The organism is Falsiroseomonas sp. HW251 (assembly GCF_050563545.1).
GTDB lineage: Bacteria > Pseudomonadota > Alphaproteobacteria > Acetobacterales > Acetobacteraceae > Falsiroseomonas.
The window spans coordinates 1-54,056 of sequence record NZ_JBNXUM010000004.1 but is presented as its reverse complement, the minus strand read 5'-3'; the positions used below and the strand labels follow the sequence as shown (position 1 = coordinate 54,056).

General features: G+C 71.9%; 56 protein-coding genes (1 of these 56 running past the window's edge). 38 read left to right on the top strand and 18 right to left on the bottom strand.

Features of this window, described 5'->3' with window-relative positions:
• On the bottom strand, positions 1-787 hold the 5' portion of the coding sequence (locus ACLF3M_RS05620; RefSeq protein WP_430655881.1) for a hypothetical protein. Its footprint begins 743 nt before the window's first position; 787 of the gene's 1,530 nt are visible here — the first part of the coding sequence; it begins with the start codon at positions 785-787; the stop codon falls past the left edge of the window.
• Between the two features lie 210 nt (positions 788-997).
• Here ACLF3M_RS05620 and ACLF3M_RS05615 point away from each other — a divergent pair, with 210 nt between their 5' ends.
• From ACLF3M_RS05615 to ACLF3M_RS05600, 4 genes are read left to right on the top strand one after another with little or no spacing between them, the layout of a single operon-like run.
• Complete coding sequence (locus tag ACLF3M_RS05615) at positions 998-1,336, top strand: NADH:ubiquinone oxidoreductase subunit NDUFA12 (protein ID WP_430655880.1); 339 nt, start codon at positions 998-1,000, stop codon at positions 1,334-1,336.
• Between the two features lie 7 nt (positions 1,337-1,343).
• Positions 1,344-1,853 carry an outer membrane lipid asymmetry maintenance protein MlaD gene (mlaD, locus tag ACLF3M_RS05610; protein WP_430655879.1) on the top strand — a complete coding sequence of 170 codons (510 nt, stop codon included), beginning with the start codon at positions 1,344-1,346 and terminating at the stop codon, positions 1,851-1,853.
• Complete coding sequence (locus tag ACLF3M_RS05605; RefSeq protein WP_430655878.1) at positions 1,850-2,068, top strand: hypothetical protein; 219 nt, start codon at positions 1,850-1,852, stop codon at positions 2,066-2,068. The genes mlaD and ACLF3M_RS05605 overlap by 4 nt, the downstream gene beginning before the upstream one ends.
• A complete protein-coding gene (locus ACLF3M_RS05600; RefSeq protein WP_430655877.1) occupies positions 2,068-2,436 on the top strand; it encodes a DUF2155 domain-containing protein in 369 nt (122 codons plus the stop codon). Before ACLF3M_RS05605 ends, ACLF3M_RS05600 begins: the two co-directional genes overlap by 1 nt.
• On the opposite strand, the gene ACLF3M_RS05595 is transcribed toward ACLF3M_RS05600, so the two are convergent.
• Together ACLF3M_RS05595 and ACLF3M_RS05590 are read right to left on the bottom strand one after the other, a co-directional pair.
• Positions 2,414-3,367 (bottom strand): WcbI family polysaccharide biosynthesis putative acetyltransferase, encoded by a 954-nt coding sequence (locus ACLF3M_RS05595; protein WP_430655876.1) that lies wholly within the window; start codon positions 3,365-3,367, stop codon positions 2,414-2,416. The genes ACLF3M_RS05600 and ACLF3M_RS05595 overlap by 23 nt on opposite strands.
• Positions 3,364-4,395, bottom strand: coding sequence for a GSCFA domain-containing protein (locus ACLF3M_RS05590; RefSeq protein ID WP_430655875.1), 1,032 nt, complete (start codon positions 4,393-4,395; stop codon positions 3,364-3,366). Before ACLF3M_RS05590 ends, ACLF3M_RS05595 begins: the two co-directional genes overlap by 4 nt.
• Before the next feature lie 135 nt (positions 4,396-4,530).
• Here ACLF3M_RS05590 and ACLF3M_RS05585 point away from each other — a divergent pair, with 135 nt between their 5' ends.
• A complete protein-coding gene (locus ACLF3M_RS05585) occupies positions 4,531-5,067 on the top strand; it encodes a DUF805 domain-containing protein (protein ID WP_430655874.1) in 537 nt (178 codons plus the stop codon).
• Between the two features lie 3 nt (positions 5,068-5,070).
• Here ACLF3M_RS05585 and aat read toward each other — a convergent pair whose 3' ends face one another.
• On the bottom strand, positions 5,071-5,757 hold the full coding sequence (aat, locus tag ACLF3M_RS05580) for a leucyl/phenylalanyl-tRNA--protein transferase (RefSeq protein WP_430655873.1): 687 nt from the start codon (positions 5,755-5,757) through the stop codon (positions 5,071-5,073).
• A gap of 122 nt (positions 5,758-5,879) precedes the next feature.
• Here aat and ACLF3M_RS05575 point away from each other — a divergent pair, with 122 nt between their 5' ends.
• Positions 5,880-7,214, top strand: a complete 1,335-nt coding sequence (locus ACLF3M_RS05575) for an MFS transporter (protein ID WP_430655872.1) — start codon at positions 5,880-5,882, stop codon at positions 7,212-7,214.
• Between the two features lie 96 nt (positions 7,215-7,310).
• On the top strand, positions 7,311-7,604 hold the full coding sequence (locus ACLF3M_RS05570; protein WP_430655871.1) for a putative quinol monooxygenase: 294 nt from the start codon (positions 7,311-7,313) through the stop codon (positions 7,602-7,604).
• A gap of 37 nt (positions 7,605-7,641) precedes the next feature.
• Here ACLF3M_RS05570 and accC read toward each other — a convergent pair whose 3' ends face one another.
• The 3 genes from accC to aroQ form a co-directional block, all read right to left on the bottom strand.
• Positions 7,642-8,994, bottom strand: a complete 1,353-nt coding sequence (accC, locus tag ACLF3M_RS05565; protein ID WP_430655870.1) for an acetyl-CoA carboxylase biotin carboxylase subunit — start codon at positions 8,992-8,994, stop codon at positions 7,642-7,644.
• A gap of 83 nt (positions 8,995-9,077) precedes the next feature.
• Positions 9,078-9,533: an acetyl-CoA carboxylase biotin carboxyl carrier protein gene (gene accB / locus ACLF3M_RS05560; protein ID WP_430655869.1), complete on the bottom strand. Its 456-nt coding sequence runs from the start codon at positions 9,531-9,533 to the stop codon at positions 9,078-9,080.
• A complete protein-coding gene (aroQ, locus tag ACLF3M_RS05555; RefSeq protein ID WP_430655868.1) occupies positions 9,533-9,988 on the bottom strand; it encodes a type II 3-dehydroquinate dehydratase in 456 nt (151 codons plus the stop codon). Before aroQ ends, accB begins: the two co-directional genes overlap by 1 nt.
• A gap of 119 nt (positions 9,989-10,107) precedes the next feature.
• On the opposite strand from aroQ, the gene thiS reads away from it, so the two are divergent.
• The 4 genes from thiS (at position 10,108) to ACLF3M_RS05535 (ending at position 15,470) form a co-directional block, all read left to right on the top strand.
• Positions 10,108-10,326 (top strand): sulfur carrier protein ThiS, encoded by a 219-nt coding sequence (gene thiS / locus ACLF3M_RS05550; protein WP_430655867.1) that lies wholly within the window; start codon positions 10,108-10,110, stop codon positions 10,324-10,326.
• Positions 10,327-10,330: 4 nt separating this feature from the next.
• Entirely contained in the window at positions 10,331-11,125 is a 795-nt protein-coding gene (locus tag ACLF3M_RS05545; RefSeq protein ID WP_430655866.1) for a thiazole synthase, read from the top strand.
• Positions 11,126-11,538: 413 nt separating this feature from the next.
• Positions 11,539-12,669 carry a type III PLP-dependent enzyme gene (locus tag ACLF3M_RS05540; protein WP_430655865.1) on the top strand — a complete coding sequence of 377 codons (1,131 nt, stop codon included), beginning with the start codon at positions 11,539-11,541 and terminating at the stop codon, positions 12,667-12,669.
• 233 nt (positions 12,670-12,902) lie between these two features.
• Entirely contained in the window at positions 12,903-15,470 is a 2,568-nt protein-coding gene (locus ACLF3M_RS05535; RefSeq protein WP_430655864.1) for an ATP-binding protein, read from the top strand.
• 53 nt (positions 15,471-15,523) lie between these two features.
• Here ACLF3M_RS05535 and ACLF3M_RS05530 read toward each other — a convergent pair whose 3' ends face one another.
• On the bottom strand, positions 15,524-17,071 hold the full coding sequence (locus ACLF3M_RS05530; RefSeq protein WP_430655863.1) for a M81 family metallopeptidase: 1,548 nt from the start codon (positions 17,069-17,071) through the stop codon (positions 15,524-15,526).
• A gap of 78 nt (positions 17,072-17,149) precedes the next feature.
• Between ACLF3M_RS05530 and ACLF3M_RS05525 the strand changes: the two genes are divergently transcribed.
• Complete coding sequence (locus tag ACLF3M_RS05525; RefSeq protein WP_430655862.1) at positions 17,150-18,703, top strand: ABC transporter substrate-binding protein; 1,554 nt, start codon at positions 17,150-17,152, stop codon at positions 18,701-18,703.
• A gap of 55 nt (positions 18,704-18,758) precedes the next feature.
• On the opposite strand, the gene ACLF3M_RS05520 is transcribed toward ACLF3M_RS05525, so the two are convergent.
• Positions 18,759-20,408, bottom strand: coding sequence for a calcium-binding protein (locus ACLF3M_RS05520; RefSeq protein WP_430655861.1), 1,650 nt, complete (start codon positions 20,406-20,408; stop codon positions 18,759-18,761).
• Between the two features lie 551 nt (positions 20,409-20,959).
• Here ACLF3M_RS05520 and ACLF3M_RS05515 point away from each other — a divergent pair.
• Positions 20,960-21,424, top strand: coding sequence for an Lrp/AsnC family transcriptional regulator (locus tag ACLF3M_RS05515; protein ID WP_430655860.1), 465 nt, complete (start codon positions 20,960-20,962; stop codon positions 21,422-21,424).
• A gap of 7 nt (positions 21,425-21,431) precedes the next feature.
• Here the strand turns inward: ACLF3M_RS05515 and ACLF3M_RS05510 are convergent, their stop codons facing one another.
• Complete coding sequence (locus ACLF3M_RS05510; protein ID WP_430655859.1) at positions 21,432-22,214, bottom strand: hypothetical protein; 783 nt, start codon at positions 22,212-22,214, stop codon at positions 21,432-21,434.
• Between the two features lie 372 nt (positions 22,215-22,586).
• On the opposite strand from ACLF3M_RS05510, the gene ACLF3M_RS05505 reads away from it, so the two are divergent.
• From ACLF3M_RS05505 to ACLF3M_RS05480, 6 genes are all read left to right on the top strand, one after another.
• Positions 22,587-24,209: an ABC transporter substrate-binding protein gene (locus ACLF3M_RS05505; RefSeq protein ID WP_430655858.1), complete on the top strand. Its 1,623-nt coding sequence runs from the start codon at positions 22,587-22,589 to the stop codon at positions 24,207-24,209.
• Between the two features lie 184 nt (positions 24,210-24,393).
• Positions 24,394-25,365: an ABC transporter permease gene (locus tag ACLF3M_RS05500; protein WP_430655857.1), complete on the top strand. Its 972-nt coding sequence runs from the start codon at positions 24,394-24,396 to the stop codon at positions 25,363-25,365.
• 1 nt (position 25,366) lies between these two features.
• Positions 25,367-26,311, top strand: coding sequence for an ABC transporter permease (locus ACLF3M_RS05495; protein ID WP_430655856.1), 945 nt, complete (start codon positions 25,367-25,369; stop codon positions 26,309-26,311).
• Between the two features lie 133 nt (positions 26,312-26,444).
• Positions 26,445-27,434, top strand: a complete 990-nt coding sequence (locus tag ACLF3M_RS05490) for an ABC transporter ATP-binding protein (RefSeq protein WP_430655855.1) — start codon at positions 26,445-26,447, stop codon at positions 27,432-27,434.
• A gap of 53 nt (positions 27,435-27,487) precedes the next feature.
• Positions 27,488-28,474 (top strand): ABC transporter ATP-binding protein, encoded by a 987-nt coding sequence (locus tag ACLF3M_RS05485; RefSeq protein WP_430656145.1) that lies wholly within the window; start codon positions 27,488-27,490, stop codon positions 28,472-28,474.
• Positions 28,471-29,199 (top strand): hypothetical protein, encoded by a 729-nt coding sequence (locus ACLF3M_RS05480; RefSeq protein WP_430655854.1) that lies wholly within the window; start codon positions 28,471-28,473, stop codon positions 29,197-29,199. The genes ACLF3M_RS05485 and ACLF3M_RS05480 overlap by 4 nt, the downstream gene beginning before the upstream one ends.
• Positions 29,200-29,337: 138 nt before the next feature.
• Here ACLF3M_RS05480 and ACLF3M_RS05475 read toward each other — a convergent pair whose 3' ends face one another.
• Positions 29,338-30,051: a hypothetical protein gene (locus ACLF3M_RS05475; RefSeq protein ID WP_430655853.1), complete on the bottom strand. Its 714-nt coding sequence runs from the start codon at positions 30,049-30,051 to the stop codon at positions 29,338-29,340.
• Between the two features lie 130 nt (positions 30,052-30,181).
• Here ACLF3M_RS05475 and ACLF3M_RS05470 point away from each other — a divergent pair, with 130 nt between their 5' ends.
• Positions 30,182-30,406, top strand: a complete 225-nt coding sequence (locus tag ACLF3M_RS05470; RefSeq protein ID WP_430655852.1) for a hypothetical protein — start codon at positions 30,182-30,184, stop codon at positions 30,404-30,406.
• A 1-nt stretch (position 30,407) separates the two neighbouring features.
• Here ACLF3M_RS05470 and ACLF3M_RS05465 read toward each other — a convergent pair whose 3' ends face one another.
• Positions 30,408-31,130 carry a TVP38/TMEM64 family protein gene (locus tag ACLF3M_RS05465; RefSeq protein ID WP_430655851.1) on the bottom strand — a complete coding sequence of 241 codons (723 nt, stop codon included), beginning with the start codon at positions 31,128-31,130 and terminating at the stop codon, positions 30,408-30,410.
• Between the two features lie 9 nt (positions 31,131-31,139).
• On the opposite strand from ACLF3M_RS05465, the gene ACLF3M_RS05460 reads away from it, so the two are divergent.
• The 5 genes from ACLF3M_RS05460 (at position 31,140) to ACLF3M_RS05440 (ending at position 35,337) form a co-directional block, all read left to right on the top strand.
• A complete protein-coding gene (locus ACLF3M_RS05460; protein WP_430655850.1) occupies positions 31,140-31,541 on the top strand; it encodes a VOC family protein in 402 nt (133 codons plus the stop codon).
• A 16-nt stretch (positions 31,542-31,557) separates the two neighbouring features.
• Positions 31,558-32,748, top strand: a complete 1,191-nt coding sequence (locus tag ACLF3M_RS05455) for an MFS transporter (RefSeq protein WP_430655849.1) — start codon at positions 31,558-31,560, stop codon at positions 32,746-32,748.
• 9 nt (positions 32,749-32,757) lie between these two features.
• Positions 32,758-33,606 carry a transporter substrate-binding domain-containing protein gene (locus ACLF3M_RS05450; protein WP_430655848.1) on the top strand — a complete coding sequence of 283 codons (849 nt, stop codon included), beginning with the start codon at positions 32,758-32,760 and terminating at the stop codon, positions 33,604-33,606.
• A 146-nt stretch (positions 33,607-33,752) separates the two neighbouring features.
• Complete coding sequence (locus tag ACLF3M_RS05445; protein WP_430655847.1) at positions 33,753-34,421, top strand: amino acid ABC transporter permease; 669 nt, start codon at positions 33,753-33,755, stop codon at positions 34,419-34,421.
• A gap of 160 nt (positions 34,422-34,581) precedes the next feature.
• Positions 34,582-35,337: an amino acid ABC transporter permease gene (locus ACLF3M_RS05440; RefSeq protein WP_430655846.1), complete on the top strand. Its 756-nt coding sequence runs from the start codon at positions 34,582-34,584 to the stop codon at positions 35,335-35,337.
• On the opposite strand, the gene ACLF3M_RS05435 is transcribed toward ACLF3M_RS05440, so the two are convergent.
• The 4 genes from ACLF3M_RS05435 to ACLF3M_RS05420 all read right to left on the bottom strand — a co-directional run bounded on the left by ACLF3M_RS05435 (position 35,255) and on the right by ACLF3M_RS05420 (position 39,093).
• The gene (locus tag ACLF3M_RS05435) at positions 35,255-36,214 is read right to left on the bottom strand and encodes a dihydrodipicolinate synthase family protein (RefSeq protein ID WP_430655845.1); all 960 of its coding nucleotides are present in this window, start codon (positions 36,212-36,214) and stop codon (positions 35,255-35,257) included. The two genes, ACLF3M_RS05440 and ACLF3M_RS05435, sit on opposite strands and share 83 nt — an antisense overlap.
• Positions 36,211-37,320, bottom strand: coding sequence for an NAD(P)/FAD-dependent oxidoreductase (locus ACLF3M_RS05430; RefSeq protein ID WP_430655844.1), 1,110 nt, complete (start codon positions 37,318-37,320; stop codon positions 36,211-36,213). The genes ACLF3M_RS05435 and ACLF3M_RS05430 overlap by 4 nt, the downstream gene beginning before the upstream one ends.
• Positions 37,321-37,393: 73 nt before the next feature.
• Complete coding sequence (locus tag ACLF3M_RS05425; RefSeq protein ID WP_430655843.1) at positions 37,394-38,824, bottom strand: FAD-dependent oxidoreductase; 1,431 nt, start codon at positions 38,822-38,824, stop codon at positions 37,394-37,396.
• Positions 38,821-39,093, bottom strand: coding sequence for a (2Fe-2S)-binding protein (locus ACLF3M_RS05420; RefSeq protein WP_430655842.1), 273 nt, complete (start codon positions 39,091-39,093; stop codon positions 38,821-38,823). The genes ACLF3M_RS05425 and ACLF3M_RS05420 overlap by 4 nt, the downstream gene beginning before the upstream one ends.
• Positions 39,094-39,154: 61 nt before the next feature.
• Between ACLF3M_RS05420 and ACLF3M_RS05415 the strand changes: the two genes are divergently transcribed.
• From ACLF3M_RS05415 to ACLF3M_RS05405, 3 genes are all read left to right on the top strand, one after another.
• The gene (locus ACLF3M_RS05415) at positions 39,155-39,895 is read left to right on the top strand and encodes an amino acid ABC transporter ATP-binding protein (protein WP_430655841.1); all 741 of its coding nucleotides are present in this window, start codon (positions 39,155-39,157) and stop codon (positions 39,893-39,895) included.
• Between the two features lie 278 nt (positions 39,896-40,173).
• A complete protein-coding gene (locus ACLF3M_RS05410) occupies positions 40,174-41,751 on the top strand; it encodes a sensor histidine kinase (protein ID WP_430655840.1) in 1,578 nt (525 codons plus the stop codon).
• 6 nt (positions 41,752-41,757) lie between these two features.
• Positions 41,758-42,153, top strand: a complete 396-nt coding sequence (locus tag ACLF3M_RS05405) for a response regulator (protein ID WP_430655839.1) — start codon at positions 41,758-41,760, stop codon at positions 42,151-42,153.
• 222 nt (positions 42,154-42,375) lie between these two features.
• Here the strand turns inward: ACLF3M_RS05405 and ACLF3M_RS05400 are convergent, their stop codons facing one another.
• A complete protein-coding gene (locus ACLF3M_RS05400) occupies positions 42,376-43,269 on the bottom strand; it encodes a LysR family transcriptional regulator (RefSeq protein WP_430655838.1) in 894 nt (297 codons plus the stop codon).
• A gap of 141 nt (positions 43,270-43,410) precedes the next feature.
• On the opposite strand from ACLF3M_RS05400, the gene ACLF3M_RS05395 reads away from it, so the two are divergent.
• The 7 genes from ACLF3M_RS05395 to ACLF3M_RS05365 all read left to right on the top strand — a co-directional run bounded on the left by ACLF3M_RS05395 (position 43,411) and on the right by ACLF3M_RS05365 (position 49,090).
• A complete protein-coding gene (locus tag ACLF3M_RS05395; RefSeq protein WP_430655837.1) occupies positions 43,411-44,379 on the top strand; it encodes a Bug family tripartite tricarboxylate transporter substrate binding protein in 969 nt (322 codons plus the stop codon).
• A gap of 121 nt (positions 44,380-44,500) precedes the next feature.
• On the top strand, positions 44,501-45,523 hold the full coding sequence (locus tag ACLF3M_RS05390; RefSeq protein ID WP_430655836.1) for an esterase: 1,023 nt from the start codon (positions 44,501-44,503) through the stop codon (positions 45,521-45,523).
• Complete coding sequence (locus ACLF3M_RS05385) at positions 45,520-46,275, top strand: SDR family NAD(P)-dependent oxidoreductase (RefSeq protein WP_430655835.1); 756 nt, start codon at positions 45,520-45,522, stop codon at positions 46,273-46,275. The genes ACLF3M_RS05390 and ACLF3M_RS05385 overlap by 4 nt, the downstream gene beginning before the upstream one ends.
• Before the next feature lie 64 nt (positions 46,276-46,339).
• Positions 46,340-47,545 carry an acyl-CoA dehydrogenase family protein gene (locus tag ACLF3M_RS05380; protein WP_430655834.1) on the top strand — a complete coding sequence of 402 codons (1,206 nt, stop codon included), beginning with the start codon at positions 46,340-46,342 and terminating at the stop codon, positions 47,543-47,545.
• Positions 47,538-48,539 carry a phosphotransferase family protein gene (locus ACLF3M_RS05375; RefSeq protein WP_430655833.1) on the top strand — a complete coding sequence of 334 codons (1,002 nt, stop codon included), beginning with the start codon at positions 47,538-47,540 and terminating at the stop codon, positions 48,537-48,539. The genes ACLF3M_RS05380 and ACLF3M_RS05375 overlap by 8 nt, the downstream gene beginning before the upstream one ends.
• Before the next feature lie 57 nt (positions 48,540-48,596).
• Positions 48,597-48,908 carry a DUF6285 domain-containing protein gene (locus ACLF3M_RS05370; protein WP_430655832.1) on the top strand — a complete coding sequence of 104 codons (312 nt, stop codon included), beginning with the start codon at positions 48,597-48,599 and terminating at the stop codon, positions 48,906-48,908.
• Positions 48,908-49,090, top strand: coding sequence for a hypothetical protein (locus ACLF3M_RS05365; RefSeq protein ID WP_430655831.1), 183 nt, complete (start codon positions 48,908-48,910; stop codon positions 49,088-49,090). Before ACLF3M_RS05370 ends, ACLF3M_RS05365 begins: the two co-directional genes overlap by 1 nt.
• Positions 49,091-49,145: 55 nt before the next feature.
• Here ACLF3M_RS05365 and ACLF3M_RS05360 read toward each other — a convergent pair whose 3' ends face one another.
• Positions 49,146-49,838 carry a winged helix-turn-helix transcriptional regulator gene (locus tag ACLF3M_RS05360; RefSeq protein ID WP_430655830.1) on the bottom strand — a complete coding sequence of 231 codons (693 nt, stop codon included), beginning with the start codon at positions 49,836-49,838 and terminating at the stop codon, positions 49,146-49,148.
• A gap of 132 nt (positions 49,839-49,970) precedes the next feature.
• Between ACLF3M_RS05360 and ACLF3M_RS05355 the strand changes: the two genes are divergently transcribed.
• The 3 genes from ACLF3M_RS05355 to ACLF3M_RS05345 all read left to right on the top strand — a co-directional run bounded on the left by ACLF3M_RS05355 (position 49,971) and on the right by ACLF3M_RS05345 (position 53,366).
• On the top strand, positions 49,971-51,137 hold the full coding sequence (locus ACLF3M_RS05355; protein WP_430655829.1) for an acyl-CoA dehydrogenase family protein: 1,167 nt from the start codon (positions 49,971-49,973) through the stop codon (positions 51,135-51,137).
• Positions 51,138-51,303: 166 nt separating this feature from the next.
• Complete coding sequence (locus ACLF3M_RS05350; RefSeq protein ID WP_430655828.1) at positions 51,304-52,254, top strand: Bug family tripartite tricarboxylate transporter substrate binding protein; 951 nt, start codon at positions 51,304-51,306, stop codon at positions 52,252-52,254.
• 203 nt (positions 52,255-52,457) lie between these two features.
• On the top strand, positions 52,458-53,366 hold the full coding sequence (locus ACLF3M_RS05345) for an alpha/beta hydrolase (RefSeq protein ID WP_430655827.1): 909 nt from the start codon (positions 52,458-52,460) through the stop codon (positions 53,364-53,366).
• The last annotated feature ends 690 nt before the right edge of the window (positions 53,367-54,056 follow it).

Below are 54,056 nucleotides of genomic sequence, written 5' to 3'. Positions count from 1 at the left end.
GCATCCGCTCCACGGCGTCCGGGGCGGCGATCGCGACCAGGCCGAGATGGCGCAGCCCGGCGCAGCCCGCAGCGGCGTCCAGCGCGGCGCGCGCCGCTTCCGCCAGTCCTGGCACCTGCGTCGCGGTGGGCGGGGAGGGGGCGAGCAGGCAGACCGGCTCCCGCGCGCCGAGGATGTCGGCGATGCGGCCGCTCTCGGCCTCGGCCGCGCCGCGGGTCAGCGCCGCGATGGCCGCGGCCGTGGCGCGCGCGGCGTCGCTGTCATAGGCCAGCCGCAGCCCCGCCAGCAGCCCCGCGAGGTCGGCAAAGCCGATCGCCAGGCGCTGCGCCTTGCCGCCGGTCAAGATGTCGAGCGCCCGGACGCCGAGCGCGACAGCCTCGGCATAGCCCGTGATGTCGAGATCGCCATCGGGCTCGAGGAAGGCGGGCAGGTTCAGCACGAAGCGGGAAGGCGCCTTGGCGTCGCCCCGCCAGACCGACAGGCCGGGGGCGCCGCGGCGGGCGAGGACGAGCGCGCGCAGCCCCTCCGCGAAGCCCCGCGCCTCGGCGTCGTCGGCCAGCAGGCCGAGCCTGCGGCCGCGCTCGGCCAGCGTAGCGATCCAGGCCTCGGCCAGGCGGGGCAGGACGACCGGGCCGGCGCCGGGCGCGATGGCGGCCAGCGCCGAGGCCTCCTCCTCCTCCCATTCCACGGGAAGGGCGATCGCGCGGGGGGCGGAATCCGGGTCCGGCGCGGCTCTCACGCGCCACAGTGCCACACCGTCCCAGAGGGTTCCGCGCAGGCTGGACATGGCCCGCATCCTGGCCGCGACTCGGCGGGGCGGCAAGCCATATCTGGGGGTGATGTGGGGCCGGCACCCCAACATTCTGTGGAGAAAATGTGGATAAGGCCCGGGCACCCCGGTGTTTTGCGCGGCTTGCCCGTCTGTGCGACATTGGGCCCATACCGCAGATGCGAACGGCGCCCCCGAGGCGCATCGAGGAAGCCTATGTTCGAGCGCATGCTCGCCCGCGCCGCCGGCCGCGAGATCGGCACCGACCGGTTCGGCAACACCTACTACGAGTCCCGCGCGGACTACCGCGCCTATGGCCGCAAGCGGCGCTGGGTCATCTATGCCAGGGGCCAGGACCCCACGACGGTCCCGCCGGAGTGGCATGGCTGGCTGCACCACACCACTGACGCCCCGCTGCCCGAGGCGAAGAAGCACCCCTGGATGGTGGAGCATCGCCCGAACCCGACCGGCACGGCGAACGCCTATCGCCCGAAGGGCCACGACTACGAGGGCGGTCGCCGCCAACTGACCGCGGGCGACTACGAAGCCTGGACGCCGGGAAGCTGACCAGCCGATGAAGGGACGTTCGATCGCGGAGGTCGCGGCCGGCGCGGTGGTGCTGGCGGTCGCCGCGGTGTTCCTGGTCTTCGCGATCACCAATTCCGGCCGCAGCGGCGTCTCCGGCACGGGGCTCACGCTGCGCGCCAAGTTCGACAGCATCGCCGGCCTCGCGCCCGGCGCCGATGTCCGCATCGCCGGCGTGAAGGTCGGCTCCGTCCTGGACCAGCGCATCGATCCCCAGACTTTCCTCGCCGTGCTGACGCTGCGCCTCGACGGCAATCTACGCATCCCCTCCGACAGCTCAGCCGAGATCGCGAGCGAGGGGCTGCTCGGCGGGCGCTACGTCTCCATCGTGCCGGGCGGCGCGGAGCGCATCCTCGGCCAGGGCGGCGAGATCACCATCACGCAGTCGTCGGTGAGCCTGGAATCCCTGCTCGGCCGCTTCATCTTCTCGATGACGGAAGGCCAGGGGAATTCCCGGGGCCAGAACAACGAGGGCGCGACGCCGGCGCCGCAGCGATGAGCGTGATCGAAACACCCAGGGCCTGGCCCGGCGCCGACGGCGCGCCGGTCTCCTGCCGCGAGAAGCTCAAGATGCTCGAGGAGAACCACCGGGAGGCCGCGCAGGTCCTGCGCGACACCTTCGAGGACGCGGTGCTGATGGGCGTGGACGAGCAGGCGATGCGGCGAATCCTGACCGACATGATCGCCGCCCTGCCGAGCCCGAAGCGCATGTGATGCGCGCCCTGGCCGCGATCCTGCTCCTCACAGCCGCAGGCGGCGCCGCGGCGCAACAGGGCTGGGTGGCTCAACGCGTCGCGGAGCTGCAGGCGCTGGACAAGGTCACGGCGCGCGTCACGACGCTGCGCGTGCCCGTCAACGCGCCCGCGCAGTTCGGCTCGCTCACCATCACCGTGCGCGCCTGCAACGCCAGGCCCCCGGACGAGGTGCCGGATTCCGCGGCCTGGATGGAGATCGCCGACAGCCGCGCGCCGGCCAACGGCGCGGCGGTGTTCCGCGGCTGGATGTTCGCCAACGCTCCGGGCGTGAACATGCTCCAGCACCCGGTCTACGACATCCGCGTCATGGAGTGCCGGGCGCCTTAACGCGGCGCTGGCGCCGCCCCGGGCCAGGTCGCGGCGTGGCTGCTGGCCGCGGGTCGACGACCTGCAGCACCTCGGCCCGCAGGAAGGCGCGCACGCGCTCGATCTGTGGCGAGGACGCGATGCCGGGCGCCGCCGCGGCGGCGGCATAGGCTGCGAAGGAGGCCCGCACCATCTCCTCGGGATCGAGCCGGCGCCGCCAGCTCAGCTGGAAGCCGAGGCCGCCCTCGACACCGAGCCGTTCCGCGATCTCGGGATAGACCGGCCAGACGATGCTGCGCGCGAGCTCGTCCTCGGGCGGCGGCGCGTCCGAGGCCGCGAGGCCCGCGCGGGCAAGCGCCTGGCGCGCCAGCCCGTGCAGCAGGCCGATGCGGGGATGGTTGGTCGTCAGCATGAAGACCGCCGGCGCCTCGGCCCGCGCCGCCGCGAGGTCGAAGCCGAGCGCCGCCCAGGCCGCCGAGAGCCGCGCCAGCTCCTCGGCCATCACGTCGAAATAGCCGAGCGAGGCATAGGCATAGGCGTTGAACAGCCGCCGCGCGCGCGCCGGCGGGATGCCTTCCAGGAAGCAGCCGACCAGCAGGGCGGAATTGTAGACGTCGAGCCCCCCGCGCAGCAGCGCGCCGGTCCCGTCGCGGACGTAGCAGCAATCCGGATGGAAGCCGGCGAAGCCCATTCGCGGCAGCGCTACCGGCCGCGCCCGCGCGGCGAAGGCCTCACCCGACAGGGGGCCGAAGCGCGGCGGCACGGGCTGCGCGAAGACGACATCGCAGGCCGCGAGATCCCCGGCGAGCCGGTCGAGGTTCTCCGCCGCCGTGCCGCCATGCTGCCGCATCGCGTCGAGCCGCACGGCGAGGATGGACGCCCGGGGCGCGAGCGCGGCCAGGCTGGCGGCCAGGCCGCCGACCTGGCAGTTGCCCAGCACGCCGATCCTCAACGGTCCAGCGCCTCCTCGTCGCAAATGATGGCGTCGAGCTCGGCCGCCTCCACGGCCGCCCGCCGCGGGATGTCGGCCGTGCGCGCGGGCGGGGCCGGGGCGGCAGGCCCGCCGAGGTAGTGGCGGCAGAACACCTCCATTACCATCGCGACCCCCTCCGCCGAGACGGCGCGCAGATCCCGTTCGAACCAGCGGCCGCGCGCGGGATGGCCGGCGATCATCTCGTAGGAGGGGAAGTAGTCCACCCCGCGGTCGGCCCGGGTGATCTCGTCCGCCACGACGCGCAGCGCCGACTTGCTGGCGACGGTGGAGACCAGCACGTGCCGCGCCTCGTAGGTCGCGATCAGCGGCACGGGCGAGACCGTCAGCAGGATCCGGACCGCGGGATTGACCCGCCGGAGCTGCGAGAGGAAGGCCGAGAGGTCGGCGACCATCTCGGCGACCGTGAAGTTGCGGAAGCCGATTTCGTCATGCTCGGGCGCCGCGACCACGCCGGGCGCGAGCGGGAAGACCGCGCCGTCGCGCCGCGATTCCCAGGCCTCCGTCAGGCCGAGCGTGAAGACCAGCACGTCGCAGCGCTCGAACATCCGCCGCACGGCGGCCAGGTGCGCCTCCCGGTCGGCGCGCAGCGCATCCGGGTCCGCGAAGCCCTCGGGCTCGACCTGCGGGCGGAAGGGATCCACGAGCCGCCCGTCCGGGCGGGTCCAGGCCTCCTCCTCCGGCTCGAACAGGGCATAGGCGCGGCGGAACAGCTGCAGCAGCTGGCGCGGCGAATAGACGTTGCCGAAGCGCGCGGGATAGACGCCGAAGCCGCGCGCCGCGGGGCCGTCCTCCGTCACCAGCGGCGCGACGCCGCGTGCGGCGAGCGCGCGCGCGATGTGCTGGGCGAAGCAGCTGCCCGCGGTGGCGATTCGGTCGGAAGGGACGATGCCGAAGCGCGGCGCGGTGACGGGGTCCAGCGTCTCCGCCCCGGACACCGCGCGGCGCCAGAACGCGGTATCGGGCAGCCCGGCATAGGGGTTCGGCATGGCGCGCCAGCATGATCACGACGGGCATGACCGGCAAGCGAAGCACGCGCAACAGGCGCAACACTTCTCCCCCTTGGCGCGGGGCACGGTGGCAGCGCATCCTGCGGCGATCGCAGCCCTTGGGGGAATGCTCCGATGAATTTCATGGACGCCGTGAAGACCTGTCTCAACAACTACGCCAATTTCAGCGGCCGCGCGCGGCGGTCGGAATTCTGGTGGTTCGTCCTGTTCAATTTCTGCGCCCAGATCGCGGCCAGCATCGTGGACGGCATCATCTCCGCCATCATCGGATTCAGCGCCCTGTCCTTCCTGGTGATGCTGGGGCTGCTGGTGCCGGGCATCGCGGTGTCCATCCGGCGCATGCACGACCTCGGCAAGAGCGGCTGGTTCATCCTGCTCGGGCTGATCCCGATCGCCGGGCCGATCATCCTGATCGTCTTCTACGTGAAGCCCGGCCAGCCCGGCCCGAACCAGTACGGCCCCGACCCGCTGGCCGGCGCAGGCGCGGCGATGCCCGCCTATGCCGCGCCGCCGGCGTCCTACCAGGCGCCGGCCGCGCCGCCCGCCGCGCCGCCCGCCTTCCAGCCGCGCTCCTCGGCGCCGCCGGCCTCCGCGCCCCCGGCTTCCGCGCCCTCGGCTTCCGCCGGCAAGCCGCGTCCCTGGGAGAGGTAGCGGCTATTCCCCGCCGCTGCGCATCGCCCTGATCTCCGCGGCGACGCGGCCGGGATCGGGGCGGTCGTCCCAGGGCGCCGGGTGTTCCACCGCCTCGCCCAGCAGCCGCTTGTAGATCGCGCGCGGCACCTCCGCGCAGCCGAACTGCGCGAGATGCGCGGTCTGGAACTGTGCGTCGAGCAGCCGGAAGCCGAACAGCCGGAGCCGCGCGACCAGGTGCACCAGCGCGACCTTCGATGCGTCGCTCACGCGGCTGAACATGCTCTCGCCGAAGAAGGCGCCGCCGAGCGCGACTCCGTAGAGCCCGCCCACGAGCTTCCCGTCCTGCCAGGCCTCGACCGAATGGGCATGGCCCATCCGGTGCAGCGCGGCAAACAGGCGCTCGATCTCGAGGTTGATCCAGGTGTCCTCCCGCCCCTCGGCCGGCGCCGCGCAGCCCGCGACCGTGCCCGCGAAGTCGCGGTTGGTCGTGACCTCGAAGGTGTCGGACAGCGCGGTGCGCCCGAGGCGCCGGGGCAGGTGGAAGCCGTTCAGCGGGATGACGCCGCGCTGCTCGGGGTCGAGCCAGTACAGCCGCTCGCCCCGCCGGCTCTCCGCCATGGGAAACAGCCCCGCGCGGTAGGCGCGGAGCAGAAGTTCCGGCGTGATCTCGAACTGGCGGCGGCTCACGGCGGCACTATGCGCCTTCATACGTCGAGGTGCGAGATTCGCGGCAGGGCAACGGATCAGGCCGCCGCGATCCCGCGGGGAACCCGCGGCGCCTGCCCACGATGCAGCCCACGGGAACGGGAAGTCCCGGGAGGATGCCTGCCATGGACGCCATCGAGACGCGGACCACGCGCAAGGTCATGTGGCGGCTCATGCCGTTCCTCTTCGTCTGCTACTTCGTGGCCTACCTCGACAGGGTGAATGTCGGGTTTGCGAAGCTGCAGATGAACGAGGCGCTCGGCCTGTCCGAGGCGATGTACGGCTTCGGCGCGGGGCTTTTCTTCATCTCCTATTTCCTGCTGGAGGTGCCGTCGAACCTGGCGCTGGACCGCTTCGGCGCAAGGCTCTGGATCGCGCGGATCATGCTGACCTGGGGCCTGATCTCCGGCCTCTTCGCCTTCATCGAGCCGATCGCGCGGCTCACCGGGATTTCCCACGAATGGGTGTTCTACGGGCTGCGCTTCCTGCTCGGCGCCGCGGAGGCCGGCTTCTTCCCCGGCATCATCTTCTACCTGACATTGTGGTTTCCCTCGGTCTACCGGGCGCGGGTGGTCGCGCTCTTCATGCTGGCGATCCCCTTCTCCTCCATCGTCGGCGCGCCGGTCTCGGGCGCGCTGCTGAACGTCGAGGGGTTCGGCCTCTCGGGCTGGCAGTGGCTCTTCCTGCTCGAGGCGGTGCCCTCGATCCTGATGGCCTTCGCGGTGATCGCCTTCCTGACGGATCATCCCCACCAGGCTCGCTGGCTGACGGCCGAGGAGAGCGGCTGGCTGGAAGCTCGGCTGGCCGCCGAGAAGCGCCAGAAGGAGGACACGCACGGGCATTTCGGCATCGGCAAGGCGCTGTCGGACAAGCGCGTGCTGGCCTGTTCCTTCGTCTATTTCTGCCACAACGCCGCGAGCTACGGCGTCGCCTTCTTCCTGCCGACGATCATCAAGGATTTCGGCCTGACCAATGTCCAGACCGGCCTGCTGGCCGCTCTGCCTTTCGTCTTCGGCGCGGTGGGGATGGTGCTGCTGGGGCGGGCGTCGGACCGGACCCTGAAGCGGCGGCAGTTCCTCTTCGCCTCGATGCTGATCTCGGCCATCGGCGTCGCCGGCGCGGGTCTGGTGGGATCGCCGGTGCTGGTGCTGGCGCTGCTCTGCCTCGGGCAGATCGGCGTCTCGGCCAACCCACCGCTCATGTGGCCGATCCCGAGCGCCATCCTGACCGGCACCTCGGCCGCGGCGGGCATCGCGGCGATCAACTCCATCGGCAACCTCTCGGGCTTCGCCGGGCCGTTCATGATGGGCTGGCTGCACGACCGCACGGGCGGCTTCGGGACGGGGCTGGTGGTGCTCGGCGCCGTGGCGCTCGCCGGCGGCCTGGTCGCGCTGACGCTGCGCACGGGGACCGAGGCGCGGGCGGAGGACCTGGCGCCGGGCGCACAGGCCGCGGAGTGACGGCCTAACGTCGGGCCTGCCGGGTCGAAGCATCCTTGGGCACGGCGGTCGATCCTGCGGTAGAGTGATCCGTCAGCCCAGCGAGGGGGATGGACCGTGCCGGAGGTGTTGGTCGTCGTGCGTGGCCGCCTGAAGGACGCGAAGGCGGCGTCGAAGGTGATGGCGGCAGTGCCGCGATTCATTGCAGCCAGCAGGCGGGAAGCCGGCTGCCGCGCCTACGAGCTCTACGTGTCGGCGACGGACGAGGCGGAGATCGCGACGATCGAGCGCTGGGCCAGCCTCGAGGCCGCGCAGACGCACCTGGCGGCCCAGCATACCCAAGAGTTCCTGGCGCTGGCGATGGAGTGCCTGGTGTTGGCGCCGGAAATGCGCACCTTCCCGCTCGACTGAGCCGGTCTGGCCGCTACTCCGCGCGCAGCTTCGCCCCCTACTCCCCGCGCATGCGCGCGACGAAGCGCTCCAGCCAATGGATGGTGTAGTCCCCTGCCTGGAACTCGGGGTCGGCGACGATCATCTGGTGCAGCGGCAGGGTCGTGCGGATGCCGCTGACCACCATCTCAGCCAGCGCGCGGCGCAGACGCGCGATCGCCTCGGCCCGCGTCCCGCCATGCACCACCAGCTTCGCGACCAGGCTGTCGTAGTGCGGCGGCACGACGTAGCCGGAATAGAGCGCGCTATCCACGCGCACGCCGAGGCCCCCCGGCGCGTGGTACATGTCCACACGCCCCGGGCTCGGCGCGAAGGTCTCGGGGTCTTCCGCCGTGATGCGGCATTCGATCGCATGGCCGCTGAAGCGGATCTCCTCCTGCCGGTATCCCAGCGGCTGGCCGGCGGCGATGCGGATCTGCTCCTTCACCAGGTCCACGCCGCAGAGCATCTCCGTCACGGGATGCTCGACCTGCAGGCGGGTGTTCATCTCGATGAAGGCGAACTGCCCGTCCTGCCAGAGGAACTCCAGCGTGCCCGCATTCCGGTAGCCAAGCTGCTTCAGCGCGTCGGTGACCTTGGCGCCGAGCTCGTCGCGCTCCGCCGCGTTCAGCACGGGGCTGCCGGCTTCCTCGACCAGCTTCTGGTGGCGGCGCTGCAGGCTGCAGTCGCGTTCGCCGAAATGCACGACGTTGCCATGCGTGTCGGCCAGCACCTGCAGCTCGATGTGCCGCGGGCGGTCGAGATACTTCTCGAGGTAGACGGCGTCGTCGCCGAAGGCGGCCTTCGCTTCCGTGCGCGCGACGCGCCAGGCTTCCTCAAGTTCGTCCGCGCTGCGCGCGACCTTCATCCCCCGCCCGCCGCCGCCGGCCGCGGCCTTGATCAGCACGGGGTACATGACCTCCTCGGCGACGGCGCGCGCCTCCTCCAGGCTCTCGAGCGCGCCCATCGAACCCGGGACCAGCGGCACGCCGAGGCGCCGCATCGCGTCCTTCGCCGCGATCTTGTCGCCCATCATGCGGATATGCTCGGGGCTCGGGCCGATGAAGGCGATGCCATGCGCCTCCACCATTTCCGCGAAGGACGCGTTCTCCGACAGGAAGCCGTAGCCCGGGTGGATCGCATCCGCCCCGGTGATCTGCGCGGCCGAGAGGATCGCGGCCATGTTGAGGTAGCTCTCGCGCGCCGGCGGGGGGCCTATGCAGACGCTCTCATCGGCCAGCCGCACATGCATGGCGGTGTTGTCGGCGGTGGAGTGCACCGCGACGGTCTCGATGCCCATCTCCTGGCAGGCGCGATGGACGCGGAGCGCGATCTCTCCGCGATTCGCGATCAGGACCTTGCGGAACGACATGCCCTACCTCACTCGGCCGGGCGCCGCCGTCCGATGACCGGAGCGACGCATCGCGTTGCGAAGGTCTGAATCGGCCGGCGCACTTATTCGATCACCAGCAGAGGCTCGCCGTATTCGACGGGCGAGCCGCCCTCCACCAGGATGCGCGTGACCGTGCCGGCCTTGGGCGCGCGGATCTGGTTGAAGGTCTTCATCGCCTCGATCAGCAGCAGCGTCTGCCCCTGCGCGACGCGCGCGCCGAGCGTGATGAAGGGCGCCGCCCCGGGCTCCGGCGCGAGATAGGCGACGCCGACCATCGGCGAGGTAACGGTGCCGGGATGCGGGCCCTCGGCTTCCGGCGCCGCGGCGGCCGGCATGGCGACCGGCGCGGCGGCCGCGACCGGCGCGGCGGCGACCTGCGCCACCGCCTGGTACTGGATCTGCCGCGCGACGCGGATGCGGCTGTCGTTCTCGACCAGCTCGATCTCGGTCAGGTCGGTCTCGCGCAGGATCTTCGCGAGTTCGCGGATCGCCGCGGGGTCGAAGGTCACGCCGGCCATCAGGCCTCTCCTTGCTCGGCCAGCAGCTCGGCCATGGCGCGCAGCGCCAGCGCATAGCCCTGGATGCCGAGGCCGCAGATCACGCCGGTCGCGGCCTTCGACACGTAGCTCAAGTGCCGGAATTCCTCCCGGCGGTGGATGTTGCTGATGTGGACCTCGACCACCGGCAGGTCCACCGCCTTCAGCGCATCCATCAATGCGATGGAGGTATGGCTGTAGCCCGCGGGGTTGATCACGATCCCGGCCGCCCGGCCGCGGCATTCCTGCACCCAGGTCACCAGCTCGCCCTCGCCATTGGTCTGGCGGAAGTCGATGGCGAGCCCGAGCGCCTCCGCGGTCTCGGCGCACAGCGCCTCGACATCGTCGAGGGTGTCGCGGCCATAGACCTCGGGCTGGCGGGTGCCGAGCAGGTTCAGGTTCGGGCCGTTCAGGACGGCGATCAGGGGCGGGGTCAAGGGAAATTCCCGTGTCGCGGGCGGGGCGCGCCGTCTAGCACGCAAGCGCGAGCCGGGCAAAGCTTGGGCAGGTCCGACCCTTACTTGCCCGCATCCCCGACGCTCGCCACATTCCCCCCATGTCCACCACGGCAACCCTCTCGGTCGAGGTCAATGGCGAGCCGCGCGAGGTGCCGGACGGCGCCTCGGTCGCCGACCTGCTGACGCTGCTGAATCTTGCCGCGCCCAAGGTCGCGGTGGAGCGGAACCTCGAGATCGTGCCGCGTTCCGCCTGGACCACCACGCGCCTGGCAGCCGGCGACCGGCTGGAAGTCGTGCATTTCATCGGAGGAGGCTGAGGCCATGGCCGACGGCATCCAGCAGGCCGAGGACACCTGGACGGTGGCCGGCCGCAGCTTCCGCTCGCGGCTCGTCGTGGGCACGGGGCGCTACAAGGACCTCGAGGAGACCGCGCGCGCGATCGAGGCGTCGGGTGCCGAGATGGTCACCGTCGCCGTGCGCCGCGTGAACCTGTCCGACAGCTCGGCGCCGATGCTGCAGGACCATGTCCCGCCCGACCGCTACACCTATCTCCCCAACACCGCGGGCTGCTTCACCGCGCAGGACGCGATCCGCACGTTGCGCCTTGCGCGCGAGGCCGGCGGCTGGAACCTGGTGAAGCTCGAGGTGCTGGGCCCGCCGCCCTTCCTCTACCCCGACATGAAGGCGACGCTCGAGGCGGCCGAGGCGCTCATCAAGGACGGCTTCGAGGTCATGGTCTACTGCGCCGACGACCCCGTCGCGGCGAAGCGGCTGGAGGAGATGGGCTGCGTCGCCATCATGCCGCTCGGCGCGCCGATCGGCAGCGGGCGCGGCATCGCCAACCCCTTCATGATCCGCGCCATCATCGAGCAGTCGAAGGTCCCGGTGCTGGTGGATGCCGGCATCGGCACGGCGAGCGAGGCCGCGCAAGCGATGGAGCTTGGCTGCGACGCCGTGCTGCTGAACAGCGCGATCGCGCATGCGCGGGATCCCGTGCGGATGGCGGTGGCGATGAAGCATGCGGTGATCGCCGGGCGGGCCTCGTTCCTGGCGGGACGCATGCCGCGCAGCGGGGCAGCGGACCCGTCCTCGCCGGTGTCGGGACTGATCGGCTAGCGACTCCGGCGAAATCGCCTGCCGCGTCGCAATCCCGCCGGATCGGATCCATGGGGCGCCATGGGTTTCGGGCCGCTTTCCGGCGGCTTCAACAAAGGGCGGGAAAAAAATGCGCCCGTCCCCGATTTTCCGCTTGTGCCCCTGACATGATGGGACTACCTCGCGCTCCAGACGCAGTACGCACGTGCCTCTAGGCCCCAGGCCCACGGAACCTGAGCCCCCCGATAGGGGCGGTCACCGCGGCGCAAGGTTTACGCAACGACGTCAAGCGTTCCGGCAACCCGAATCCCAAGGGCCGCAAGGCGCAAGGGGTCCGGAGTCCACTTCGCTGGTTCGTTGGACCGTTTCGTCAACACTGGGGCCGCTCCCTCGCTTCGGGCGGTTTCCGCGACAGAAGATGGGAGTGGGGCGCGATGAACCCGAAGATCGCAGCCTTCCTGCGCCTGCATGCGCCTGCCACGCCTTGCCTCGTGCTGGACGTGGACACGGTGGAGGCGAATTACCGCAGGCTGACGGCCGCGCTGCCGCTGGCGCGCGTCTACTACGCCGTGAAGGCCAATCCGGCCGCGCCGATTCTGGCGCGCCTGACCGGCCTCGGCTCCTCCTTCGACGCCGCGTCCTTCGAGGAGATCGAGGCCTGCCTAGCCGCCGGCGCCGATCCCGACCGCATCTCCTACGGCAACACCGTGAAGAAGGAGAGCGCGATCCGCGCGGCCTTCGCGGCTGGCGTGACCATGTTCGCCTTCGACTCGGAGCCCGAGCTGAGGAAGCTCGCGCGCTGCGCCCCCGGCGCGCGCGTCTACTGCCGCATCCTCGTGGAGAACAAGGGCGCGGAGTGGCCGCTCTCCCGCAAGTTCGGCTGCGAGGCGAAGATGGCGGTCGAGCTCATGGGGAAGGCCGGCGAGTGGGGCCTCGATCCCTACGGCATCTCCTTCCATGTGGGCTCGCAGCAGACCCGCACCGACGCCTACCAGGCCGCGATCGGCCAGGCCGCGATGGTCTTCTCCGACCTGCGCGAGGCCGGCGTGACGCTGCGCATGGTCAATCTCGGCGGCGGCTATCCCGTGCGCTACCGCGCGGAAGTGCCGGGCATCGACGATTTCGGCGCAGCGATCATGGGCGCAATGGCCGAGCATTTCGGCAACGCCCTGCCCGAGATCGTGGTGGAGCCCGGCCGCTTTCTCGTCGGCGAGGCCGGCGTGGTGGAGAGCGAGGTCGTGCTCGTCTCCCGCAAGGGCGAGGACGATCCCGTGCGCTGGGTCTATCTCGACATCGGCCGCTTCGGCGGCCTGGCCGAGACCGAGGGCGAGGCGATCCGCTACGCCATCCGCACGCCGCATGACGGCGAGGCGGACGGCCCGGTGACCATCGCGGGCCCGACCTGCGACAGCACCGACACGCTATACGAGAAGTCGAACTACCGCCTGCCGATGGCGCTGGATTGCGGCGACCGCGTGCAGCTGATGGCGACCGGCGCCTATGTCACGACCTATGCCAGCCAGGGCTTCAACGGCTTCACGCCGCTGGCAGAGCACTACATCTGAGCGGGCACGAACCCGGCCAATCGAATTCCCTCTCCGCCGAAGCGCCGACCTCCCCGCTCCATGATGTCCCTCCCGCGCCTGCGGGGGAGGGAGTCGCCCGTGCGGGGGAGGAAAATGATGGAGCGGGAGAGGGCGTCGCCGACACCGCACCCGCCCCAACGCCCACCCCGCAAAACGCCCTAATGGCCCGTTTGTCACTGTCACCGTGGTCATGACCCGCCCACACTGAGGCCATGCTCGACGCCGGCGCACTACGGGACTGCGAGAGGGAGCCGCTCGCGACCCTCGGCCTGGTGCAGCCGCGGGGCGGGCTTCTCGTCCTGCACGCCCGCTCGCGGCGGGTGATCGCCGCCTCCGCCGGCCTCGCCGGCCTCCTCGGCCTGGCCGCCGAGCCCGAGCCCGGCTCCCCCTCCGGCGGCCTCCTCTCCCCCCGCCTGGCCGAGGCGCTGCCCGGGCTTTCGCAGGGCGCGCCCATCCGCCTGCCCGGGCCCGCCGGCCTCGAATGCCTCGGCCACCGCCAGGGCGACACCTTTGTCCTGGAATGGGTCCGCCCGAGCGAGCCGCTGTCGGAATCCGTCGTCGCCGTGGCCGAAGCCGCCGGCGCCCGCCTCGCGGAGCAGCTGCGCCAGGCCGCGCCCAATCCCTTCGCCGCCGCCCAGCTCGTCGCCGACGGCGTCGCCCGCCTCTCGGGCTACGACCGCGTCATGGTCTACCGCTTCCATCCCGATTGGTCGGGCGAGGTCATCGCGGAGCGCCGCCGGCCCGAGCTGCCGCCCTATCTCGGCCTGCGCTACCCCGCCTCAGACATCCCGTCCCAGGCGCGCGCGCTGTACCGCCAGTCCCTGATCCGCGTCATCGCCGACAGCGAGGACTTGCCGCAGCCGCTGATGCATGCCGGCGCCCAGCCGCCCGACCTCTCCTTCGCAGTGCTGCGCTCGGTCTCGCCGACGCACATGGAATACCTGCGCAACATGGGCGTGCGCGCCTCGCTCTCGGTCAGCCTGCTGCACAAGGGCGAGCTCTGGGGCCTGATCGCCTGCCACCACGGGCGCGCGCGCCTGCCGCCCGCGGGCATGCGCGACGCCCTGACCGGCCTGGTGCAGCCCTTCTCCGACCTGCTCGACCGCATGGAGGAGACGGCGGAGGAACGGCGCCTGCACGCCATCGGCGGCCTGCGCCGCGCTGCCGCCGCGGGCGCGCCCGAGGACCTCCTCCTCAGCCTCCTGCTCCGCCCCGGCGGCCTGGCCGCCGCCGCGGGCGCCGAGGGCATCGCCTGGCTCGACGGCACGCGCCTTGTCGCGGTCGGCCTCGCGCCCGATCCCGCTGCGCTGCGCGCGCTCGCGGCCGAGACGCAGCCCGTCGGCGTGCTGGAACGCCCGCGCCTCGACCTGCCGCCATCCGGCGACAAGCAGCGCGCGCAGCCCGCCGGCATGCTCGCCGCAGCGCTGCCCGGCGGCGGCTGGCTCGCCCTGTTCCGGCGCGAATTGCAGCAGGAGGTCCATTGGGCGGGCGATCCCGCCAAACCGGCCGAGCGCGGGCCGCGGGGCAGGCTTTCCCCCCGCCGGTCCTTCTCCCTCTGGAAGGAGACGGTGCGCGGCGCCTGCCGGCCCTGGGACATGGAAGCGCGCGGCCCGCTGGCCGCCGCGGTGGCGATGCTGCGCGCCGCCGGGCCGGCGGATCGCCTGGCCGAGGCCGCGCTGGAGCAGGCCGCCGCCATGGCCGCGAGCGGCGAGGTCGCCGCCCCCGCGCTGCTCGTCCCGCATGCCCCGGCGATCCTGCTGGAGAAGACGGGGGAGGGCGCGCGGCTGCTCGGCATCACCCCCGCATTGGCCGCGCTGCTCGGCGTCTCCGACCGCGCGATGCGCGGCATGCCGTGGGAAGAAGCCGCCGCGCTGCTCGGCCTTGCGCCGGCGCAGCCCGGCCCCGGCGGCGATCCCGCGCTGCACACCGCCTTCTCGCCGCTGCATGGGCCGCTGCACATGCGCCTCTCTCTCGAGACCGCGCTGCAGGTGCAGGCGCCGGGCGTCTCGCTGCATCTCGACATGCTGCTCGCCGCGGACGAAACGCGCGAAGGCCGCCTGGCGGAGGCGCTGAAGGCCGCCAGCCTGCAGGTCGAGCAGTCGCGCCAGGCGCGGGAGGCCTTCCTCGGCCATGCCAGCCACGAGCTCCGCACGCCGCTGACCGCGATCCTCGGCTTTGCCGACCTGCTGGCCACCGAGGGCGCGCCGGGCAGCGAGGTCCGCCGCCAGGCCGAGGAGATCGGCAAGGCCGGGCGCGCCATGCTGTCCCTGGTGGAGACGCTGCTCGCGGTCACGCGGCTCGATTCCGGGCGGATCGAGCCGCGGCAGGAGCCCTTCGACCTTGCCCGGACGCTGGCCGACCAGGCGCGCCTGCTGGCCCCGCTCTTCGCGGCGAAGCCGCTGCGGCTGCGGCTCGACCTGCCGGAAAGCGCGCCCTGGCGCGGCGATCCCGGCCTGGTCGGCCCGGTGCTGCTGAACCTGCTGGGCAACGCGCTGAAGTTCACGCCGCCGGACGGCGAGGTGACGCTGTCGCTGCATCTGGCGCTGCGCGTGGCGGAGATCCGCGTCACCGACACCGGCCCGGGCGTGCCGGTCAGCGCGCGCGCGCGCATCTTCGAGCCCTTCGAGCAGGCCGACCCCGCCATCGCGCGGCGGCATGGCGGCGCGGGCCTCGGCCTCTTCATCGCGCGCAACATGGTGCAGGCGATGGGCGGCAGCCTGAGCCTGGAGCCCGCCTTGAGCGGCGGCTCGACCTTCGTGATGCGCCTGCCCGCGGCGTAGCACGCGCTGTCCGTAATCCTCTCCCCCCTGTGGGGGAGAGAGCTTGCCGCGGTCTACCCCCTGACCGGCACCTCCTCCGGCCGCGGCGGCGTCCAGGCCATGTCGGGGTCGAGCGGGTAGATCGGCCGCGGCACCTCGCGCCAGGGCACGCGCGACAGCACCACCGTGGTCAGGCCCGGCACGTCCACCTCGATGATGCGCTCGGGCGTCCAGATGTCGTCGAAGCCCGCGCGGAAATGCCCGCGCGACTTCACCACCAGGCTCCGCACCGCGCGCAGGTCCACGCCGAGCGATTCCACCATCCGCGGCTCCGCGAGTTGCCGCCGGTTCGTCACCACCGCGACGCGCACGCCGCCGATCCGCAGCAGCGCCGTCGGCCCCAGCGACACGCTGCGCCCCTTGTAGATGCCGCGCCGCCCGATCACCTCGCCATCGGTCAGCGCCTCCACCACCGACTCGGCCTCGAAGGGCTTGGAGAAGACGTTGGTCTCGTCGCGGTTGAAGCGCGCTAGGAAGCGGGCGCCGAGGCCGCGGCCATGCGCCTCCGCCGCCAGGGCGGGGTCGTTGTGGATGCCGAGCACCGCGCCCTCGACGCCTGCCTTGACGAAGGCCTCCAGGATGAAGGCGGTGTTGCCGCGCCCGCCGCCGCCCGGATTGTCCGCGACATCCGCGAACAGCAGCGAGGGCTTCGACGCGTCGCGCCCGACCTCCAGCGCCATCCGCGTCGCGTCCTCGAGGCTGGTGAGGTTCGTCACCCACCGCTCTCGCGTCGCCCAGATCCAGGCCGCGATGTCGGCCGCGACCTGCTGCGCGCGGCGCGCATCCGTGCGCGTCGTCACCATCACCGAGAGCCCGTTCTTCGGCGTGTCGCCGAGCGAGAAGCCCGACACCACCGAGACATTCAGCACCTCGTGGTCGAGGAAGCGCTGCCCATAGGCGATCGCGTCGGCGTAGGTCCCCGCCGCCGTGTTCTGGCTGGTCGCCGGCGGGATGAAGGGCAGCTTCACGAAGGCCATCCTCGGCTTCTGCCCGCCCAGCATCGCGCGCATCACGGAAGCGCATTCCGCGCCTCGCTCGGCCTGGTCCACATGCGGGTTGGTGATGTAGCCGCAGAGCATGTCGGCCTGCCGCACCATCTCCCACGAGACGTTGCAGTGCAGGTCGAGCGTGGCGAGCACCGGGACATCGGGCCCGACGATGTCGCGGACCATGCGCAGCAGCGTGCCGTCGGGATCGCGGTCCACCGTCGCCGTCGCCGCGCCATGCAGCGCGAGGAAGACGCCGTCCACCGGCATGGCGTCGCGGATGCCCGCGCAAATCCGCTCGCAGACCTCGTCGAAGGCTGCCTGGTCCATGTTGCCGGATGCGCCGGCGGTGGCGGCGAAGGTGTAGACCGGCTCCCACGCCCGCCCGCCATCCATGGCCTGGATGAAGCCCGACAGGCCCGTCGGGCCCCGCGGCGCCGGCGTCGCGAGGTCGGCGGCCAGCGCCGCGCCCTCGAGCCAGCAGCTCGCCTGGAACTCGGCCCTGGTCGCGACGGGCGCGTGGCCGTTGCTCTCCAGCATGAAGCCGCCGAGGGCGATGCGCGGGGGTCTGGTCATCCCCGGAGCCTAGGACCGCGCGATATGGCGCGACAATCCGCCGCGCGGCATCATCGCGGCAAGAACGGGAGACGGACGATGAAGCGGATCGCGATGGCCGCGGCGCTGGCGCTGGTGGCAGGCGGGGCAGGGGCCCAGACCCTCACCCTGGGCACGCAGCTGCAGCTCAACACCATGGACCCGCATTTCTTCAACGGCTTCCCCGCCGGCAACGCCCATCCCATGGTGTTCGAGGGCCTGACCGACATCGACGAGACGCTGCAGGTCCGCCCCTCGCTCGCGACGTCCTGGCGGATGGTCGATCCCAACACCTGGGAGTTCGAGCTGCGCCGCGACGTGCGCTTCCACGACGGCACGCCGTTTACCGCGCGCGACGTCGTCGCGACCTTCGCGCGCGTGCCGACCGTGCCGAACAGCCCCGCGCTCTTCACCCCTTTCATCCGCACGGTGAAGGAAGTGCAGGTGCTGGACGACCACCGCATCCGCATCGTCACGACCGCGCCGACCGCGACGCTGCCCGGCGACGTCGCGCGCGTGCTGGTCATCCCGGCGCGCGACGCCGCGCAGACGACGTCGGAGTTCAACGCCGGCCGCGTCGTCGGCACCGGTCCCTACCGCTTCTCCTCCTGGGTCAACATCGAGAGCCTGACGGTGTCCCGCAACGAGGCCTGGTGGGGCGGCCGCGCGACCTGGGCGCAGGTGACGCTGCGCACCATCACGCGCGATCCCTCCCGCGTCGCCGCGCTGCTGTCGGGCGACCTCGACGCCATCGACCTGGTGCCGACCGCGGACAAGCAGCGCATCGCCAACGACGCGCGCTTCCGCCTGTTCAGCGGGCCGGCCGCCGTCGTGCACTACATCGCGCTCGACAGCGTCCGCGCCGAGAGCCCCTTCGCCACCGGCGGCACGCCGCCGGGCAACCCGCTGCGCGACCGCCGCGTGCGCCAGGCGCTGTCCATGGCGATCGACCGCAACGCCATCACGACGCGGCTGATGGAAGGCAGCGCGACGCCCGCCAGCCAGTTCCTGCCGTCCAGCATCGAGGGCACCAGCCAGGCGCTCCGCCCCACGCCATACGACCCGCAGCGGGCCCGCGCCCTGCTGGCCGAGGCCGGCTTTCCCAACGGCTTCCGCCTCACGCTGCACGCCACCACCGACCGCTATCCCAAGGACGAGCAGGTCGCGCAGGCCATCGCGCAGATGTGGAACCGCATCGGCGTCCAGGCCGGCGTCGCCGGCGTCGCCGGCCAGGTCTTCTTCACCGAGGCCTCGCGCCAGGCCTATTCCGCCTTCGTCGCGCAATACGGCACCGACGAGGCCGGGCAGGGCCCGCGCGCCGTCGCGCATTCCTTCGAGGCCGGCCGCGGCTACGGCAACGCCAACCGCACGCGCTATTCCAACCCCGCGGTGGACGCGCTGATCCAGGCCGCGCTGGAGGAGCTCGATCCCGCCGCGCGCAACGCGAAGCTCGCCGCCGCGATCGAGGCCGCGATGGAGGACGTCGCGATCATCCCGGTCTTCCATCCCAGCTGGGAATTCGCCTCCCGCCGCGGCCTGGTGGTGACGTCGCGGCCGGAGCGGCGTTTCAACGCCATGATGGTGCGTCCGGAACAGGTCCCCGCGCCGCAGTGATGCGGAAAGGCGGCGGGATCGCTCCCGCCGCCCGCCGCGCCTCGGCCCTTCGGCGTCAGAGGACGAAGTCGCTCGCCGTCATGCCGGTGACGCCGACCACGACGATCGAGATGTCCGCGAAGCCGTCGCCGTTCACGTCGCCCTGGACCACGGTGCCGACCAGGTTCTCGGTGACGGTGAGGTCGCCGGCCGAGGCGAACATCGGCTTCACCGCGAGGAAGGAGAAGGCCTGGTTGCCGGTCAGCGCCGTGTTGGCGTCGATCAGCGACAGGTCGATCCTGTCCTGGCCCTTGACGAAGTCGTAGATGAAGTCGCGGCCGGTGGTGGTGTTGCTGTCGGCCGTCGAGCCGTAGACGAAGACGTCGTTGCCGGCGTCGCCGTACATCGCATCCGCGCCGGCATTGCCGCGGACCCGGTCGTTGCCGTCGCCGCCGTGGATCGTATCGCCGCCGGTGCCGCCCTGCATGGTGTCGTTGCCGAGGCCGCCCTGCATGCTGTCGTTGCCGCCGTCGCCGTACATGACGTCGCCGAAGTCGCCGCCATCCATCGCGTCGGCGCCGTCGCCGCCATACATGTAGTCCATGTCGGCGCCACCCAGGATCGTGTCGTTGCCGGCCTCGCCGCGCATCCAGTCCACGCCGGCGCCGCCCGACATCCAGTCGCCTCCGTTACCGCCGAGCATGCTGTCGTTCCCGCCCTGGCCGATCAGCGCATCGTTGCCGTCCAGCCCGTTCAGCGTGTCGTTGACCGCGTTGCCCGTCATCGTGTTGCCCAGCGCGTTGCCGGTGCCGTTGATGCCGTAGGCGCCGATGGAAACCAGGTTCTCCACGTTGGCGCCCAAGGTGTATTCCGACAGCGTCGTCCTGACGGTGTCGATGCCGGCGTTGCTGTACTCCACGACCTTGTCGGTCGTCTGGAACACCACGTAGGTATCGCTGCCGGCGCCACCGTACATCGTGTCCGCGCCGGCGTTGCCGTTCAGCGTATCGGCGCCCTCGTTGCCGCGCAGGATGTCGTTGCCGCCCGCCCCCGTGATCATGTTCGCCGCCGCATTGCCCGTGAGGTCGGCGTTGCCGGTGTAGGAGAAGATCAGGTTCTCGAAGTTGGCGCCCAGCGTGTAGGTGTTCTGGTCGAGCAGGATGACGGTATCCACGCCTTCCCCCGCGGCTTCCTCCATCGTGTCGCTGCTGCCGAGGTAGTATGTGTCGTTGCCCTTGCCGCCGGCCAGGACGTCGGCGCCCGCGTCGCCCATCAGCTTGTCGTTGCCGTCATTGCCGACAAGGGTGTCGTCGTCCGCCCCGCCCTTGAGCAGGTCGTCGCCACCGCCGCCGAAGATCGCATCGTCGCCGGCGCCCCCGTCGATCGTGTCCGCCGCGCCAAGGCTCTCGCTGTCGTAGTAGTCGCCCGCGATCAGGTCGTCCCCGTCGAGCCCGTACAGGATGTCCTTGCCGCCGCCACCCTTGACGGTGTCGTCGTTTTGGTCGGCGTAGATCGTGTCGCCATAGCCGCTGCCGATGATCTCCAGCACGACATCGCCCGGCACCACCCAGTCGATCAGGATGTCGTAGAGCGTCGGGTCGGTCGGAGCGTCGAAGAACACGCCCGTGACCCAGTCGTGACGGTCGAAGGTGATGGCGGAGTCGAGGAGGAGCGAGTCGCCGTAGTACTCGTGCTTGTCGGCGGTGCGCGGCACGGTCATCGTCATGTCTCCCATTCGATGCCCCGGCGGATCGCCTCTGGGCGTGGGGAGACTCTGCCGGTGCAACGTTGCACACGGACTTCGCGCCTCGTTTCGATTATTGTACGGAACGTTTCAGTTGCTTCGCGCAGCGTGCGAGCGGCGCGAACAATCCGACCGCCGGCAGGTTCAGGGCGTCGCCGTGCGCCGCAGGTCGAGCGCGCGCTGCGCCACCAGGTCGAGCCGGCAGCCCGCCGCGAGGTCCGGTCAGGCCGAGCGGCGGCCCCGCATGTAGTGGCGCTCGGGCCGGTAGCGCAGCGCCGCGATCCAGGCGCCGAGGCGGCGGCGCAGCGGGATCGGGGTGACGTCCTTCGGGCTCATCGCGCGGGCTCCCTGGTTCGGCGTTGCGATGGCCCTGGTGTAGCGGGGCCGCGTTTCACCGCGGTTTCGGCGTGTGGGAATCGTGTTTCGCACGTCTCCACATTGTGTCGCGTGTCTGGGCTGCGGCATTCGGCCGACGCTTTTCCGGCAGAAGCTGCTTGGCGCCGTTGCTTTTACGGGGTTACAGTCATGCCGACATGGACGAGATAGACCGCAACCTGATCCTGGCGCTGCAGCTGGACAGCGCCGCCGGCCTTGCCGAGCTGTCGAAGGCCGCCGGCCTGTCGGTCTCCGCCACCGCCGAGCGCGTGAAGCGGCTGGAGGAGCGCGGCGTCATCCGGGGCTGGCGGATCGAGCTCGATCCCGTCGCGGCGGGCTGCCCGCTGCTGGCCTTCGTCTTCGTCGCAATGCGCCCGGGCCGCGACGACGCGGCCTTCCTCAAGGCCATGCGCAAGCAGGAGGCGGTGCTGGAGTGCCACACCGTCACCGGGCCCTGGTGCTACCTGCTGAAGCTGCGCCTGGCCGACATCGCGGCGCTCGAGAGCTTCGTGTCGGAGGAGGTGCGCGGCCAGCCCGGCGTGGAGCGGACCGAGACGATCCTGGCGATGGCGAGCCCGAAGGAGACCGCCATCCTGCCCGTCGCCCCCGCGCAGGAGGAGTAGGGCGGCCCTACTGCGCCGCCGCCATCACGGTGCGCCGCTGCGGCAGCCCCGCGACCCAGTGCGGCACCTCCGCGACGGGGATCGCCGTGCCCGCCGGCGCCTGCAGCATCAGCAGCCGGTTCGGCGCGTCGCCGCCCGGGGCGATCCGCACGGCGCGGCCGCGACGCGCCTCGGCGTCCTTGGCGACGTAGATCACCGCGGGCGCCCCGTCGGGGCCCGGATCCCAGGACAGAAGCAGCATCTCTTCGATGCGGCGGGCCATGGGCGCGTCGTCGCGCGTGGTCTCGATGCGGATCGCCGTGGGCTCCACCCAGCGGCGGTCGCGGCCGGGCTGGTCCAGCGACTCCGCTTCCTCCTGCGCGCGGCGGCGCAGGCCGGTGAGCCTCTCGATGTCGCGCTGGTGCAGCAGGCCGGATTCGACGCGCAGCCACATCGCGATGTCCTCGGCCCGCGTCATGCTGGGGCCGGCGCGGCGCGCGCGCAGCCCGCTGATCCGCTCCACCAGGAACAGCCGCGTGGAGCCCGTGGTCTCGCAGCGCGCGCGCAGCGCGAAGGGCTCCGGGCAGCCATCGGCGGCATGGGTGCCGTGGATGTTGCGGATGACGATCTGATGCTCGGTCGCCTCCCCGCCGGGCTCGGCATGGTCGATCCAGGCTTCGAGCGTCAGGCCGGTGGCGAGCGGCGGGCCGGGATCGGTCGCCTGCTCCTCCGACGGGGGCAGCAGGCGCTTGCCGATCGCCAGGGCGTCCGGCGCGCCGTGATCGGCGCGGCTGGATGCCAGGGACCGCAATCGCGACATCAAACCAAGGGCGGGTCTCATCGGGGGGAAAACCTTCGACTCTCCGACGGGGGCGGCCGGCAGGGTCAACCTGCCGAGTTGGAAACGGAAACTCAACGAAACGGAGGTTTACTCACGAAACCGTGAGGATCGTTACCGGGGCATTGTCCCGTGCCGTTGCTTCTAGCACGCGAGATGGCCGGGATGGGTTAACGCGGTGCGCGAAAGCGCGTGCCAGGATGCCGGCTGCCATAGGCGGAGCAACCCGGGGTTGCCGGCCTCTCCGTGACGCCGGGCCGGCGGGCGGCGCCGATCTAGTCGCCCCTGGCCCGGGCTGCTAAAGCGGCGCATAAGGGAAAATTCCTGGGACCGAGGGAGAAAGCGATGCGAACGGGCATCCGGGCGGCCTTTTCGGCTGCGGTTTCGGGCGTCGCGCTGGCGGCCGGAGCGATGCCGCAGGCCGCACTGGCGCAGGCGCCGCAAGGCACCGTGCCGTTGCTGACGATGGGCGTCGGCTCTCCCGTGACGTCGCTCGATCCGCACTATCACCAGCTCTCGCCGAACAACGCCGTCGCCGACATGATCTTCAGCCAGCTCATCGAGACCGATGCGCAGGCCCGCATGGTGCCCGGCCTGGCGACGGAATGGCGCGCGGTCGGGCCGACGACCTGGGAGTTCAGGCTCCGCCCCGGCGTGCGCTTCCACAACGGCAGCGAGTTCGGCGCCGACGACGTCGCCTTCACGCTGCAGCGCCTGCCCAACGTGCCGAACTCGCCCTCCTCCTACGCGGCCTATTCGCGCCCGATCACGCGGATCGAGATCGTGGATCCCCTCACGATCCGCTTCCATACCGCGGCACCCTATCCGCTGCTGCCGCTCGACATGACCAATGTCCGCATCATCGACGCGCAGACCCATGCCAATGCGACGACCGAGGGCTTCAATTCCGGCCAGCTCGCCATCGGCACCGGCCCCTTCCGCGTCGTGCAGCACCGCAGCGGCGACCGCATCGAGTTCGAGCGCTACGCGGATTACTGGGGCGGCGCATCGCCCTTCCAGCGCGTGAGCTACCGCATGATCACCAACGACGCCGCGCGCACCGCGGGGCTGCTGGCCGGCGACCTCGACTTCATCGACCAGGTGCCGACGACGGACCTGGCGCGGCTGCGCGGCGACCAGCGGCTGAAGCTGGACGAGACGATCGGGCTGCGCCTGATCTTCCTCGGCCTCGACCACCTGCGCGCCGCGAACGAGAACAGCCCCTTCGTCACCGACAATGACGGCCGCCCGCTGGGGCGCAACCCGCTGAAGGACGTGCGCGTGCGCCGCGCGCTGTCCATGGCGATCGACCGCCGCGCCATCACCGAGCGCATCATGGACGGCGCGGCGACGCCGTCGGGCCAGTTCCTGCCGCCCGGCACCTTCAGCTACGTCCAGGACATCCAACCCCCCGCCTTCGACCCGGAGGGCGCGCGGCGCCTGCTGGCCGAGGCCGGCTATCCCCAGGGCTTCCGCATCCAGCTCAACGCGCCGAACGACCGCTACACCAACGATGCCCGTATCGCCCAGGCGATCGGCGCGATGTGGACGCGCATCGGCGTGCGCACGACGGTCGAGGCGCAGACCTGGGCCACCTTCGTCAACCGCGCCGCGCGGGCCGAGTATTCCGCGCATCTCATCGGCTGGGGGTCCAACCCCGACGGCAGCCATCCCATGCGCAACATCATCGGCACCGTCAGCCAGGAACGCGGCTGGGGCGCGTCGAACCGCGGGCGCTATTCCAACCCGCAGCTCGACGCCATGCTGGCCGAGAGCCTGGTCGAGCTCGACGACAGCAAGCGGGAGCGGATGCTGATGGACATCCAGCGCATGGCGGCCGAGGACGTCGCGATCATCCCGCTGCACATCCAGACCAACATCTGGGCGATGCGGCGTAATCTCTCCTACACGCCGAGGGTGGACGAGCTGACGCGCGCGCAGGACGTGCGTCCGGCGGCGATGCGCTGAGCGTGGTCGCAAGGGCCACCTCCCCAGCCCAAGATCTTCCCTCCCTCGCAAGCGGGGAAGGGTCAGGGAGGGGGTGCTTCGTCCGGCGCGCCCTCATCCTCGAACCCCCACCCCGTCCGTTTCCCGCTTGCGGGGGAGGGAGCGTCTCGGCGCGCGACGTCAGTCGGAAGCCGCGGAGCGCCCGATGAGCGTCTACCTCCTCCGCCGCCTGATCCAGGCCGTCGGCGTCGTGATCGCGATGTCCATCATCGTCTTCATCGGCGTCTACGCCATCGGCGATCCCGTCGAGATCCTGATCAGCCCCGACGCCGACCAGATCGAGCGTGAGCGCGCCATCCGCGCCCTCGGCCTCGACCTGCCGCTGTGGGAGCAGTACCTCGTCTTCGTCGGGCGCGCGCTGCAGGGCGACCTCGGCCGTTCCTTCGTCTTCAACGAACCGGCGCTGCAGCTGATCCTGCAGCGCATGCCCGCGACGCTCGAGCTCGCCGTCGCCGCGACGGTCGGCGCGATCCTCATCGGCCTCCCCCTCGGCCTCTATGCCGGGCTGCGGCCCAACGGCATCGGCTCCAAGGCGATCATGGCGGGCTCGATCCTCGGCTTCTCGCTGCCGACCTTCTGGGTCGGGCTGATGCTGATCATGGTCTTCGCGGTCCAGCTGGGCTGGCTGCCCTCCACCGGCCGCGGCGAGACCGTGACCATCCTCGGCATGCGCTGGTCCTTCCTGACCTGGGACGGTCTCCGGCACCTGCTGATGCCGGCGCTAAACCTCGCGCTCTTCAAGATCAGCCTGGTGATCCGCCTGACGCGAGCCGGCGTGCGGGAGACCATGCTGATGGATTACGTGAAGTTCGCCCGCGCCAAGGGCCTGACGCCCTTCCGCGTGACCTTCGTGCACGTCTTCAAGAACATCCTGATCCCCGTGGTGACCGTCACCGGGCTGGAGTTCGGCTCCACCATCGCCTTCTCGGTGGTCACGGAATCGATCTTCGCCTGGCCGGGGATGGGCAAGCTGATCATCGATTCGATCAACGTGCTGGATCGGCCGGTGATCGTCGCCTACCTCATGATCGTCGTGCTGATGTTCATCACCATCAACCTGGTGGTGGACCTCACCTATTCCGTGCTCGACCCGCGGGTCCGGCTGGAGGGCAAGTAGCATGAGCGAAAGCGCCGCCGAACGGTCGCTCGCCGTCCGCGACCTCGCCATCGTCACCTCGCCGCTCGCCGCGGAGACGCCGTTCCGGCGCTTCGTGTCGGAATTCGCGGAATCGAGGCTCGCGCTGTTCGGGCTCGCGGTCTTCACCGTGATCATCCTGCTCGCCTTCCTCGCGCCGCTGATCGCGCCGCAGAACCCCTACGACCTCGCCGTGCTCGACATCATGGACGGCCGGCTCGAACCGGGTTCGCGCAACGGCGACGACACCATGACCTTCTGGCTCGGCACCGACGACCAGGGGCGCGACATGATGTCGGCCATCATGTACGGGCTGCGCATCTCGCTGACCGTCGGCGCGGGCTCGGCGGTGCTGGCCTGCCTGGTCGGCGCCTCGCTCGGGCTGCTCGCGGCCTATGCCGGCGGCAAGACCGACAGCGCGATCATGCGCCTGGTGGACCTGCAGCTCTCCTTCCCCGCGATCCTCGTCGCGCTGATGATCCTCGCCTTCCTCGGCAAGTCCGTGATGAACGTGGTCATCGCTATCGTGGTGGTGGAGTGGGCCTACTACGCCCGCACCGTCCGCGGCACCGCGCTCGTGGAACGCCGGCGCGAATACATCGAGGCCGCGCAGTGCCTGGCGCTGCCGACCCGCCGCATCCTGTTCCGCCATCTCCTGCCGAACTGCCTGCCGCCGCTGATCGTCATCGCGACGATGCAGGTCGCGCGCGCCATCGCGCTGGAGGCGACGCTGTCCTTCCTCGGCCTTGGCGTGCCGATCACCGAGCCCTCGCTGGGGCTGCTGATCGCGAATGGCTACGAGTACATGCTGAGCGGGAAGTACTGGATCAGCTTCTACCCCGGCATCGCGTTGCTGGTGACGATCGTCAGCATCAACCTGGTTGGCGACCACCTGCGGGATGTCTTGAATCCGAGGCTGAAGAAGTGAGGGGGGGTGTGAACCGGGCCCCCTCCCCATCCCTCCCCCGCAACTGCGGGGGAGGGGGAAGAGAAGCGTGCGCGGTCGGCCCGCTTGGCCCTCCCCCGCCGTTGCGGGGGAGGGTTGGGAGGGGGCAATCGCGATGACCTCCCCCACCCTCGAAGTCCGCAACCTCCGCACCCACTTCTTCACCCGCGTCGGCGTGGTGAAGGCGGTGGACGACGTCTCCTTCACCGTCGGGCGCGGCAAGGTGCTCGGCCTCGTCGGGGAATCCGGCTCCGGCAAGTCCGTCACGGGCTTCTCGATCATGGGCCTGGTGGACCCGCCCGGCCGCATCGCCGGCGGCCAGATCCTCTTCAAGGGCCAGGACCTCGCGACACTGTCCGAGGAGGCGATGCGCCAGCTCCGCGGCAACCGGATCGCGATGATCTTCCAGGACCCGATGATGACGCTCAACCCGGTCCTGCGCGTGGACACCCAGATGATCGAGACCGTCCTCGCGCATGAGAAGGTGAGCGAGGCGGAGGCCCGCAGCCGCGCCCGCGACGCGCTCGGCCTGGTCGGCATCCCGAGCCCCGACGAGCGGCTGAAGGCCTATCCCCACCAATTCTCCGGCGGCATGCGCCAGCGCGTCGCCATCGCCATCGCGCTGCTGCACCGGCCGGACCTGATCGTGGCGGACGAGCCCACCACTGCGCTCGATGTCACCATCCAGGGCCAGATCCTCGCCGAGGTGCAGAAGCTCGCGCTCAACACCGGGACGTCGCTGATCTGGATCACGCACGACCTCTCGGTCGTCGCCGGCCTCGCCGACGACATCGCAGTCATGTATGCCGGCCGCATCGTCGAGCAGGGCGACGTTGGCGAGGTGCTGGACAGCCCGCTGCATCCCTACACCCATGGCCTGATCGGCAGCGTCCCGTCGCGCAATCGCCGCGGCGAGCCGCTGCGCCAGATCCCGGGCATGACGCCCTCGCTGCTGTCGCTGCCGCCGGGCTGCGCCTTCCGCGCGCGCTGCCCGCGCGCCGCCGGGGAATGCGCGGTGATGCCCGAGCTCGCGGAATGGAAGCCCGGGCGGCTCGCGCGCTGCCACTTCCCGCACATGGAAACGACGCGCGAGGAAGCGGCGTGAGCGTGGCAATCGAACAGAACGCACCGCGCGTCTTCACCGACACCGAAGTGCCGATGGTGGAGCTTCGCGGCGTCTCCCGCCGCTTCGCCAAGAAGCTCGATATCGCGGCGAAGCTTGCGCGGCGGCTCGGCGCCAACGTGAAGGAGGAGATCGTCCACGCCGTGGACAAGGTCGATCTCCGCGTCCGCAAGGGCGAGGTGGTCGGCCTGGTCGGGGAATCCGGCTGCGGCAAGTCCACCCTCGGCCGCATCGTCGCGGGCATCCTCCCGCAATCAGACGGTCACGTCGCCTGGAAGGGCCAGGACGTCGCGACGCTGGGCGGCGAGGCCGCGCGCACCGCCAAGCTGCGCCGGCAGATGATCTTCCAGGACCCCTATGCCTCGCTCAACCCGCGCATGCGCGTCGCCGACATCGTGGGCGAGGCGCCGCTGGTCCATGGCCTGGTCAGCCGCGGCGACTTCCAGGACTACGTGGACGAGCAGATGCGCCGCGCGGGCCTCGACCCCGGCTTCAAGCGCCGCTACCCCCACCAGTTCTCGGGCGGCCAGCGCCAGCGCATCGGCATCGCGCGCGCGCTCGCGGTGCAGCCCGAATTCATCGTCTGCGACGAGGCGGTGGCCGCGCTCGACGTATCGATTCAGGCGCAGATCCTGAACCTCTTCATGCGGCTCCGGCGAGAGCTCGACCTGACCTATCTCTTCATCAGCCACGACCTCGGCGTGGTCGAGCATCTCAGCGACCGCGTGGTCATCATGTATCTCGGCCGCGTGGTCGAGGAAGCGCCGACCGAGACCATCTTCCGCCGCCCGAACCATCCCTACACGCGCTCGCTGCTCGACAGCGTGCCGCGGATCGAGAACCGCAAGCGCGCCTTCGCCGTGGTGAAGGGAGAGATCCCCTCGCCGCTCAATCCGCCGAAGGGTTGCCACTTCCACCCGCGCTGCCCGCTCGCCTTCGACCGGTGCCGCGTGGAGGTGCCGGCGCTGAGGACGGTGGAAGCGGGGCACCGCAGCGCGTGCCATCTGAACGACCAGGGGTGAGCGGGAAGCACCCCCCTCCCGACAAGCCTTCGGCCTCGTGGCAGTGCCACGAGCCTCCGCAACGGCGGCGGGGGGCCACTTCCCCCTCCCCCGCCGTCGCGGGGGAGGGATGGGGAGGGGGCCAGGACACGATCCCCCCCTACCGCGCCCAATGGGAATCGGCCGATCTCGTCGCCGAGTTCCTCGCCGGCCGCAGCCCCGCCACCGACCCGCTCTGGCGGCATTCCGGCGCCGAGACTCCCGACGAATACGCCCTCTGGGCCGAGCATCTCTGCGGCTGCGCCTGCCTGCAGATGGCGGTCGGCGCGCGGGGTCTGCCCATCCCGCCGATCCACGCGATCCGCCGCGGCGTGCAGGACGTGGGCGGCTATGTCGTGCAGCCCGACGGCACGATCCGCGGCCTGGTCTATGCCGGCGCCGTCGCGTGGCTGGCGGGGCAGGGGATCGCGGCCGAGATCCTGCTGGACCGCACGGCCTCCGACATCCCCGCGCTCCTCGCCGGCGGCGCGCTCCTCATCGCCTCGGTGCATGGCGCGATCCGCTGGCCGGACCGGCCCGCGCCGGGCCGCGGCGGGCATCTCGTGCTCTGCTTCGGCACCGCGCCCGACGGGGCGATCCGTTTCCACAACCCCTCCGGCGACACGCCGGCGTCGCGCAGGGATGCGCGGCTGGCGCCGGCGGTCTTCGACCGCTTCTTCGCGGGGCGGGGGATCCTGCTGCGGTAGCCCGCGATCGCTGTGACTGTGCGCGCCGCAGGCGGGCATGCGAAGCGGGTGAATCGCCCGGCCGGAGAAAGATGGACCCGCATTGCCCTGACACAGTCAGGGCAATGCGGGTCCAGCAGGCCCCCCGCGCGCCCGCGCTCAGGTGCTCTTGGTCGGGCCCTGGGATCCGCGGCCGCGCCCCGGCGGATCGGAGGGGTCGCTGTCGCTCGGGCCCGCGGGCTGCTGCGGACGGTTGCCTCCGCCGCCCCGGCCGCGGCCCGGCGGGTCGGAGGGATCGGAATCGCTCGCCCCCGCATTGCCGGTGCGTCCGCCATTGGCAGGGTCGTTCGGATCGGAATCGGTCATCCCCGTGCGCGGCCCGCGGATGCCGCCATTCGGCGGGTCGTTCGGGTCGTTGTCGGTCACGCCGGTCTGCTGACGGTTGCCGCCGCGGCCGCCGCCGGGCGGGTCGGAGGGGTCGCTGTCGCTCGCCCCGGTGTTCGGCCGATTGCCGCCGCGCCCGCCGCCCGGCGGGTCGGAGGGATCGGAATCGTTCTGTCCGGTGCGCGGCTGGCGCTGCGCCTGGTTGCCGGTGCGGCCGTTGCCGGGCTCGTCGGAGGGATCGCTGTCGGTGAGGCCACTGCGCTGCTGCGGTGCCGGCGCGCCGCCCTTGCCGCCCTGCGGCGCCTGGGCCTGCGGAGGCGCGGCCTGGGGAGGTTGGGCCTGCGGGGCCTGCTGCGGCGGGGCGCCGCCGCCCCCCTTCGTGCCTTGCGCGGCGGCCAGGCCCGGCACGCCCGCGGCGCCGCCAAGCGCGGCAAGCCGCAGGACCAGCAGGCGCCGCCGCAGCGGCGACGAGACGGGATTGTCGGGCATGCAGATTCTCCTTCCCCGGCCCGGCATGTTCGGACGCCGCCGCCGTCGCGTCCAGTGCGAAGCGCGCCCGCCGGGACGCCGGGCAAAGACGGAGCTTGCATCAACGTTCTTGTTATGTTCTTCTCCGCCCATGAGCCACGCTGTCACCGCCTCCGTCTTTCCCGGCTTCGCCGCCGGCGCCGGCCGCGTGCCGCCCGACCTCTCCATCCCGCGCCCGCCGCGGGTGCCCTTCGTCCGATGGATCCCCGCCGCGCGGCGCGAGCCCGCCTGGCGGGAGGCGCTGCGGTGGTCGCTGATCGGACTGACCGCGAGCTGGGCGGCGGGCGAGGCGACGCTCCGGCTGGCGGGCCTCTGAGCTACCGCCCGGCCAGCCAACGCCGCAGCGGGATCGCCGCAAGCGCCAGGGCCGCCAGGCCAAGCAGCGCGCCCAGCACCTCCGGCGTCACGATGCGCGACAGATCGGCATCGCCGCCCGCCGCCAGCGCCTCGCCCAGCCCCGCCCCGGCCAGAGAATAGACCGTCGTCGCCGGGATGATCCCGAGGAAGGTGGTCGGCGCGAAGACCCGCAGCCTGATCCCTGACCAGGCCGGCACCAGGTTGACCAGCACGAAGGGGAACAGCGGCACCAGGCGCAGCACCAGGAGGTAGGACACCGCGTCCCGCCGCAGCCCCGCCGCGATCCGCTGCCCGGCCGGCCCCAGCCTCTCCAGCGCGCCCGCGCCGAACAGGAAACGCCCGGCGAGGAAGACCAGCACTGCCCCGATCGTCGCCGCCACCACCGTCAGCGCCGCGCCCAGCGCCCAGCCGAACATCATCCCCCCCGCCAGCGTCAGGATCGTCACGCCCGGGATCGCCAGCGACACCACCAAGACATAGGCCGCGAGGTAGAGCAGCGGCGCCGCCCAACCCGCCCGCTCCACCAGGCCGAGCAGCGCCAGGCGTTCCTTCGCCAGCGCCTCGAGCGAGAGGTAGTCGCCGGCCGGCGAGAGCTGGATCGCCACCACCGCGGCCACCAGCAGCAGCCAGGGCAGGGCACGGCGGGCTAGGCTGCGCGTCTTCACGCCCCGCACATGGCGCATCGGCGCGGGATGCGCGAGACTGCCGTCATGACGAGCTTCACCTTCGACCACTTCCACCTCCGCAGCCCCGACCCCGAGGCCGCCGCCCGAGTATGGGTGAACGCGCTCGGCGCCACCATCCGCACGCGCATGGAGGTGCCTGCCGGCATCCGCGTCGTGCTCGACCTCTGCGGCCTGACGCTGTTCCTGGAGCAGGTGCCGCCCGGCACGGCGGTGCCGCCGGCGGCGCCCCATGCCGGGCTCGAGCATCTCGGCCTCGGCGTGCCGGATCTCGACGCGGCGCTCGCCTCGGCGACGGCGGCAGGCGCGCTGCTGGAATCCGGCCCGTCCTCGCCGCGGCCGGGACTGCGCATCGCCTTCGTCACGATGCCGGACGGCGTGCGGGTGGAGCTGCTGGAGCGCAAGGGGTGAGCCTGTCCTGAGCGGGATGGGCACCACCTCCACCTCGAACTGGCCCGCGATCGGCGCGGTCGTCTTCGCCGGCATCGCGGCCGCGGCGCAGATCGGCAAGGTGCCGGCGGCGATGACGACCATCGGCGCGGAGTTCGACCTGCCGCTCTCGGGCGCCGCCCTCGTCGCCTCGCTCTTCGCGCTGCTGGCGGGGCTGGGCGGGCTCGCCATCGGGCTCGGCGCGGCGCGGATCGGGGCGCGGCGCGGGCTGCTCGCGGGGCTGCTGCTCGGCGGCGGCGCGGCGGCCGTCGCGCCGCTCGCCACCGCCGTCGCGCCGCTCTTCGCGATCCGCATCGCGGAAGGGGCGGGCTTCCTGCTGGTGGCCGTCACCGCGCCATCCCTGGTCGCCGCGCTCGCCGCGCCGGCGGACCGGCCCTTCGCGATGGGGCTCTGGGGCTGCTTCATGCCGGGCGGGATCGCGCTCGGCCTCTTCACCGCGCCGGTGGTCGAGGGCTTCGGCTGGCGCCTGGCCTGGGCGCTGACGGCGGCGCTGCTGCTGTTGGCGCTGCTGCTGTGCTGGAGGCTGGTGCCGGCGGCGGCCGGGCCGCGGGACGGACCGCGCGCGAGGGTCTCGGCGCTGCTGCGCGACGTCCTGCAGGCCGGCCGGCCGGTCCGCGTCGCCGCGGCCTTCGGCGCCTACAACATCGTCTATTTCGGGGTCGCGGCCTTCCTGCCGGCCTATCTGGAATCGCTGGGCACGCGGACGGGCCTGGCGGGCGGGGCGGGCGCGCTGGCGGCGATCGCGAACCTGCTGGGCAACCTCGCCGCCGCTGGCCTGATGGGCCGCGGCGTCGCCGCCGAACGCCTGGTCACCCTGGGCGCGGCGCTGATGGGCGTGCTGTCCGCCGCGGTCTTCCTGACGCCGTTGCCGCTGGCCGCGACCGCGCTGGCGCTCCTGGCCAGCATCGTCGGGGGCCTGGTCCCGGCGGCCTGCTTCGCCCTGCTGCCAGGCAGCGTGCCGCGTGCGGAACTCGTGGCACCCGCGGTCGGGATGACGATCCAGGGCAACAACCTGATGCAGCTTCTCTCGCCGCCGCTGCTCGGGCTGCTGGCGGGCTGGGGATGGGGGCTGGTCGCGCTGCCGATCCTGCTGGCGGGGCTGCTGTGCGGTGCGATCGGCGTCGTCCTGGCCCGGGACGGGTTGCGGATGGCGCCGCCCGCGCCATAGCCTCGCGCCATGCAATGGGGGATCTTCCGCATGCCTCGCTTCGACCGCCGCCACCTCCTCACGCTTGCCGCCGGCGCCGCCGCGACGGCGCTGCTGCCCCCGGCCGCCTCGGCACGACCGCTCGACCAGATCCTGTCGACGCGACGCCTGCGCGCGGGGATCAACCCGACGCTGCCGCCCTTCGGGACCTTCAACGACCGCAACCAGATCGACGGCTTCGACGCCGACATCGCGCGCGAGATCGCGAAGCGAATGAATGTCGAGCTCGAGATCGTGCAGGTCGGCAGCCCCGACCGCATCCCGTTCCTGCAGGCCGACCGCATCGACATCGTGCTCGGCGCCATCACCCGCACGATCGAGCGCGCGCTGGTCATCGACTACACCCAGCCGCTGCACACCCAGTCCGTGATCGTGCTGACGAAGCAGTCCGGCACGGCGGCGCCGATCAACGCGCCGGCGGATCTGAACAACCCCGCCGTGCGGCTGGTGCAGGTGCGCGGCACGGTCGGCATTCCCTGGATCCAGGCCAATGCGTCGCGCGCGCAGGTCACGCTGCTCGACAACTATCCCGACTGCTTCCGCGCGCTGGCGCAGGGCAGGGCGGATGCGATGGTGGACGTGCTGGAATCCGTTGTCGTGCCGCTGCGCAACTTCCCGCAGGTCCAGTGGAAGGTGCTGGACCAGGTGCTGGCAAGCACCTGGGTCGGCATCGGCGTGCAGAAGGGCAATTACGGGCTGCGCGACGTGCTGAACGTAATCCTGTTCGAGTTGCATCGCAGCGGCTTCGTCAACGAGACCTGGCAGAAGTGGTTCGGCGAGCCGATGAAGACGCCGATCCCGTTCAACCCGATGTTCTGAATGCCCCACGTCGTCGCTGCGCGACGCCGCGGGGACCCCGGCATGGTGCTTGATCCTGCGCTGATGGCTCCCCCTGCCGCGATCAAGCCGCGGCAGGATTTCGGCGGGCCGAGAGTGGGCGACGCGCAGCCCGACAGGCACTGTCGATGACCCTCCAATACGGCCAGATCCTCCACTACCTCCCCGACTTCCTCCTCGGCGCCGGCGTCGCGCTGTGGATCGCGGCCGTCGCCTTCGCGGGCGGGCTTGTCATCGGGCTGTTCGGCGCGGCGGTGCTCACCTTCGGCCCCTGGCCGGCGCGCGCGGCGGTCGGCGCCTATGTCCGCTTCTTCACCTGGACGCCGCAGCTCGTGCAGATCTTCTTCCTGTTCTTCGCGCTGCCGGAGTTCGGGATCACGCTCTCTCCCGTCGTCGCGGTGCTGATCGGCATGACGCTGAACGCCGGCGCCTATCTCACGGAGATCGAGCGCGGCGGCTTCGCCTCCGTCCCGCGCGCCGAGCTCGACGCGGCGGAGGTCATGGGCTTCTCTCGCGTGCAGATCGTCTGGCACGTCATCGCGCCGCATGTCGTGCGCGCGCTCTATCCCGCGCTCTCCAACCACTACATCATCATGACGCTCGGTACCTCCATGGCCGCGATCTTCGGCGTCGAGGAACTGACGGGCCGCGCCCTGAACGCCAACGCGATCAGCTTCCGCAGCGTCGAGATCTTCTCGCTGGTTGCGGTGATCTACATTGGGCTGACCATCGTGGCCTCGGCGCTGCTGTGGATCGTGGGGCGGTGGCTGTTCCGGATCAGGGCGAAGGTGTTTTGAGGGTGGCGCACGACGTGGCCCCCTCCCAGCCGGCCTTCGGCCTCGCGGCAGTGCCGCAAGCCCCCGCAACTGCGGGGGAGGGTTCAGTGCGCGGGCTCTGCTTCTGCTCCCTCCCCCGCAGTTGCGGGGGAGGGGTGGGGAGGGGGCAAACGCACGACCGATGACCCCCTGGGACACCATCCTCGCCGAGGCGCCGCGCTTCTTCACCTGGTGGAACCTGCGCTTCCTCCTCGAAGCCCTCGGCAACACCATCGTCGCCTCCGTCCTGGGCTGCGCGATCGGCTACGCGCTGGGCTTCGCGCTGGCCGCGCTCCGCCTGCCGCAGCTGATCCCCTTCGCGCCGCTCCGCGCCTTCTGCATCCTCTGGGTCGAGACCTTCCGGCGCATCCCCTTCCTGGTGCTGCTGCTGCTGGTCTTCTTCCTCGCGCAGTTCGCGAAGCTGGAGGCGCCGCTCTCCGCCATCGCGGTCACCGCCGTCGCGATCCGCATGTCGGCACTCGCCGCGGAGAACGTGCGCGCGGGCCTGGAATCCGTCCGCGCGACACAGTGGGAAGCCGCGCTGACCATGAACATCGCGCCCTGGACGGTGCTCCGCCGCGTCGTGCTGCCGCAGGCCTGGCGGGTGATCCTGCCTCCCTCCATCGCGCATGTGCTGTCCATGGTGAAGGAGACCTCGCTGGTGAGCCAGATCGGCTTCATCGAGATCACCTTCGCGGCCAAGATGCTGACCCAGCGCGGCTTCTCCGCGCTGCTGACCTACGGCACGGCGCTGGTGCTGTATTTCCTGCTGGGCTGGGCACTGCACGCGCTCGGGCGATACGCCGAGCGGAAGCTCACACGCCGTCCCGCGGGCCCGGAGGGCCCGACCCGGACGCCTTCATCGCCGCCCGCAGCATCGCCGCTTCCGGTGGGCTGACCGGCGGCTGCGGCGGGCGCAGCGACGCGTTGGGAATGACGCCCATCTCCGCCAGGCACCATTTCAGCCGCGCGGTGGCGCGGCCGGCGGGCGGTGCGCCGTAGATGGCCTCGGCCAGCGGCTCCAGCTTCTCGTGCAGCGCCCGCGCGCGGGCGAGGTCACCTTCCCGCACGGCGTGATCCAGCGCGACGATCTCGTCCGGCATGACGTCCGCGAGCGACACCAGCGAGCCGTCGGAGCCGTGCACCATGCAGGCCAGCAAATGCTCGTCGCCGCTGGCGCAGAACGCGACGTCGGGCCGCTTCGCCTTGCAGATGCGGCGCAGCGCGTCGTAGCGGTCGACCTCCCAGCTGCCTTCCTTCACGCCGACGACCTCCTCGATGTCGAGCAGCGCCTCGAAGGTCTCGGGCGTGAAGGCCATGCGGCCGGCGCCGTGATGCGCGGCAAAGAGGAAGATCGGCATCCCGGAGACGGCGCGGCGGATGGTGTCGTGGTGGAGCAGCGCCATTTCCGTCGTCTGGGCCAGCGCGAAGCCGTTGGGCAGGAAGACCATGATCGCGTCGGCGCCGGCCTCGCGCGCCTCGCGCGCTTCCTCAGCGGCTTCGATGCTGCTCTCGGCGTTCACGCCGGCGACCACGATCCGCGTCGCGCCGACCGTCGCGACGGCGACCTCGACCGCGCGCTTCTTCTCCGCCCGGGAAAGCACGAAGTTCTCGCCGGCATGGCCGTTCATCAGCACGCCGGCGATGCCGGGCCGCAGCACGCAATGCGCGGTGTGCCGGGCATAGGCGTCCCAGTCCGCCGAGAAATCGCCGTGCATCGGCAGTACGGTCGAGGGATAGATGCCGTGGAAGCGCGTCGGGCCCTGCGGGATCATGCGGCTTCCTTCTTCAGCAAACGATCCATCGGGAACAGCGGCATTTCGGGTTCCTGGCCCATGATCGCCTGCGCCAGCAGCTTCCCGAAATAGGGCCCGCTCGTGTAGCCGGAATGCACGCAGCCGATGATCCAGGCATCGGGTTCGCCCGGGACCGGCCCGATCGCCGGCAGCGCATCCGCGGTCTCGGATTCCAGCCCGAGCCAGGCGCGCACGACGCGCGCATCGCGCAGCGCGGGGATGGTGTGCGCGGCAAGCCGCACATTCCCGGAAAAGTTCTCGGCGCGCACCGCGAGCCCGCCACGCTCGCGGTCGCCGATGCCCTGCCAACCGCCCCCGATCAGCACCGTGCCGTTCGCATACTGCTTGAGCGACAGCAGCCCCGACGCGACGCCCATCACCGTGCGCATCACCGGCCGGATGCGCTCCGTCACGACGAGCTGGTTGACCAGCACCTTCACCGGCAGCGTGATGCCAAGCCAGGCCGCCATCCCCTCCAGCCACACCCCGCCGGCCAGCACGATGCGCCGCGCGCGCAGCGTCCCCGCGGTGGTCTGCAGGGTGAAGCCATGGGGCTGGCGGTCCACTGCGGTCACGCCGCGCTTCTCGAACAGCGCGACGCCGGCGCGCAGCAGGGCAGGGCGGAAGGCGCGGCCGGTGAGATACGCCGAGGTGAAGCCGTCGATCGGGCAGTGTCCCGCCAGCAGCACCTGGTCCGACAGGCCCGGCTCGATCTCCATCGCGCGGCCACCCGAGATCAGCTCGATCGGGGCGCCGGCCTGGCGGCGGAAATGCGCGCGCTCCTCCAGCATCGCCGCCTCCTGCTCGGTGAAGGCGACGGACAGGCCGGGGCAGGCGACCGCCAGCACGTCCCCGCCGTCGCACCACTCCGGCATGCGCAGCCACATCTCATGAGCCCTGAGCGCATAGGGGATCAGCGCCGCGCGGGTCATCTGCATGGTCAGCGTGCCGGCGTTGACGCCCGAGGCCTCGCGGCAGATCGCGCCGCGGTCGAGCAGCGCCACCTGCATGCCGCCGCGGGCGAGGTGCAGCGCGGTGCTGCAGCCCATGACGCCGGCACCGATGACGGCGACGTCGAAGATCATGGGTGTGTGCCCTTGATCATCGAGCGCTGCCCTCCCCCGCCAGGCGCCTCCCTCCCGTGCCGCTTGATGACCCTCATATCGGCGCCGCCTGCGGCACCGGGATGTCCGCATAGTCGAAGGCGCCCAGCACCGCCTCCATCGGCACCGGCCGCAGCGGCAGCCGTCCCGTCGCAAACCCCGCATTCTCGCGCCCGCCGACGCGGAAGCCGACGAGCTCTGCCGCCGCCTCGCCGCAGACGCGGCCCTGGCACGGCCCCATGCCGCAGCGCGTGAACTGCTTGAGCTGGTTCATGTCCTCCGCGCCGTCGTCCAGCGCCGCCTCGATCTCGGCGCGCGTCACGCCCTCGCAGCGGCAGACCACGGTCTCCCCGGGGATCGCCGAGACCAGCGCCGGGCGCAGCGCCATCATCCGCGCCATCGCCGCCCCCGTGCGCGAGGCCCGCCAATGCTCCAGCCAGGGCCGCCAGCGCGCCCGCGCATGGGCGCGCCCGTCCAGGATCTCCAGGTCGCGCAGCGCCGCCAGCGCCGCCAGCCGCCCCGCCGCCGGCGCCGCCGCGGCGCCGCGCACGCCGCCGCCATCGCCCGCGACAAAGAGCAGCGGCACCGACGTCCGGCGGTCCGCGTCCAGCAGCGGCACCCAGCCACCGGAGGCGCGGTCGTAGCGGTGCCTCGCGCGGAACAGCCGCGTCGCCTCGGTCGCCGGCACCAGCCCGTGCCCAATGCAGAGCGCGTCGCAGTCGAAGGCCTCGACCTTGCCGTCCGGTCCCTCGATCCGCACGCGTTCCAGCACCGCCCCGCCTTCCGCCGCGACCACGCGATGCGCGGCAAGCACCGGCACGCCCGATCCCGCCAGCTCCGCCCGCCAGGCCGCGCCGCGCGCCAGCAGATCGGGCCGCGCCAGCAGCGCCGGCAGCGCGCGTGCCCACTCCGCGTGGGACGCCAGGTCGGCCAGCGCCGCGACCTCCGCCCCGCTCTTCCTCAGCTTGGCCGCGACGGCATAGAGCAGCGGCCCCGCCCCCGCGACGACCACGCGCCGCCCCGGCAGCACGCCCTGCGCCTTCAGCAGGATCGTCGCGGCCGCGAGCCCGATCACGCCCGGCAGCGTCCAGCCGGGGAAGGGGATCACCCTCTCCTGCGTCCCCGTGCAGAGCACCAGGGCCCGCGCCGTCAGCGTGACCGCGCCGCCCTCGGCCAGCGCGTCGATCCGGAACGGCGCGGCCGGCTCGCCCGCCGGCACCAGCGGCCCGCCGCCGAGGCCCCAGACGCGATGCCCGGTGCGGATCTCGGCGCCGCTCCGCGCCAGCGCCGCGCGCAGCGCGTCGCCGGCCTCCCGGTCGGGATCGGGCGGGATGAAGAAGCCGGGCGGCGCCGAGCGATACACCGGCCCGCCGGGCGCCGGGCTTTCGTCGAGCAGGACGGTGCGCGCGCCGCGCCGTGCCGCCTCCGTCGCCGTCGCCATGCCCGCCGGCCCGGCGCCGAGCACTGCGACATCGAAGTCGGTCATGCCGGCGTCACGCTCATCCCCGCCCGCACCGGCACCAGGCAGGCCTGCGCCAGCCTGCCATCCAGCCGCACGAGGCATTGCTGGCACGTCCCCATCATGCAGAAGGCCGCGCGCGGCGCGCCCGGCCCCTCGCCGAGCCGCCGCACCCCCTCGGCCAGCAGTGCCGCCGCCAGGCTCTCGCCGGCCGGGGCGCGCATCATGCGGCCGTCGAAGGTGAAGGCGACCTCGGCCGGCCGCTCGATCCCGGGGATGCGGAGGGGGGAATCCACGCGGCGAAGCCTAACCGCCCCGGCTTGACGCTGCCACCCGCGCGCCCGGACAGTCCCGGGGATGACGTTCCTCACCATCGAAGGCCTGACCGCGAGCCATGACGGCCGTGCCGACGTGCTGCGCGACGTCTCGCTCGCCGTCGGCAAGGGCGAGGTCGTCGGGCTGATCGGCCCCTCGGGCTCGGGCAAGTCGTCGTTGCTGCGCGCGCTGGTCGGGCTGCTGAAGCCGCGCGCCGGCCGCGTCACCGTAGCCGGCCAGGCCGTGGACTACGCCAGCCCGGCCAGCCTGCGCGCCGCGCGCGACCGCTTCGCCATTGTCTTCCAGCAGTACAACCTCTTCCAGAACATGACGGCGCTGCGCAACGTCGCCGTCGCGCCGGTGCTGGTGAAGAAGCGCAGCGCCCGCGACGCGGAGGACGAGGCGCGGCGCCTGCTGGAACGCGTCGGCCTCGGCGCCCGGCTGCACGCCTACCCCGACGAGCTCTCCGGGGGCCAGCAGCAGCGCGTCGCCATCGCCCGCGCCCTCGCGCTCCGGCCCGACATCCTGCTGCTGGACGAGGTGACCAGCGCTCTCGACCCCGAGCTGGTGACGGAGGTCCTCGACACCATCCGCGGCCTCAGGGAGGAGGGGATGACGATGCTGGTGGTCAGCCATGAAATGGCGTTCATCCGCGAGGTCGCCTCCACCGTCGTCTTCATGGATGCCGGGGCGGTCGTGGAACGCGGGCCTCCCGCGCGGGTCTTCGACGCACCGGAAACGGCGCGGCTGCGCGAGTTCACGGCAAAGATCCTGCGCCACTGACGCGGCGGGCGCGGCGGAAGCAGGCGGTCCGATGCAACCACCATCGGTTGAATCTGGGGCGGCTTGTGCAATAAGGCGGCTAGCCCTGGGCCACGATCCGCGCGATGCTCCGGCCCAAAGGACGATGCCACGCCAAGCCAGCCTCCTGCCGAGCAGAGCGACCGGGCCAGCCCGGCGGTCCGTCGCACCTCACGAAACCGTGGCAAAAACCGACATCGCGCATCGCGCGCCAGCGTCTAGATTGCCCTGCATTACTCGCTTGGGGGGCGATTCGCTCGATGTCAAACCTGGCTGAGGCAGGTCCCGCCGAGGCCACCGCCGGGGCACAGGCGCCGGCCGACACGCTGCTGCCCCTGCTGCACGGCGCATCGCACCTCGTCATCGGGATGGCCATGCTGGCGATCCTGGTCCCCTTCGTGATCGTGCTGGTCCGCCGCAGCGACCTTGTGCCGCGCCGCCTGGTCGGACTGGCCTGCAGCTTCCTCCTTGCCTTCGCCGTCGCCCTGCTGCTGGGGGCGCTGCACCAGGTCCACCCGGTGCCGGCGCTGGCTGTGGTCGCCAACGCCGTCGCCGCGGGCCTGGCCATCGTCACCGCGATCGCCGTCTGGCCCGCCCTGCCGGGCTTCCTCGCGCTGCGCTCGCCCGCCGTGCTGGCGCGCGAGGTCGAGGAACGCCGCGCCGCCGAGCAGCGCGCGCGGGAGAGCGAGGCGCGCATGGGCGCCTTCATCGCTCACCTCGCGGAGGCGATCTTCGTCTGCCGCGTCGCCCCCGACGGCGCGATGCGGATCGAGACCGTGAACCCCGCCTTCGAGCGCATCTTCGGCGTGCATGCCGGGCTGGTGCTGGGGCGGCTCGCCGACCAGGTCCTGCCCTCGGCGGTCGTGAACCTGGCCCTGCCGCGCTGGCGGGAGGCCGCTTCCCGCGGCACCACGCTGGAATTCGAGCTGACGGGCAACCTGCCGCGCGGCCGCGTCACCTGGCACACCGTCCTGGTGCCGATGCGTGGCGCCGATGGCAGGGTGGACCGCCTGGTCGGCTCCGCCCGCGACGTCACCTCGACGCGCCGACTGGAGGCGGGCCTGGTGCAGAGCGCGCGGCTGGCCACGGTCGGCACCCTCGCCGCGGGGCTCGCGCATGAGGCGAGCCAGCCGCTGAACGTCGCCACGCTCTGGCTGCGCCGGGCGCGCGCCGCCGGCGCCGAGCTTCCGACCGTGCAGCGCGCCAGCCTCGAGCGCGCGGTCGGCGTGGTGGAGGACCAGCTGCGCCGCGCCGGCGACCTCGTCGCGCGCATGCGCGGGCTTGCCGGCGACGAGACCTCGAACGGCGATCGCTTCGACATCGCGCCCGTCGTCGCCGACGCCGTGCGCATCGCCGCGGCGCAATACGGATCGGACGGCGTGCGCCTGCAGCTCGAGCGCGGGACGGAGCCGCTGGTCGTCCGCGGCAACCCGACGCGGCTCGAGGAATCGATGCTGCAGCTCCTCTCCAATGCCCGCGACGCCGTGATGGAGCGCCGCCGGATGGAGCCCCGCGCGCCGGCGCAGATAGAGGTCGCGCTGCTGCGCGACGGCGGCACGGTCTGCATCGAGGTCCGCGACACCGGCACCGGCATCGCCGATCCCATCCGGGACGCGATCTTCGACCCCTTCTTCACGACCAAGGAGCCGGGGCGCGGCACCGGCCTCGGCCTGCCCTTCGCGCTCGGTGTCGCGCGCGCCATGGGCGGCGGGATCGAGACCTGGAACCTGCCGGAGGGCGGCGCCTGCTTCCGCATGGAACTCGCCGCCGCCGAGACCGAGGCGCCGGCCGAGCAGGCCGTACCCGTCCCCGAACCCGTGCCCGACCCGGTGGCCTGACCGACGATGCTGCCGCCCCGACCGCACCGCATCCTCGTCGCCGAGGACGAGTCCCTCGCTGCCATGGCGATCGAGGAGGAGCTGCAATTCGCCGGCTTTGACGTCGTGCTCGCCCCCGACGGCCAGGCCGCGCTGGACGAGGCGCGGCGGCGCATGCCGGACCTGCTGCTGACGGATCTGCGCATGCCGCGGCTGGACGGGCTCGGCCTGATCCGCGCGCTGCGGGCGCGAGCGCCGCTTCTGCCGGTGGTCGTGATGACGGGCTACGCCCCGGCCAGCGGGTCGGAGGCCTTCAGCGCGCCGGGCGAGGCCCCGGTCTCGCTCTTCACCAAGCCGATCAGCCTGGACGCCGTGCTGACGGAGATGAAGCGCCTGCTGTCCGAGGCCGCCGAGCGGCGCTGACCGCACTGAAACCCTGGCGCCGTAAAGCCCTCTCCCCCGCTTATGGGGGGGCCGACGCACTGCGTCGGCGCCGGAGCGGTCGGCTTCCGCCGACAGCGCGCAGGCTAGGGTTGGGTGAGGGGGACGGGCAGGACGTGCCCCCCTCACGCATCCCTCTCCCCCCCTCCGGGTGGAGAGGGCGAGCGCCTGCGTCGGGCAGGCCGGTGACTACCGCCGCCGGCATCAGCCATCCCGCATCCCCTTCTCCAGCAGCGCGATCAGCGCCCGGGCGGCCGGACCCGGCTCCGCCCCGCGGCGCAGCAGCAGGCCCGTCGCGCGGTCCACCGCGGGATCGGTCAGCGGCCGCGCCACCAGCACGGGATGCGGCTCCCTCGGCAGCGCCAGCCGCGGCACCACCGCCAGGCCCAGCCCCGCCTCCACCAGGCCGAGGCTGGTCGAGAGATGCTCCGCCTCGTAGTGCCAGACCGGCTCGATGCCGCGCGGCAGCAGCGCGCGGTCCAGGATCAGCCGGTTGCCCGAGCGGCGGGAGACGCCGACCAGCCGCTCGCCCGCGAGGTCGGCCCAGCGCAGCGTGCGCCGCCGCGCGAAAGGATGGTCCTGCCGGCAGGCCAGCACGAAGGGGTCGCGCCGGAGCGTGCGGAAGGTGACCTCGGGGAGGGTCGCGCCTTCCATGCCGATGCCGAACTCCGCCGCGCCGGTCGCCACCGCCTCCGTCACGCCATCGGCCGAGAGGTCCATCGCGCGCACCCGCACCGCGGGGAAGCGCCGCGCGAAGGCCGCCAGCGTCGCCGGCAGGAAGTAGTAGGCGGCCGTCGGGATGCAGGCGATGGTGACCAGGCCCCGCCGCTGCGCCGCCGTCTCCCTGATGCCGAGCAGGCTTTCCTCGAACTCGTCGAGCAGACGCCGCGCGCGGGGCAGGAACTCCCGCCCGGTCTGGGTGAGCGCGACCCGGCGCGTGGTGCGCGTCAGCAGCGCGACGCCGAGCTCCGTCTCCAGCGCGGTCAGCCGGCGCGAGATCGCGGGCAGCGAGAGATGCAGCGTCTCGGCGGCCGGCGTCAGGCCGCGCGCCTCCGCCACGGCGACGAAGGCGCGGAGCTGGTCGAGGTCGATGGCCATGCGGGGCAGCGTGGCGTGGTCTTGCGTGCCACGCAACAATACTGCCGATCTTTGCACTTGTGATGATCCCCCCGTCGCGTCATACGGCGCGCGAGGAAGGCGTGCCGAACGGCGCGCGAAAGCCCCCGGGAGGTCACGACCATGCTCGATCGCCGCACGCTGCTGGCCGCGCTGCCGGCGCTCGCCGCCGGCCCCGCCCTCGCGCAGGACGCTTCCTTCCCGAACCGCCCGCTCCGCATCCTGCTGGCCTTCGCGCCGGGCGGCGGCACCGACCTCATCGCGCGCACGATGGCGAATGCGATGTCCCCCGCGCTCGGCCAGCCCGTGGTCGTGGAGAACCGCCCCGGCGCCGGCGGCAACCTCGCCACCGAGGCCGCGGCCGCCGCCCGCCCCGACGGATACACGCTGCTGATGGGCAACCACGGGCCGATGAGCGTCAACGTCTCGCTGTTTCCCGGCATGCGCATCAATCCCGAGCAGGCGCTGGAGCCGATCGGCCTGGTCGCCGACGCGCCGCTGGTCGTCGTCGTCGGCCCGAAGTCGCGCGCGCGGACCCTGCGGGACCTTCTCGATGAGATCCGCGCGTCGCGCGGGCGGTCCACCTATGGGAGCGCGTCGAACGGCTCGGCCAGCCACCTCGCCGCCGCGCTGCTGATGCAGATGACGGGGCTGGAGGCCGAGCACGTGCCGTATCGCGGCGCCGGCCCCGCGCTGACCGACGTGGTGGGCGGGCAGCTCGACTTCATGATCACGACGCTGCCCTCGGTGGTCGGGCTGATCCAGGGCGGCCAGGTGCGGCCGCTCGCGGTCACCGGCGACGCGCGGATGGCCGTGCTGCCGGAGGTGCCGCCTGTCGCCGATACCGTGCCGGGCTACAAGGCCACGGCCTGGTACGGGATCCTGGTGCCGCGCGGCACGCCGCAGCCCGTCAAGGACCGGCTCTACGCCGCCATGCGCGAGGCGCTGGGCAACCCCGAGCTCGTCCGCCGCCTGCGCGAGGAGGGCGCCGAGCCCTCGACACTCGACGCCCGCGGCTTCGCCGAGCTCATCAAGTGGGAGCGCGAGCGCTGGGCCGTGGTGGTCCGCCAGGCCCGCATCACGGTGGACTGAGCCCCGACTTCCTCACCCGCTCGCCTCACTTCTCCCTCCCCCGCCGTTGCGGGGGAGGGCTGGGGAGGGGGCCAATCCCGCGCCATACTCCGCCCGACATCACCCCGGGAGGAAACGACCCATGCGCCCCATCCTCGCCGCCGCCCTGGCGGCTGCGCTCGCCGTCCCCGCCACCGCTGAGCAGCCGCCGGTTTCGCTGCAGTCCTGGGGCAGCTTCCACGTCGGCGGGCGCGAGGTCGTTATCTCCGGCCAGCCCGTGCGCGAGGTGCTGTTCAGCCCCGGCGGCGTGCCCGCCCGCGTCGATCCCAACGGCACCTACCTCATGGGCATGATGTACGCGCAGTACATGATTCCCGCGAACCCGCGGGGCCAGGCGCCGCTGCTGATGTGGCATGGCGGCGGACTGTCCGGCGTGACCTACGAGACGACGCCGGACGGGCGCGAGGGCTGGCAGAACTTCTTCCTCCGCCAGGGCTGGCCGACCTATGTCAGCGACGCCGTGGAGCGCGGCCGCGCGGGCTGGACGCTGATCCCCGAGCAGACCGGCGGCCAGGCCATGGTGCTGACCGTGGACAACCCCTTCGAGCGCTTCCGCATCGGCGCCGGCCCCGGCAGCTTCGCGCGCAACGAGGTGCTGCCCGGCAACCAGTTCCCGGCCGACCGCGAGAGCTACCTCAGCTTCATGCGCCAGATCGTGCCGCGCTTCACCACGACGGACGACCTGGCGCTCGATGCCTATCTCGCGCTGCTCGACCGCGTCGGGCCGAGCGTGGTCCTCGCGCACAGCCAGGCCGGCCTGTTCGGCTGGCGCGCCGCGCAGGAGAGGCCGGACAAGGTGCGCGCGCTGGTGCTGGTCGAGCCCGCCGCGATCGGCGATCCCGCCAAGGTCGCCGCCCTGCGCAACGTCCCCGTCCTGATGGTGTATGGCGACTACATCGCGCAGGACAGCCGCTGGCCCGCGATCCGCGGCAACGGCGTGCGCTTCGCCGAGGCCGTGCGCGCCGCCGCCGGCAGCGTGGACGTGGTGGACCTGCCGGAGCGCGGCATCCGCGGCAACAGCCACATGATGATGATGGACCGCAACAACCAGGCCGTCGCGCAGGTCATCCAGGACTGGCTGGCGCAGCGGGGACTGTGGCGGTGAGCCTCTTCGCGCTAGAGGGTCGCGTCGCGCTGGTGACCGGCGCCTCGGGCGGGCTGGGACGGCATTTCGCGCGCGTGCTGCACGAGGCCGGCGCGCGGGTCGCGCTGGCCGCGCGCAGGCCGGACGCGGTGGCGGCGGATGTCGCAGCGCTTGGCGACCGTGCGATGGCCGTGGCGCTGGACGTGACGGACGGCGCGTCGATCGCCGCCGCGCTGGACGCGGTGCAGGCGCGCTTCGGGACCTGCGACGTGCTGGTGAACAATGCCGGCATCGCCGCGACGAAGCCCTTCCTCGATCACACGGAGGATGATTGGGACCGCGTGCTGGACGTGGACCTCCGCGGCGCCTTCGTGATGGGCCAGGCCGCGGCGAAGCGGCTGGTCGCGGCGGGGCAGGGCGGCGTGATCGTCAACATCGCGTCCATCCTGGCCGCGCGCGTGATCCCGGGGGTCGCGAGCTATGCCGCGGCGAAGGCGGGGCTGGTGCACCTGACGCGCCAGATGGCGGTGGAACTCGCGCGGCACCGGATCCGGGTCAACGCGATCGCGCCGGGGTATGTCGAGACCGACATCAACCGCGACTTCTTCGCCTCTGATGCCGGCCAGGCCGTGATCAGGCGCATCCCGCAGCGGCGCCTCGGCACGCTGGCCGACCTGACGGGCCCGCTGCTGCTGCTGGCGAGCGACGCCGGCGCGCACATGACCGGGAGCGTGGTGACGGTGGATGGCGGGCACAGCGTGGGGTCGCTGTAGGGGCTTCCGGCAGGCGGGCCAGCGCCTATCCTGCCGCCCGAAGCCAGCCACAGGTCACGCTCCCATGGACTTCTCCCTCCCGCCCGAGATCGACGCCGTCCGCCGCCGCGTCCGCGACTTCGTCGAAGCACGTCTCATCCCCCTCGAAGCCGACCGCGCCAACTACGACGAGCACGACAACATCCACCCCGATGTCCTGAAGCGCCTCCGCGCCGAGGCGAAGTCCGAAGGCCTCTGGGCGCTGCAGATGCCGGTCTCCCGCGGCGGCGGAGGCCTGCCGGTCACCGGCATGGCCGCGGCCTACGAGGAGATGAACCGCTCCATCTTCGGCCCCGTCGTCTTCAACTCCGCCGCGCCGGACGACGGCAACATGATCGTGCTGGAGAAGGTCGCGACCGACGCGCAGAAAGCCAAATGGCTCCAGCCCATCGTGGACGGCGCGGTCCAGTCTTCCTTCGCGATGACCGAGCCCGATGGCTGCGGCTCCGACCCCGGCCTGACCTACACGCGCGCGACGCGCATCGGCAACGACCGCTGGCGCATCGCCGGCCGCAAGCACTACATCACCGGCGCCGGCGTCGCGAAGCACTTCATCCTCGTCGCGCGCACCTCCGACGACGAGCGCAAGGGGCTGACCGCCTTCCTGTTCCACGCGGATCAGCCGGGCTGGGAGATCGTGCGGCGGATCCCGATCATGGGCCCCGAGGAACATGGCGGGCATTGCGAGATCACCTTCGACGGGCTGGAGATCCCCGACGAGAACGTGCTGATGGGCGTCGGCGACGGGCTGAAGCTCACGCAGATCCGCCTCGGCACGGCACGCCTCACGCATTGCATGCGCTGGCTCGGCATGGGCCGCCGCGCGCTCGAGATCGCGATGGAGCGCATCAAGTCACGCGACAGCTTCGGCATGAAGCTCATCGACCGCGAGTCCGTGCAGGGCCTGATCGGCCAGGCCGCGATGGAGCTCGAGATCGGGCGGCTGCTGACGATGAAGGCGGCCTGGGTGCTCGACCAGGGCGGCTTCGCGCGGAAGGAGGTCTCGATGGCGAAGATCGTCGTGGCCGACGCGCTGCACAAGGCCGTGGACACCTCGCTGCAACTGCTCGGCGCGCGAGGCTATTCCAAGGACACGCCGGTGGAGTGGATGTACCGCTACGCCCGCCAGGCGCGCCTGGTCGATGGCGCGAGCGAGGTGCATCGCATGGTCATCGCCAACATCCTCCGCCGCGAGGGCCAGGATTTCTTCGCATGGGGTTCGCGTGACTGAGGAGCAGCTGACGCGCCTGCGCGACTGGCTGGCGAAGGCGTCCGGCGACACGACGCTGCGCGTCGCCAACGCGAAGAAGCTGTCGGGCGGTGCGATCCAGCAGAACTGGGCGCTCGACGCCGAGACCGCGCAGGGCCCGCAGCGCTGGGTGATGCGCACCGACAGCGCCGCGACGCTCGCGGTCAGCCTGCCGCGCACGGCGGAATACGCGCTGCTGCGCGCGGCGCGGGATGCCGGCGTGACGGTGCCGGAGCCGCTGTTCTGCTGCGCCGACGCGGGCGTGACCGGCGCGCCCTTCTTCGTCATGCGCCGCGTCGACGGCATCGCCCTCGGGCCCCGCGTGGTGAAGGACGCGACGCTCGGCGGCGGGCGCGAGAGACTGGCGAAGGCGCTCGGCCGCGAGCTCGCGAGGATCCATTCGATCCGCCCTCCGCGCGCGGATCTGGCCTTCCTCGGCGATCCCCCGCCCGATGCCGCGGGGGCGGCCATCGCGGCGATGCGCGCCAGGCTTGATGCCGCCGGCACGCCGCGCCCCGTGCTGGAATGGGGGCTGCGCGCCCTCGAACGGACAGCGCCGGCGCCGGTGCCGCCCGTGCTGGTCCACAATGACTACCGCACCGGCAACATCATGCTCGACGCCGGCGGCGTCACCGGCGTGCTCGATTGGGAATTCGCGGCCTGGGGCGACGGGCACACCGATCTCGGCTGGCTCTGCGCGAAATGCTGGCGCTTCGGCAACACCGCGATGGAGGCCGGCGGCATCGGCCCGCGGGCCGCTCTCTACGCCGGCTACGCCGATGCCTCCGGCGCGCCCGTCGACGAAGGCCGCGCCTTCTGGTGGGAGGTCATGGCCCATATCCGATGGGCCGTGATCGCCGCCGACCAGGCGATGCGCCACCTGTCGGGCGAGGAGCGCAGCCTCGAGCTCGCGCTGACCGGTCACATCGTCCCCGAGCTCGAATGGGAGATCCTGGCCATGTCGGAGACATTGTGATGGCCGCCGATTCACGCCTCCGCGCGCTTCGCACGCTCCGACGATCGGGGCCCTGACGTGCTGGAAAAGCCCGACGCCGCGGACCTGCTCGCCACCGCGCGCGAGGTCGTGCTGAAGGAACTCCTCCCCGCGCTGCCGCCGGAGAAGACCTTCGCCGCGCGCATGGTCGCCAACGCCATCGCCATCGCGCTGCGCGAGGCCTCGGCCGATACCGCCGCGCTGCCCGCGATGGACCTCGTTGCGCTGTCGCGCGAGATCCGCGAAGGCGCGCATGACCCCGGCACGCCGCGTCACGCCGCGACCCTCGCCTTCCTCCGCGACCATGCGCGGCTCCGCGCCTCCGTCAGCGCGCCCAAAGCGCTCGGCTGATGCGCGAGACCGTGCTGGCGAAGGGCGAGACCGCGACGCTGGTCATCGTCACCACCGATACCGGCACCGAGGTCCTCGACGAGGAGGAGGAGGTCGTCGAGACCTTCCCCGACGACCGCCACCAGGAACTCCTGACGCGGTATCTCGCCCAGGGCTGGGAGATCGAGGAGGACGGGCCGTGACGGCGCGCTCCCGTTTTCGTGATCGCGGGCGGCCGGTTTAGGATCTGTAGCGGCCTCACGCCACCTTCCGCGGTTCCCGCGCGAAGGGGCTCAGCCCCAGCCACTGCTCCATGCTGCGCGCGACCTCACGGTCGCCGAGCAGTTCGACGCGGCCGCCCTCGAGCTCCTGACGCAGGCTCCGCACCCCCATCCAGACCGCCGTCAGACTGCGCAGGGGACCAACCACGTTCAGGTCCACCTCGAAGCCCGGATCCTGCTGGCAGAGATCGACGCCGCTGCCTTCCACGACCAGCCACCAATGCCGCCGGTTCGCCGGCAGCTCGGGGTACTCGAAATGGATCGTCACGCGCCGCGGCGGCAGCGGGCGAGGATCGAGGTTGCGCCGCATGTCCCACATCAGCAACGAGGGATCGAGGTTCTTCAGCGACAGCTGGCTCTCCACCCAGCGCTGCCCCCAGAAGCCGATGCCGAAGATGATGGGCTTCAGGTCCTGGCCCGCCGGCGTCAGCCGGTATTCCGTGACGCCGCGCGGGCCCGGCAGGGCCGCGACGATGCCCGCGGCCTCCAGCTCCTTCAGCCGCTTCGACAGCAGCGCCGGCGACATCCGCGGCACGCCGCGGCGGAGCTCGTTGAAGCGCGTGCTGCCGGCCAGCATCTCCCGCAGCACCAGCACGGTCCAGCGCGAGCAGATGAGCTCGGCCGCCATCGCCACCGGGCAGAATTGCCCGTAGCTGCCCCGCTCCTCCATGGCCTTTTCTCCTTCCCGACGCAGGCAGCCTAGCAGGGCAGGGGGCGCGGAAGGCAGTTCATTAACTGAACTGGAATTCCCGGGCCGCGCGGGATCATTGTGCCCGTGCCGGACTGAACGGGAGAACCCCCGATGAACGTCACCGTGACCACCGCCCCCCTGCTCACCGATCCCATCCTGACCGAGGGCCCGATCGCCGACCGCGCCCGCCACCTCGTCCCGCACCTCGCCGCCGGCGCGGCGGAGGCGGATGAGCAGGACCGCTTCGTCGCCGGCAACTACGCCCTGCTGAAGCAGGCCGGTCTGGTCGAGGCCGGCGTGCCGGCCGAGCTCGGCGGCGGCGGCGCCTCGATCCGCGAGTTGGCCGAGATGCTGCGCATCCTGGCGCAGGGCTGCGGCTCCACCGCGCTCGCCTTCTCGATGCACACGCACCAGGTCGCGATCCCCGCCTGGCGCTGGCGTCACCAGAAGCTCGCGGCGATGGAGCCGCTGCTGAAGCGCATCGCGGCGGAGCGCATCATCATCCTGTCTTCCGGCGGCTCCGACTGGATCGGCGGATCGGGCACGGCCGAGCGCGTGGAGGGCGGCTACCGCATCACCGCGCGCAAGGTCTTCTCCTCGGGCTCGCCCGCCGGCGACCTCATGATGACCGGCGCCGTGCTGCAGGAGGACGGCGCCGACCACGTCCTGCATTTCGGCGTCAACATGAAGGCGCCGGAGGTGAAGGTGCTCGACACCTGGCACACGCTGGGCATGCGCGGGACGGGGTCGCACGACGTCGCCATCGACGGGCTCTTCATCCCCGACGCCGCGGTGGCGCTGAAGCGCAAGGCCGGCGAGTGGCACCCGCTGTTCCGCATCATCGCCTCCATCGCCTTCCCGCTGGTCTATGCCGTCTATCTCGGCGTGGCGGAACGCGCGCGCGACATCGCAGTAGAGATCGCGCGCAAGCGGGCGCCGACGGACGACACGCTGCTGCTCGCCGGCCGGATGGACACGTCGCTGCGCGCCGCGCGGCTGGCGCATGAATGGATGCTCGCCGCCACCGACCGCAACGCCCCGTCGGAGGAAGCGGTGAACGACGTCATGACGGGCAAGGCGTTGGTGACGGAGCACGCGATCCGCACGGTGGAGCTTGCAATGGAACTGGCCGGCGGCGCCGGCTTCCACCGCCGCACGGGCCTGGAGCGGCTGTTCCGCGACATCCAGGGCGCGCGCTACCACCCGCTGCAGGCCGGCCCGCAGGCGCGCTACGCCGGCGCGATGGCGCTGGGCCAGGACGTCGCGCGGATCTTCTGAGACCCGTCTCGCCTGTCCCTCCCCCGGCTTCGCGGGGGAGGAACGGGGGAGCGGGACACGCGACAGGCCAGGCTGCCGCCCCGCATTGACGCGTCCGCGCCGCCGGTGCGATCCCTCCGGCCAACGCCGCCGCCAAGGCCGGCCCGTCCAGGGGGGAATCGCGTCCATGCCCATCGCCCGCCGCGTCGCCCTCGCACTGCCGCTTCTCGCCGGGCCTGCCCTGGCGCAGGACAGGCCTGTCCGCATCGTCGTGCCCGTCGCGCCGGGCGGGTCCACCGACACGATCGGCCGCGTGCTGGCCGAGGAACTCGGCCGCCGCGGCTTCGGCACCTTCGTGGTGGAGAACCGACCCGGCGCCGGATCCAACCTGGCCTATGCCTTCGTGGCAGCGCAGCCGCCGGACGGGACGACGCTGCTCATCGGCCTCGACAGCCTGACGGTGAACCCGACGCTCTACGCCCGCGTCGAATACGACCCCGTCGCCTCCTTCGCGCCGATCGTGCTGATGGCACGCATCCCGCACATCCTGGTCACCAACGACCGCAGCCCCATCGCGTCATTCGCGGAGTTCATGCGCATCGCGGAGGCCGAGCCCGACCGCCTCAACGTCGCGGTGTCCGGCATCGGCAGCGGCGGGCACCTGTCGGGCGCGGTGATCCAGCACCAGACGCGGGCGCGCTGGACGGTCGTGCCCTATCGCGGCGGCGCGACCCCGATCAACGACCTGCTGGCGGGCAACGTGGACGCGGCCTTCGTGACGCTCGGCGCGGTGATCGGCCATGTCCGCGGCGGGCGGCTGCGCGCGCTCGCGATCACCACGCCCGCCCGCTTCCCGCTGCTGCCCGACGTGCCGACCGTGGCCGAGGTCGCGATCCCCGGCTACGACGTGCCGAACTGGTACGGCATGCTGGCGCCGGCCGGCACGCCGCCCGCCACCATCGCGAGGCTCAACGCGATCATCAACGAGGCGCTGAGCGAGCCGCGCGTGCGCGCCACGCTGCTCGACAACGGCTTCGAGATCGTGGGCGGCCCGCCGCAGCTGCTGGGCGACCTCATCAGGGAAAGCCTGCCGCGCTGGGCCACGCTGATCCGCGCCGCTGGGATGCGGGCGGAGTAAGCGGAAACGCCGTCTCCGCCGCCCGCGCAAGCCCTCTCCCCCAGTTCTTATGGGGGAGAGCGCCGAAGCAGTGCTTCGTCGGGGTGAGGGGGACGCGCGAGGGATGCCACGGGCTCGCTTCTCTCGTCGCCCCCCTCACCCATCCCTCTCCCCCCTGCGGGTGGAGAGGGCTCGACCGTCGCCGGCTTTAGAGGAGAAGCCAGATGTCCGACTTCATCGCCGAGGACCACTGGACGCAGCGCGCCGACGGCGTGCGCCTTTCCGTCTACCGCAAGCGCCTCGCCACCGCCGCGCCCGATGCGCCGGTCTTCATGCTGGTGCATGGCTCGTCCTTCGGCGGGAAGAACGGCTTCGACCTGCAGGTCCCCGGCAAGCCCGGCTATTCCTTCATGGAGGAGTTCGCGCGCCGCGGCTTCGACGTCTGGACATTCGACTTCGAGGGCTACGGCCGGTCCCAGCGCACCTCGGGCTATTCCGGCTTCGACACCGCCGTCGCCGACACCGATGCCGCGATGGAGGTCGTGACCCGCATCACCGGCCAGCGCCGCGTCGCCTTCTACGGTTCGTCGTCCGGCGCGATCCGCGCGGCGCTCTACGCCGAGGCGAAGCCGGACCGCGTCGCGCGCCTGGTCCTGGATGCCTTCGTCTGGACGGGGTGGCAGGCGCCGACGCTGATCGCGCGCCGGCGCAGCATCGCGAAGTGGCGCAACGCCAACACGCGCCCGATCGACCGCGCCTTCTTCCAGACCATCTTCAACCGCGACCATCCCGGCACGAGCGAGGAAGGCGTTGCCGATGCGCTCGCCGTCGCCGAGCTCGCGGATGGCGACACCGTGCCGAACGGCACCTACCTCGACATGTGCTCCATCCTGCCGGTGAACGATCCCGCGAAGATCCGGTGTCCGGTGCTGATCCTCCGCGGCGAGCATGACGGCATCGCGACGGAGCGCGACCTGCTGGAATTCTACGAGAAGCTCGGCACCACCGACCGGCATTTCGCGGTGCTGCCGGGCATGGCGCATGTCAGCTACCTCGGCCTGAACCGCGCGATCTTCCATCACGCCGTGCACGCCTTCCTGACGGCGCCGGCAAGGGTTGACGATCAAGCCTAGCCCTCTCCCGCAATGCGGGGGACGATCAAACAGATAAAGTGTCAGATCGAACTCCCGCCTGCCCGGGCACGCCATCGCCGCGGTGACGCGCAGGGTAGGCGCTGGTCTTGCGTCGTTCGCTACTCGCCCCGGCGCCTCAGCCAGGCCGGAACGCCGCACTGCACATGCAGCACGCGCCGGACACCGAGGTGGTCGGCGTCACTGATGCAGGGCTGTATTTTGCCGCCCGTGCAGCACCCGCGCGTTGGGGATGCCGGCGGGGTCGCCGACATGCACGCCGACATGCGCGCGATGCGGATGGACGCGCACGGGCCGGCTGGACTCCGGCCGCTGGGTGCCGGCGGCGGAGCGCCGCCGCCAGAAGCTCGGCCGGCGTGCGCTCGCTGGCGCCGCTGGCCCGCCCTTCGGCAATCGGTCGCTGCATCTCGGCGCGCTGACCGTCACTGCTGCTGGATTTCGCTGGCCAGGGCAGGCGCGAACGGGCACAATAGGAACACAGACCTAAATGGTCCGCCCGCTCTTTGACCCCGTGAATCCGTCCAGCAGCCGCAGCCCTAAGCTCGGCGAGCCGATTTGTCCGAAACGCTCGGCCAGCGCCCGAGGCCCCGAAATCCCTGACCACACGCTCGGCCAATACCCCGGGAAGGTCCTTTTGTCCGAAGAACGCGATTTTTGAGCGTTAGAATCTTA

Excerpts from the sequence above, each read along its gene's own strand:
- ACLF3M_RS05615 (WP_430655880.1), top strand. The coding sequence starts at position 998 with ATGCTCGCCCGCGCCGCCGGCCGCGAGATCGGCACCGACCGGTTCGGC.
- mlaD (WP_430655879.1), top strand. The coding sequence starts at position 1,344 with ATGAAGGGACGTTCGATCGCGGAGGTCGCGGCCGGCGCGGTGGTGCTG.
- ACLF3M_RS05605 (WP_430655878.1), top strand. The coding sequence starts at position 1,850 with ATGAGCGTGATCGAAACACCCAGGGCCTGGCCCGGCGCCGACGGCGCG.
- ACLF3M_RS05600 (WP_430655877.1), top strand. The coding sequence starts at position 2,068 with ATGCGCGCCCTGGCCGCGATCCTGCTCCTCACAGCCGCAGGCGGCGCC.
- ACLF3M_RS05590 (WP_430655875.1), bottom strand. The coding sequence starts at position 4,395 with ATGCCGAACCCCTATGCCGGGCTGCCCGATACCGCGTTCTGGCGCCGC.
- ACLF3M_RS05585 (WP_430655874.1), top strand. The coding sequence starts at position 4,531 with ATGAATTTCATGGACGCCGTGAAGACCTGTCTCAACAACTACGCCAAT.
- aat (WP_430655873.1), bottom strand. The coding sequence starts at position 5,757 with ATGAAGGCGCATAGTGCCGCCGTGAGCCGCCGCCAGTTCGAGATCACG.
- ACLF3M_RS05575 (WP_430655872.1), top strand. The coding sequence starts at position 5,880 with ATGGACGCCATCGAGACGCGGACCACGCGCAAGGTCATGTGGCGGCTC.
- accC (WP_430655870.1), bottom strand. The coding sequence starts at position 8,994 with ATGTCGTTCCGCAAGGTCCTGATCGCGAATCGCGGAGAGATCGCGCTC.
- accB (WP_430655869.1), bottom strand. The coding sequence starts at position 9,533 with ATGGCCGGCGTGACCTTCGACCCCGCGGCGATCCGCGAACTCGCGAAG.
- thiS (WP_430655867.1), top strand. The coding sequence starts at position 10,108 with ATGTCCACCACGGCAACCCTCTCGGTCGAGGTCAATGGCGAGCCGCGC.
- ACLF3M_RS05545 (WP_430655866.1), top strand. The coding sequence starts at position 10,331 with ATGGCCGACGGCATCCAGCAGGCCGAGGACACCTGGACGGTGGCCGGC.
- ACLF3M_RS05540 (WP_430655865.1), top strand. The coding sequence starts at position 11,539 with ATGAACCCGAAGATCGCAGCCTTCCTGCGCCTGCATGCGCCTGCCACG.
- ACLF3M_RS05535 (WP_430655864.1), top strand. The coding sequence starts at position 12,903 with ATGCTCGACGCCGGCGCACTACGGGACTGCGAGAGGGAGCCGCTCGCG.
- ACLF3M_RS05530 (WP_430655863.1), bottom strand. The coding sequence starts at position 17,071 with ATGACCAGACCCCCGCGCATCGCCCTCGGCGGCTTCATGCTGGAGAGC.
- ACLF3M_RS05525 (WP_430655862.1), top strand. The coding sequence starts at position 17,150 with ATGAAGCGGATCGCGATGGCCGCGGCGCTGGCGCTGGTGGCAGGCGGG.
- ACLF3M_RS05520 (WP_430655861.1), bottom strand. The coding sequence starts at position 20,408 with ATGACGATGACCGTGCCGCGCACCGCCGACAAGCACGAGTACTACGGC.
- ACLF3M_RS05515 (WP_430655860.1), top strand. The coding sequence starts at position 20,960 with ATGGACGAGATAGACCGCAACCTGATCCTGGCGCTGCAGCTGGACAGC.
- ACLF3M_RS05505 (WP_430655858.1), top strand. The coding sequence starts at position 22,587 with ATGCGAACGGGCATCCGGGCGGCCTTTTCGGCTGCGGTTTCGGGCGTC.
- ACLF3M_RS05500 (WP_430655857.1), top strand. The coding sequence starts at position 24,394 with ATGAGCGTCTACCTCCTCCGCCGCCTGATCCAGGCCGTCGGCGTCGTG.
- ACLF3M_RS05495 (WP_430655856.1), top strand. The coding sequence starts at position 25,367 with ATGAGCGAAAGCGCCGCCGAACGGTCGCTCGCCGTCCGCGACCTCGCC.
- ACLF3M_RS05490 (WP_430655855.1), top strand. The coding sequence starts at position 26,445 with ATGACCTCCCCCACCCTCGAAGTCCGCAACCTCCGCACCCACTTCTTC.
- ACLF3M_RS05485 (WP_430656145.1), top strand. The coding sequence starts at position 27,488 with ATGGTGGAGCTTCGCGGCGTCTCCCGCCGCTTCGCCAAGAAGCTCGAT.
- ACLF3M_RS05475 (WP_430655853.1), bottom strand. The coding sequence starts at position 30,051 with ATGCCCGACAATCCCGTCTCGTCGCCGCTGCGGCGGCGCCTGCTGGTC.
- ACLF3M_RS05470 (WP_430655852.1), top strand. The coding sequence starts at position 30,182 with ATGAGCCACGCTGTCACCGCCTCCGTCTTTCCCGGCTTCGCCGCCGGC.
- ACLF3M_RS05465 (WP_430655851.1), bottom strand. The coding sequence starts at position 31,130 with ATGCGCCATGTGCGGGGCGTGAAGACGCGCAGCCTAGCCCGCCGTGCC.
- ACLF3M_RS05460 (WP_430655850.1), top strand. The coding sequence starts at position 31,140 with ATGCGCGAGACTGCCGTCATGACGAGCTTCACCTTCGACCACTTCCAC.
- ACLF3M_RS05455 (WP_430655849.1), top strand. The coding sequence starts at position 31,558 with ATGGGCACCACCTCCACCTCGAACTGGCCCGCGATCGGCGCGGTCGTC.
- ACLF3M_RS05450 (WP_430655848.1), top strand. The coding sequence starts at position 32,758 with ATGCAATGGGGGATCTTCCGCATGCCTCGCTTCGACCGCCGCCACCTC.
- ACLF3M_RS05445 (WP_430655847.1), top strand. The coding sequence starts at position 33,753 with ATGACCCTCCAATACGGCCAGATCCTCCACTACCTCCCCGACTTCCTC.
- ACLF3M_RS05440 (WP_430655846.1), top strand. The coding sequence starts at position 34,582 with ATGACCCCCTGGGACACCATCCTCGCCGAGGCGCCGCGCTTCTTCACC.
- ACLF3M_RS05435 (WP_430655845.1), bottom strand. The coding sequence starts at position 36,214 with ATGATCCCGCAGGGCCCGACGCGCTTCCACGGCATCTATCCCTCGACC.
- ACLF3M_RS05430 (WP_430655844.1), bottom strand. The coding sequence starts at position 37,320 with ATGATCTTCGACGTCGCCGTCATCGGTGCCGGCGTCATGGGCTGCAGC.
- ACLF3M_RS05425 (WP_430655843.1), bottom strand. The coding sequence starts at position 38,824 with ATGACCGACTTCGATGTCGCAGTGCTCGGCGCCGGGCCGGCGGGCATG.
- ACLF3M_RS05415 (WP_430655841.1), top strand. The coding sequence starts at position 39,155 with ATGACGTTCCTCACCATCGAAGGCCTGACCGCGAGCCATGACGGCCGT.
- ACLF3M_RS05410 (WP_430655840.1), top strand. The coding sequence starts at position 40,174 with ATGTCAAACCTGGCTGAGGCAGGTCCCGCCGAGGCCACCGCCGGGGCA.
- ACLF3M_RS05405 (WP_430655839.1), top strand. The coding sequence starts at position 41,758 with ATGCTGCCGCCCCGACCGCACCGCATCCTCGTCGCCGAGGACGAGTCC.
- ACLF3M_RS05400 (WP_430655838.1), bottom strand. The coding sequence starts at position 43,269 with ATGGCCATCGACCTCGACCAGCTCCGCGCCTTCGTCGCCGTGGCGGAG.
- ACLF3M_RS05395 (WP_430655837.1), top strand. The coding sequence starts at position 43,411 with ATGCTCGATCGCCGCACGCTGCTGGCCGCGCTGCCGGCGCTCGCCGCC.
- ACLF3M_RS05390 (WP_430655836.1), top strand. The coding sequence starts at position 44,501 with ATGCGCCCCATCCTCGCCGCCGCCCTGGCGGCTGCGCTCGCCGTCCCC.
- ACLF3M_RS05380 (WP_430655834.1), top strand. The coding sequence starts at position 46,340 with ATGGACTTCTCCCTCCCGCCCGAGATCGACGCCGTCCGCCGCCGCGTC.
- ACLF3M_RS05365 (WP_430655831.1), top strand. The coding sequence starts at position 48,908 with ATGCGCGAGACCGTGCTGGCGAAGGGCGAGACCGCGACGCTGGTCATC.
- ACLF3M_RS05360 (WP_430655830.1), bottom strand. The coding sequence starts at position 49,838 with ATGGAGGAGCGGGGCAGCTACGGGCAATTCTGCCCGGTGGCGATGGCG.
- ACLF3M_RS05355 (WP_430655829.1), top strand. The coding sequence starts at position 49,971 with ATGAACGTCACCGTGACCACCGCCCCCCTGCTCACCGATCCCATCCTG.
- ACLF3M_RS05350 (WP_430655828.1), top strand. The coding sequence starts at position 51,304 with ATGCCCATCGCCCGCCGCGTCGCCCTCGCACTGCCGCTTCTCGCCGGG.
- ACLF3M_RS05345 (WP_430655827.1), top strand. The coding sequence starts at position 52,458 with ATGTCCGACTTCATCGCCGAGGACCACTGGACGCAGCGCGCCGACGGC.